This is a genomic window from Luteibacter anthropi (genome assembly GCF_023699965.1).
GTDB lineage: Bacteria > Pseudomonadota > Gammaproteobacteria > Xanthomonadales > Rhodanobacteraceae > Luteibacter > Luteibacter anthropi.
In genome coordinates, this window is record NZ_CP077072.1 from 457,224 (window position 1) to 514,894 (window position 57,671).

50 protein-coding genes and 5 tRNA genes (2 of these 55 cut by a window edge) are annotated in these 57,671 nt (G+C 65.0%); 19 read left to right on the forward strand and 36 right to left on the reverse strand.

Annotated elements, in window-relative coordinates; genetic code table 11:
- The 14 genes from rpoC to KR767_RS02205 form a co-directional block, all read right to left on the reverse strand.
- Positions 1-3,497, reverse strand: the 5' portion of a protein-coding gene (rpoC, locus tag KR767_RS02140) for a DNA-directed RNA polymerase subunit beta' (protein ID WP_166951186.1). It extends 718 nt beyond the left edge of the window; only the first 3,497 of its 4,215 coding nucleotides appear in the window; the start codon lies at positions 3,495-3,497; its stop codon lies beyond the left edge, outside the window.
- 25 nt (positions 3,498-3,522) lie between these two features.
- On the reverse strand, positions 3,523-7,695 hold the full coding sequence (gene rpoB / locus KR767_RS02145; RefSeq protein ID WP_166951184.1) for a DNA-directed RNA polymerase subunit beta: 4,173 nt from the start codon (positions 7,693-7,695) through the stop codon (positions 3,523-3,525).
- A gap of 239 nt (positions 7,696-7,934) precedes the next feature.
- A complete protein-coding gene (rplL, locus tag KR767_RS02150) occupies positions 7,935-8,306 on the reverse strand; it encodes a 50S ribosomal protein L7/L12 (RefSeq protein ID WP_144917075.1) in 372 nt (123 codons plus the stop codon).
- Between the two features lie 47 nt (positions 8,307-8,353).
- On the reverse strand, positions 8,354-8,878 hold the full coding sequence (gene rplJ / locus KR767_RS02155; protein ID WP_166951183.1) for a 50S ribosomal protein L10: 525 nt from the start codon (positions 8,876-8,878) through the stop codon (positions 8,354-8,356).
- A 343-nt stretch (positions 8,879-9,221) separates the two neighbouring features.
- Positions 9,222-9,929 (reverse strand): 50S ribosomal protein L1, encoded by a 708-nt coding sequence (gene rplA / locus KR767_RS02160; RefSeq protein WP_166951181.1) that lies wholly within the window; start codon positions 9,927-9,929, stop codon positions 9,222-9,224.
- Between the two features lie 3 nt (positions 9,930-9,932).
- On the reverse strand, positions 9,933-10,361 hold the full coding sequence (gene rplK, locus KR767_RS02165; protein WP_045829444.1) for a 50S ribosomal protein L11: 429 nt from the start codon (positions 10,359-10,361) through the stop codon (positions 9,933-9,935).
- A gap of 183 nt (positions 10,362-10,544) precedes the next feature.
- Entirely contained in the window at positions 10,545-11,105 is a 561-nt protein-coding gene (nusG, locus tag KR767_RS02170; protein WP_166951179.1) for a transcription termination/antitermination protein NusG, read from the reverse strand.
- An 8-nt stretch (positions 11,106-11,113) separates the two neighbouring features.
- Positions 11,114-11,512: a preprotein translocase subunit SecE gene (secE, locus tag KR767_RS02175; protein ID WP_166951176.1), complete on the reverse strand. Its 399-nt coding sequence runs from the start codon at positions 11,510-11,512 to the stop codon at positions 11,114-11,116.
- A 13-nt stretch (positions 11,513-11,525) separates the two neighbouring features.
- Positions 11,526-11,601: transfer RNA gene (locus tag KR767_RS02180), tRNA-Trp, on the reverse strand.
- Positions 11,602-11,694: 93 nt separating this feature from the next.
- Positions 11,695-12,885, reverse strand: a complete 1,191-nt coding sequence (gene tuf, locus KR767_RS02185; protein WP_166951174.1) for an elongation factor Tu — start codon at positions 12,883-12,885, stop codon at positions 11,695-11,697.
- A 63-nt stretch (positions 12,886-12,948) separates the two neighbouring features.
- Positions 12,949-13,024: transfer RNA gene (locus tag KR767_RS02190), tRNA-Thr, on the reverse strand.
- A gap of 26 nt (positions 13,025-13,050) precedes the next feature.
- Positions 13,051-13,124 (reverse strand) — tRNA-Gly (locus KR767_RS02195).
- An 18-nt stretch (positions 13,125-13,142) separates the two neighbouring features.
- Positions 13,143-13,228: transfer RNA gene (locus KR767_RS02200), tRNA-Tyr, on the reverse strand.
- A 362-nt stretch (positions 13,229-13,590) separates the two neighbouring features.
- On the reverse strand, positions 13,591-14,076 hold the full coding sequence (locus KR767_RS02205) for an acyl-CoA thioesterase (RefSeq protein WP_166951172.1): 486 nt from the start codon (positions 14,074-14,076) through the stop codon (positions 13,591-13,593).
- A gap of 99 nt (positions 14,077-14,175) precedes the next feature.
- Between KR767_RS02205 and KR767_RS02210 the strand changes: the two genes are divergently transcribed.
- Genes KR767_RS02210 through KR767_RS02220 form a run of 3 tightly spaced genes read left to right on the forward strand, consistent with a single transcriptional unit; the run spans position 14,176 to position 16,875 of the window.
- Positions 14,176-16,089, forward strand: a complete 1,914-nt coding sequence (locus KR767_RS02210; protein ID WP_250877951.1) for a SpoIIE family protein phosphatase — start codon at positions 14,176-14,178, stop codon at positions 16,087-16,089.
- On the forward strand, positions 16,070-16,495 hold the full coding sequence (locus tag KR767_RS02215) for an ATP-binding protein (RefSeq protein WP_166951168.1): 426 nt from the start codon (positions 16,070-16,072) through the stop codon (positions 16,493-16,495). The genes KR767_RS02210 and KR767_RS02215 overlap by 20 nt, the downstream gene beginning before the upstream one ends.
- Positions 16,492-16,875 carry an STAS domain-containing protein gene (locus KR767_RS02220; protein ID WP_166951166.1) on the forward strand — a complete coding sequence of 128 codons (384 nt, stop codon included), beginning with the start codon at positions 16,492-16,494 and terminating at the stop codon, positions 16,873-16,875. The genes KR767_RS02215 and KR767_RS02220 overlap by 4 nt, the downstream gene beginning before the upstream one ends.
- 5 nt (positions 16,876-16,880) lie before the next feature.
- Here KR767_RS02220 and KR767_RS02225 read toward each other — a convergent pair whose 3' ends face one another.
- Complete coding sequence (locus KR767_RS02225; protein ID WP_250877952.1) at positions 16,881-17,348, reverse strand: MarR family winged helix-turn-helix transcriptional regulator; 468 nt, start codon at positions 17,346-17,348, stop codon at positions 16,881-16,883.
- 190 nt (positions 17,349-17,538) lie between these two features.
- Positions 17,539-23,352, reverse strand: a complete 5,814-nt coding sequence (locus tag KR767_RS02230) for a putative Ig domain-containing protein (protein ID WP_250877953.1) — start codon at positions 23,350-23,352, stop codon at positions 17,539-17,541.
- A 296-nt stretch (positions 23,353-23,648) separates the two neighbouring features.
- Between KR767_RS02230 and KR767_RS02235 the strand changes: the two genes are divergently transcribed.
- From KR767_RS02235 to KR767_RS02250, 4 genes are read left to right on the forward strand one after another with little or no spacing between them, the layout of a single operon-like run.
- Positions 23,649-24,194: a phage tail protein gene (locus tag KR767_RS02235; RefSeq protein ID WP_250877954.1), complete on the forward strand. Its 546-nt coding sequence runs from the start codon at positions 23,649-23,651 to the stop codon at positions 24,192-24,194.
- An 18-nt stretch (positions 24,195-24,212) separates the two neighbouring features.
- Positions 24,213-24,746 (forward strand): phage tail protein, encoded by a 534-nt coding sequence (locus tag KR767_RS02240; protein ID WP_250877955.1) that lies wholly within the window; start codon positions 24,213-24,215, stop codon positions 24,744-24,746.
- A gap of 33 nt (positions 24,747-24,779) precedes the next feature.
- Entirely contained in the window at positions 24,780-25,331 is a 552-nt protein-coding gene (locus tag KR767_RS02245) for a phage tail protein (RefSeq protein ID WP_250877956.1), read from the forward strand.
- Positions 25,328-25,873: a GNAT family N-acetyltransferase gene (locus tag KR767_RS02250; RefSeq protein ID WP_250877957.1), complete on the forward strand. Its 546-nt coding sequence runs from the start codon at positions 25,328-25,330 to the stop codon at positions 25,871-25,873. Before KR767_RS02245 ends, KR767_RS02250 begins: the two co-directional genes overlap by 4 nt.
- On the opposite strand, the gene KR767_RS02255 is transcribed toward KR767_RS02250, so the two are convergent.
- From KR767_RS02255 to KR767_RS02300, 10 genes are all read right to left on the reverse strand, one after another.
- Positions 25,866-26,159, reverse strand: coding sequence for a DUF6916 family protein (locus KR767_RS02255; RefSeq protein WP_166951407.1), 294 nt, complete (start codon positions 26,157-26,159; stop codon positions 25,866-25,868). The genes KR767_RS02250 and KR767_RS02255 overlap by 8 nt on opposite strands.
- 74 nt (positions 26,160-26,233) lie before the next feature.
- Positions 26,234-27,145 (reverse strand): LysR family transcriptional regulator, encoded by a 912-nt coding sequence (locus KR767_RS02260; protein ID WP_250877958.1) that lies wholly within the window; start codon positions 27,143-27,145, stop codon positions 26,234-26,236.
- A gap of 662 nt (positions 27,146-27,807) precedes the next feature.
- A complete protein-coding gene (gene ychF / locus KR767_RS02265; protein ID WP_166951151.1) occupies positions 27,808-28,899 on the reverse strand; it encodes a redox-regulated ATPase YchF in 1,092 nt (363 codons plus the stop codon).
- 87 nt (positions 28,900-28,986) lie between these two features.
- Positions 28,987-29,565, reverse strand: a complete 579-nt coding sequence (gene pth / locus KR767_RS02270) for an aminoacyl-tRNA hydrolase (RefSeq protein WP_166951149.1) — start codon at positions 29,563-29,565, stop codon at positions 28,987-28,989.
- 51 nt (positions 29,566-29,616) lie between these two features.
- A complete protein-coding gene (locus KR767_RS02275) occupies positions 29,617-30,252 on the reverse strand; it encodes a 50S ribosomal protein L25/general stress protein Ctc (protein WP_166951147.1) in 636 nt (211 codons plus the stop codon).
- Between the two features lie 81 nt (positions 30,253-30,333).
- Positions 30,334-31,272 carry a ribose-phosphate diphosphokinase gene (locus KR767_RS02280; protein WP_166951398.1) on the reverse strand — a complete coding sequence of 313 codons (939 nt, stop codon included), beginning with the start codon at positions 31,270-31,272 and terminating at the stop codon, positions 30,334-30,336.
- 70 nt (positions 31,273-31,342) lie between these two features.
- A tRNA-Gln gene (locus KR767_RS02285) sits at positions 31,343-31,419 on the reverse strand.
- A 63-nt stretch (positions 31,420-31,482) separates the two neighbouring features.
- A complete protein-coding gene (gene ispE, locus KR767_RS02290; RefSeq protein ID WP_250877959.1) occupies positions 31,483-32,871 on the reverse strand; it encodes a 4-(cytidine 5'-diphospho)-2-C-methyl-D-erythritol kinase in 1,389 nt (462 codons plus the stop codon).
- A 163-nt stretch (positions 32,872-33,034) separates the two neighbouring features.
- The gene (gene lolB / locus KR767_RS02295; protein WP_250877960.1) at positions 33,035-33,646 is read right to left on the reverse strand and encodes a lipoprotein insertase outer membrane protein LolB; all 612 of its coding nucleotides are present in this window, start codon (positions 33,644-33,646) and stop codon (positions 33,035-33,037) included.
- Between the two features lie 120 nt (positions 33,647-33,766).
- Positions 33,767-35,443, reverse strand: coding sequence for a tetratricopeptide repeat protein (locus tag KR767_RS02300; RefSeq protein WP_250877961.1), 1,677 nt, complete (start codon positions 35,441-35,443; stop codon positions 33,767-33,769).
- Between the two features lie 176 nt (positions 35,444-35,619).
- Between KR767_RS02300 and hemA the strand changes: the two genes are divergently transcribed.
- The 3 genes from hemA (at position 35,620) to ppk2 (ending at position 39,099) form a co-directional block, all read left to right on the forward strand.
- Positions 35,620-36,891 carry a glutamyl-tRNA reductase gene (gene hemA / locus KR767_RS02305; RefSeq protein WP_250877962.1) on the forward strand — a complete coding sequence of 424 codons (1,272 nt, stop codon included), beginning with the start codon at positions 35,620-35,622 and terminating at the stop codon, positions 36,889-36,891.
- Between the two features lie 31 nt (positions 36,892-36,922).
- Positions 36,923-38,005 carry a peptide chain release factor 1 gene (prfA, locus tag KR767_RS02310; protein ID WP_166951136.1) on the forward strand — a complete coding sequence of 361 codons (1,083 nt, stop codon included), beginning with the start codon at positions 36,923-36,925 and terminating at the stop codon, positions 38,003-38,005.
- 320 nt (positions 38,006-38,325) lie between these two features.
- Positions 38,326-39,099, forward strand: coding sequence for a polyphosphate kinase 2 (ppk2, locus tag KR767_RS02315; protein ID WP_250877963.1), 774 nt, complete (start codon positions 38,326-38,328; stop codon positions 39,097-39,099).
- Here the strand turns inward: ppk2 and KR767_RS02320 are convergent.
- The 7 genes from KR767_RS02320 to KR767_RS02350 form a co-directional block, all read right to left on the reverse strand.
- Positions 39,093-39,932 carry a cytochrome c oxidase assembly protein gene (locus KR767_RS02320; protein WP_425602716.1) on the reverse strand — a complete coding sequence of 280 codons (840 nt, stop codon included), beginning with the start codon at positions 39,930-39,932 and terminating at the stop codon, positions 39,093-39,095. The two genes, ppk2 and KR767_RS02320, sit on opposite strands and share 7 nt — an antisense overlap.
- 20 nt (positions 39,933-39,952) lie before the next feature.
- Positions 39,953-41,806: a GldG family protein gene (locus KR767_RS02325; protein ID WP_250877965.1), complete on the reverse strand. Its 1,854-nt coding sequence runs from the start codon at positions 41,804-41,806 to the stop codon at positions 39,953-39,955.
- 3 nt (positions 41,807-41,809) lie between these two features.
- Positions 41,810-42,544 (reverse strand): ABC transporter permease subunit, encoded by a 735-nt coding sequence (locus KR767_RS02330; RefSeq protein ID WP_250877966.1) that lies wholly within the window; start codon positions 42,542-42,544, stop codon positions 41,810-41,812.
- Complete coding sequence (locus KR767_RS02335) at positions 42,541-43,476, reverse strand: ABC transporter ATP-binding protein (protein WP_250877967.1); 936 nt, start codon at positions 43,474-43,476, stop codon at positions 42,541-42,543. Before KR767_RS02335 ends, KR767_RS02330 begins: the two co-directional genes overlap by 4 nt.
- 371 nt (positions 43,477-43,847) lie before the next feature.
- Positions 43,848-45,206: an SRPBCC family protein gene (locus tag KR767_RS02340; RefSeq protein WP_250877968.1), complete on the reverse strand. Its 1,359-nt coding sequence runs from the start codon at positions 45,204-45,206 to the stop codon at positions 43,848-43,850.
- 227 nt (positions 45,207-45,433) lie between these two features.
- The gene (locus KR767_RS02345; RefSeq protein WP_144915358.1) at positions 45,434-46,075 is read right to left on the reverse strand and encodes a response regulator; all 642 of its coding nucleotides are present in this window, start codon (positions 46,073-46,075) and stop codon (positions 45,434-45,436) included.
- Positions 46,072-47,334, reverse strand: coding sequence for a sensor histidine kinase (locus KR767_RS02350; RefSeq protein WP_166951120.1), 1,263 nt, complete (start codon positions 47,332-47,334; stop codon positions 46,072-46,074). Before KR767_RS02350 ends, KR767_RS02345 begins: the two co-directional genes overlap by 4 nt.
- Positions 47,335-47,524: 190 nt before the next feature.
- Between KR767_RS02350 and KR767_RS02355 the strand changes: the two genes are divergently transcribed.
- Genes KR767_RS02355 through KR767_RS02375 form a run of 5 tightly spaced genes read left to right on the forward strand, consistent with a single transcriptional unit; the run spans position 47,525 to position 50,483 of the window.
- Positions 47,525-48,121: a GNAT family N-acetyltransferase gene (locus tag KR767_RS02355; protein ID WP_166951118.1), complete on the forward strand. Its 597-nt coding sequence runs from the start codon at positions 47,525-47,527 to the stop codon at positions 48,119-48,121.
- Complete coding sequence (gene minC / locus KR767_RS02360) at positions 48,118-48,894, forward strand: septum site-determining protein MinC (protein WP_166951116.1); 777 nt, start codon at positions 48,118-48,120, stop codon at positions 48,892-48,894. Before KR767_RS02355 ends, minC begins: the two co-directional genes overlap by 4 nt.
- Positions 48,895-48,928: 34 nt before the next feature.
- The gene (gene minD, locus KR767_RS02365) at positions 48,929-49,741 is read left to right on the forward strand and encodes a septum site-determining protein MinD (protein ID WP_166951114.1); all 813 of its coding nucleotides are present in this window, start codon (positions 48,929-48,931) and stop codon (positions 49,739-49,741) included.
- Between the two features lie 2 nt (positions 49,742-49,743).
- Entirely contained in the window at positions 49,744-50,007 is a 264-nt protein-coding gene (gene minE, locus KR767_RS02370; RefSeq protein ID WP_166951112.1) for a cell division topological specificity factor MinE, read from the forward strand.
- Entirely contained in the window at positions 50,004-50,483 is a 480-nt protein-coding gene (locus KR767_RS02375) for a hypothetical protein (RefSeq protein WP_250877969.1), read from the forward strand. Before minE ends, KR767_RS02375 begins: the two co-directional genes overlap by 4 nt.
- A gap of 344 nt (positions 50,484-50,827) precedes the next feature.
- Here KR767_RS02375 and KR767_RS02380 read toward each other — a convergent pair whose 3' ends face one another.
- Positions 50,828-52,096 carry a multidrug effflux MFS transporter gene (locus KR767_RS02380; protein WP_166951107.1) on the reverse strand — a complete coding sequence of 423 codons (1,269 nt, stop codon included), beginning with the start codon at positions 52,094-52,096 and terminating at the stop codon, positions 50,828-50,830.
- Positions 52,097-52,214: 118 nt separating this feature from the next.
- On the opposite strand from KR767_RS02380, the gene crcB reads away from it, so the two are divergent.
- From crcB to KR767_RS02395, 3 genes are read left to right on the forward strand one after another with little or no spacing between them, the layout of a single operon-like run.
- Positions 52,215-52,607, forward strand: a complete 393-nt coding sequence (crcB, locus tag KR767_RS02385) for a fluoride efflux transporter CrcB (protein WP_166951105.1) — start codon at positions 52,215-52,217, stop codon at positions 52,605-52,607.
- Positions 52,608-52,655: 48 nt separating this feature from the next.
- Entirely contained in the window at positions 52,656-53,777 is a 1,122-nt protein-coding gene (gene cfa / locus KR767_RS02390; protein ID WP_250877970.1) for a cyclopropane fatty acyl phospholipid synthase, read from the forward strand.
- Between the two features lie 38 nt (positions 53,778-53,815).
- Complete coding sequence (locus KR767_RS02395; protein ID WP_250877971.1) at positions 53,816-55,255, forward strand: MFS transporter; 1,440 nt, start codon at positions 53,816-53,818, stop codon at positions 55,253-55,255.
- On the opposite strand, the gene KR767_RS02400 is transcribed toward KR767_RS02395, so the two are convergent.
- The gene (locus tag KR767_RS02400) at positions 55,187-56,398 is read right to left on the reverse strand and encodes a carboxylate--amine ligase (protein WP_250877972.1); all 1,212 of its coding nucleotides are present in this window, start codon (positions 56,396-56,398) and stop codon (positions 55,187-55,189) included. The two genes, KR767_RS02395 and KR767_RS02400, sit on opposite strands and share 69 nt — an antisense overlap.
- 133 nt (positions 56,399-56,531) lie before the next feature.
- On the reverse strand, positions 56,532-57,416 hold the full coding sequence (locus KR767_RS02405) for a PAS domain-containing protein (protein ID WP_166951098.1): 885 nt from the start codon (positions 57,414-57,416) through the stop codon (positions 56,532-56,534).
- A 220-nt stretch (positions 57,417-57,636) separates the two neighbouring features.
- Here KR767_RS02405 and KR767_RS02410 point away from each other — a divergent pair, with 220 nt between their 5' ends.
- Positions 57,637-57,671, forward strand: the start of a protein-coding gene (locus tag KR767_RS02410) for a hypothetical protein (protein ID WP_250877973.1). 427 nt of this gene lie beyond the right edge of the window; 35 of the gene's 462 nt are visible here — the first part of the coding sequence; its start codon is at positions 57,637-57,639; its stop codon lies off the right edge, out of view.

Consider the following 57,671-nt stretch of genomic DNA (forward strand, 5'->3'; position numbering starts at 1 on the left):
AAGCTGATGATGCCCGAGCGCTCGGCGAGGATCGCCGGCTCCTTGGGCTTGCGGGCTTCGAACAGGTCGGCCACGCGGGGCAGACCACCCGTGATGTCGCGGGTCTTCGAGGTTTCCTGCGGGATACGGGCGACGACGTCACCCACGCCCACTTCGGCACCGTTCTGGATCGACACGATCGCACCGGCCGGCAGGAAGTACTGGGCAGCGATGTCCGTACCCGGCAGCTTGAGCTCACGGCCCCGGCTGTCTTCCAGGCGGACGATCGGGCGCAGGTCCTTCGCGGCCGTACCACGACGCTTGGGATCGGTCACCACCGCCGACTCGAGGCCGGTCAGCTCGTCGGTCTGCGACTGCACGGTCACGCCATCGATGAAGTCGATGAAGCGGACCACACCGGCCACTTCCGTGACGATCGGGTGGGTATGCGGATCCCAGTTGGCCACGGTCTGGCCAGCCTTGACCGGGTCGCCATCCTTGACGGCGATGGTGGCACCGTAAGGCACCTTGTAGCGCTCGCGCTCGCGACCGTTGGCGTCGATGACGCTGACTTCGCCCGAACGCGACACGGCCACCAGGTGACCGGCCGAGTGCTCGACCGACTTCAGGTTGTTGAACTTCAGCGCGCCGGTGGTGCGGACGGTGACGTTGTCCACGGCAGCAGCTCGCGACGCGGCACCACCGATATGGAACGTACGCATCGTCAGCTGCGTGCCCGGCTCACCGATCGACTGAGCGGCGACCACACCCACGGCCTCGCCCATGTTGACCAGGTGACCGCGAGCAAGGTCGCGGCCGTAGCAAAGGGCGCACACGCCGTGGCTGGCACGGCAGGTGATGGGCGAACGCACCTTGATCAGCTGCACGCCAGCCTTGTCGAGCTTGTCGACCAGGAACTCGTCGAGCAGCGTGTCGCGGGTGACGATGGGCTCGTCGTCGTCGCCGGGGGCGTAGACGTCTTCGACCACGACACGGCCCAGCACGCGCTCGCGCAGCGGCTCGACCACGTCACCGCCTTCGACGATCGGGGACATCATGACGCCGTCTTCCGTGCCGCAATCGTGGCCGGTGATGACGACGTCCTGGGCCACGTCGACGAGACGACGGGTGAGGTAACCCGAGTTCGCCGTCTTCAGCGCCGTATCCGCAAGGCCCTTACGAGCACCGTGGGTGGAGTTGAAGTACTGGAGAACGTTCAGGCCTTCGCGGAAGTTCGCCTTGATGGGCGTCTCGATGATCGAGCCGTCCGGGCGGGCCATGAGGCCGCGCATACCTGCCAGCTGGCGAATCTGGGCCACGCTACCACGCGCACCCGAGTCGGCCATGATGTACAGCGAGTTCATCGACTTCTGGTTGACCAGGTTGCCTTCGGCATCGGCGACCTTCTCGGTACCGATACCGTCGATCATCGCCTTGGCGACCAGTTCGTTGGTGCGCGACCAGATGTCGACCACCTTGTTGTAGCGCTCGCCGGCGGTGACCAGACCCGACTGGTACTGCTCCTGGATCTCGACGACTTCCTTCTCGGCTTCCTCGAGGATGCCCTTCTTCTCGGCCGGGATCTTCATGTCGTCGATGCCGATGGAGATACCGGCGCGCGTCGCGAAACGGAAGCCGGTGTACATCAGCTTGTCGGCGAAGACGACCGATTCCTTCAGGCCCAGCAGACGGTAGGTCTGGTTGATCAGGCGCGAGATGTTCTTCTTGGTCAGCTCGGTGTTGACCAGCGCGAACGGCAGGCCTTCCGGGATGATCTCGGCCAGCAGCGAACGACCGACCGTGGTGTCGACCACGCGGGTACGGGCGACGTTGTCGCCGTTCTCGTCGCGCTCGAACACGCGCACGCGGACCTTGACCTTCGCATGCAGTTCGACCGCACGGTTGTCGTAGGCGCGACGCACTTCGCCGATGTTGGCGAAGACCATGCCGGCGCCCTTGGCGCCCACCAGCTCACGGGTCATGTAGTACAGACCCAGCACCACGTCCTGCGACGGCACGATGATCGGCTCGCCGTTCGCGGGGGACAGGATGTTGTTCGACGACATCATCAGGGCGCGGGCTTCAAGCTGCGCCTCGATCGACAGCGGAACGTGCACGGCCATCTGGTCACCGTCGAAGTCCGCGTTGAATGCGGTACAGACGAGCGGATGCAGCTGGATCGCCTTGCCTTCGATGAGCACCGGCTCGAACGCCTGGATGCCGAGACGGTGCAGCGTGGGCGCACGGTTCAGCATGACCGGATGTTCGCGGATCACCTCTTCGAGGATGTCCCACACCTGCGGCTCTTCGCGCTCGACGAGCTTCTTGGCGGCCTTGATCGTGGTGGCTTCGCCGCGGGCCTGGAGCTTGGCGAAGATGAAGGGCTTGAACAGCTCAAGCGCCATCTTCTTCGGCAGGCCGCACTGGTGCAGGCGCAGCGTCGGACCGACCACGATGACCGAACGGCCCGAGTAGTCGACGCGCTTGCCGAGCAGGTTCTGGCGGAAGCGGCCCTGCTTGCCCTTGATCATGTCGGCGAGCGACTTCAGCGCGCGCTTGTTCGTGCCGGTGATGGCACGACCGCGACGGCCGTTGTCGAGCAGCGCATCGACCGATTCCTGCAGCATGCGCTTCTCGTTGCGGACGATGATGTCCGGCGCAGCGAGTTCGAGCAGGCGCTTCAGGCGGTTGTTGCGGTTGATGACGCGACGATAGAGGTCGTTGAGGTCCGACGTGGCGAAGCGGCCACCGTCCAGCGGGACGAGGGGGCGCAGATCCGGCGGGAGCACCGGAAGCACGGTCATGACCATCCACTCCGGCTTGTTGCCGGATTCGAGGAACGCCTCGATCAGCTTCACGCGCTTGGTGAGGCGCTTGAGCTTGGTCTCGGAGTTGGTCGAGGAGATTTCTTCCTTGAGGCGGATGACTTCGCCCGGCAGGTCGAGGCTCTTCAGCAGCTCGTAGACGGCCTCGGCACCCATGCGGGCGTCGAACTCGTCGCCGTGCTCTTCGGTGGCTTCCAGGTACTGGTCTTCGCTGAGCAGCTGGCCGCGCTCGAGCGCGGTCAGGCCCGGATCGATCACGACGAAGGCTTCGAAGTACAGGATGCGCTCGATGTCACGCAGCGTCATGTCCAGCATGAGGCCGATGCGCGAAGGCAGCGACTTCAGGAACCAGATGTGCGCGGTCGGACTGGCCAGCTCGATGTGGCCCATGCGCTCGCGACGGACCTTGGCCAGGGTGACCTCGGTGCCGCACTTCTCGCAGACCACGCCACGGTGCTTCATGCGCTTGTACTTGCCGCACAGGCACTCGTAGTCCTTGATCGGGCCAAAGATGGCCGCGCAGAACAGACCGTCACGCTCAGGCTTGAACGTGCGGTAGTTGATGGTTTCCGGCTTCTTCACTTCGCCGTACGACCACGAACGGATCAGCTCCGGCGAAGCCAGGGCGATCTTGATCGCGTCGAAGTCCAGCGTCTGTCGCTGCTGGTTGAACAGATTGAGCAGGTCTTTCATGCGTAATCTCCGGTAGCCGCGACGATCACTTGTTGATCTCTTCCAGCTCGATGTCGATAGCGAGCGAACGGATTTCCTTCACGAGCACGTTGAAGGATTCCGGCATGCCCGCCGCCATCTCGTGGTTGCCGTCGACAATGTTCTTGTACATCTGGTTACGGCCCTGCACGTCGTCGGACTTGACGGTGAGCATTTCCTGCAGCGTGTAAGCCGCGCCGTAAGCCTCGAGTGCCCAGACTTCCATTTCGCCGAAGCGCTGGCCGCCGAACTGCGCCTTGCCGCCCAGCGGCTGCTGGGTAACGAGCGAGTACGGACCGGTCGAACGCGCGTGCATCTTGTCGTCGACCAGGTGGTTCAGCTTCAGCATGTGCATGTAGCCAACGGTGACCGGGCGATCGAACGCCTCGCCGGTACGGCCGTCGAAGAGGATGGTCTGGCCGGATTCCGGCAGGCCGGCGAGCTTCAGCATGTGCTTGATCTCGTGCTCTTCGGCACCGTCGAACACCGGGGTGGCCATCGGCACGCCGTCACGCAGGTTGTCGGCGAGGTTCATGATCTCGGCATCGCTCATCGACGGCAGGTCGACGCGGCGGACCGCACCTTCTGCACCGGCGTTGCCGTGGTTGTACACCTCGTCGAGGAACTCGCGCATCTTGGCCGGCTTCTCGTTGGCCTCGAGCATGGCCGAGATCTTGTGGCCCAGGCCCTTGGCGGCCCAGCCCAGGTGAACCTCGAGAATCTGGCCGATGTTCATACGCGAAGGCACGCCCAGCGGGTTCAGGCAGATGTCGACCGGACGGCCGTCCGCCGAGAACGGCATGTCCTCGACCGGCACGATCATGGACACCACACCCTTGTTACCGTGGCGGCCTGCCATCTTGTCGCCCGGCTGGATGCGGCGCTTCACGGCGAGGTAGACCTTGACCATCTTGAGCACGCCCGGAGCGAGGTCGTCGCCCTGGGTGATCTTGCCCTGCTTCTCCTTGAAGCGCTTGTCGAAGGCTTCCTTGTGGCGACGGACCTGTTCGGCCGCGCGCTCCAGGAACTCCGAGACTTCCTCTTCCTTGACGTTGATCTTGAACCAGTCGTCCTTCTTGAGGGTATCGAGGTAGGCGTCGTCGATGACGGTGCCACGCTTGAGACCACCCGGACCGCTCATCGCGGTCTTGCCGTTGAGCTGTGCGCGCATACGGGCGTAGATGGCGCCCTCGAGGATGCGGAACTGGTCGTCGAGATCCTTGCGGATGCGCTTCAGTTCGGTTTCTTCGATCTGCTTGGCACGCTTGTCCTTCTCGATGCCGTCACGGGTGAAGACCTGCACGTCGATGACGTTGCCGTCCATGCCCGGGGGCACGCGCAGCGAGCTGTCCTTCACGTCCGAGGCCTTCTCGCCGAAGATGGCGCGAAGCAGCTTTTCTTCCGGCGTGAGCTGGCTTTCGCCCTTCGGCGTGACCTTGCCCACGAGGATGTCGCCGGCCTTCACTTCCGCACCGATGTAGACGATGCCGGACTCGTCGAGACGGGCCAGGGCCTGCTCGCCGACGTTCGGGATGTCCGCGGTGATTTCTTCGGCACCCAGCTTCGTGTCACGGGCGATGCAGGTCATTTCCTCGATGTGGATCGAGGTGTAACGATCTTCCTGCACGACGCGCTCGGAGATGAGGATCGAGTCTTCGAAGTTGTAGCCGTTCCACGGCATGAACGCGACAAGCATGTTCTGGCCGAGCGCGAGCTCGCCCAGGTCGGTCGACGAACCGTCGGCCAGCGTGTCGCCCACGGCCACCACGTCACCCACGTTCACCAGCGGACGCTGGTTGAGGTTGGTGTTCTGGTTGGAGCGGGTGTACTTGGTCAGCGTGTAGATATCGACGCCGGCATCATCGTCGCCCACTTCGGCTTCGTTGACGCGCACGACGATACGGGCCGCATCGACCTGGTCGATGACGCCACCACGCTTGGCGGACACGGTGACGCCCGAGTCACGCGCCACGGCGCGCTCGATGCCCGTGCCGACGAGCGGCTTCTGGCTGCGCAGGGTCGGAACGGCCTGGCGCTGCATGTTCGCGCCCATGAGCGCGCGGTTCGCGTCATCGTGCTCGAGGAAGGGCACGAGCGCCGCTGCCACCGACACCGTCTGCATGGGCGAAACGTCCATGTAGTTGATCTCGGCCGACGGACGCAGCTCCGACTCGCCGCGGAAACGGCAGGAGACGAAGTCTTCGAGGAACTTGCCTTCCTTCGACAGCGGCGAGTTCGCCTGCGCGATGACGTGGTCGCCCTCTTCGATCGCGGAGAGGTAATCGACCTTGTCGGTCACCTTGCCGTTCTCGACCTTGCGGTACGGCGTCTCGAGGAAGCCGTAGGTGTTGGTGCGGGCGTACACGGCGAGCGAGTTGATCAGGCCGATGTTCGGGCCTTCAGGCGTTTCGATGGTGCAGACGCGACCGTAATGGGTCGGGTGGACGTCGCGCACTTCGAAGCCGGCGCGCTCACGGGTGAGGCCGCCCGGTCCGAGCGCCGAGACGCGGCGCTTGTGGGTCACTTCGGACAGCGGGTTGTTCTGGTCCATGAACTGCGAGAGCTGCGACGAACCGAAGAACTCCTTCACCGCGGCCGCAACCGGCTTGGCGTTGATGAGTTCCTGCGGGGTCAGGCCCTCGGATTCGGCCAGCGACAGGCGCTCGCGCACCGCGCGCTCGACGCGGACGAGACCGATGCGGAAGGTGTTTTCCGCCATTTCGCCGACCGAACGCACGCGACGGTTACCCAGGTGGTCGATATCGTCGACCGTGCCGGTACCGTTGCGGATGTCGATGAGCACGCGCAGCACGTCGAGGATGTCCGACGTCTGGCCAAGCTCGCCGAGCAGGCGCTGGCATTCTTCTTCCTTGCGGTCGCTGAAGTACTTGTGGTCGTACAGCACGCCCGGACCCACGATGTCCTTGCGGCCCACGCGACGGTTGAACTTCATGCGGCCCACGGCCGAGAGATCGTAACGATCGAAGGTGAAGAACAGGTTGAAGAACAGGTTCTGCGCGGCATCCTTGGTCGGCGGCTCGCCCGGACGCATCATCCGGTAGATTTCGACCAGGGCCTCGAGCTGCGTACGCGTGTTGTCGATGCGCAGGGTGTTCGAGATGTACGCACCACGATCGAGATCGTTCACGTACAGCGTCGGCACCGTCTCGATGCCTGCCTTGCGGAAGTGCTCAAGGTGCTCGAGGGTGAGTTCGTCGTTGGCCGCGGCGATGACTTCGCCGGTGTCCTTGTCGATCATGTCGATCGCGACGATGCGGCCCACCGGGTAGTCGGCCGGTACTTCGAGCGAGGTGATCTTCTCGCTGGCGAGCTGGCGGACGTGGCGCGCCGTGATGCGCTTACCGGCCTCGACCAGCACCTTGCCGTCGGCCACGAGGTCGAACGACAGGGTTTCACCACGCAGGCGCTCGGCGACGAGGTCGAGCGTGACGCTGCCGGTCTTGCCGAGGTGGAATACGTTGTGCTCGAAGAAGATGTCGAGCATTTCTTCGTTGTTGTAGCCCAGCGCGCGCAGCAGCACGGTCACCGGCAGCTTGCGGCGACGATCGATACGGGTGAACAGCGCATCCTTCGGGTCGAACTCGAAGTCGAGCCACGAGCCACGGTAAGGAATCACGCGGGCCGAGAACAGCAGCTTGCCCGAGCTGTGGGTCTTGCCACGGTCGTGGTCGAAGAACACGCCCGGCGAACGGTGCAGCTGCGAGACGATGACGCGCTCGGTGCCGTTGATGATGAAGGTGCCGGTATCGGTCATGAGCGGAATCTCGCCCATGTAGACCTCCTGCTCCTTCACGTACTTCACGGCCTTCTTGGATGCCGGGCTGTCCTTGTCGTAGATGACCAGGCGCACGGTGGCGCGCAGCGGCGCACCGAAGGTCATGCCACGGTTGCGGCACTCGCGCTCGTCGAAGGCCGGCTCGCCGAGGCGATAGTCGACGTATTCGAGGGCGGCGTTGCCGGAGTAGCTGGAAATCGGGAACACCGACTTCAGCGCCGCGTGGAGACCCTTCTCCTCGCGTGCCTTGGCGGTGGTGTTCTCCTGCAGAAATTCCTTGTACGAGTCGGTCTGGATCGTCAGCAGGTTAGGCACGCCCAGCACGGGCGGGCGCTTGCCGAAATCCTTGCGGATGCGCTTCTTCTCGGTAAACGAGTAGGTCATGGTGGTTACCGCCTCGGTTCAATGGCCGGCTCGATCGCACCGGCCTTAGAGTTAGTGAATCGAAAATCGGAGATCGGGATTCGAACCGCGGAGCCCCATGCGGGCGGCTCTCGAATCGCGATGTCCCATTTCCGACGGATGGAACACGGATACAGCCCTTGGAACGGCCAAAGCCCGGGGGTTTACACCCCCAGGCCCGGCTTGACGCTAGATCAAACTCGTTGCGCGCAAGGCGCCAATTACTTGAGTTCGACCGTGGCGCCGGCAGCTTCGAGGTCCTTCTTGAACTTCGCAGCGTCTTCCTTCGAAGCAGCTTCCTTCACGACGCCACCGGCTTCGGTGAGGTCCTTGGCTTCCTTCAGGCCCAGGCCGGTGATGGCGCGGACGGCCTTGATCACGTCGACCTTCTTGTCGCCAGCGGACTTCAGGATCACGTCGAACTCGGTCTGCTCTTCGGCAGCGGCAGCGGCCGGGCCGGCAGCGGCAACGGCGACCGGGGCAGCAGCGGAGACGCCGAAGGTGTCTTCGATCGACTTCACCAGTTCCATGATTTCCGTCAGGGACTTGGCCTTGATGGCTTCAACGATCTGTTCGGTGGTCAGGGTGGACATTGTTTCTTACCTTCTGAAATGGGTTTCGATGAAATAAGTCAGCGAGATCAGGCTTCAGCCGGGGCTTCGGCGGCAACTTCGCCACCACCCTGCTTCTCCGCCACGGCGTTGACCGCGCGGGCGAACATCGTGATCGGCTCGACGAGGACACGGGCCAGCATGGCCAGGGCCTCTTCGCGGGTCGGCAGCGAGGCCAGCACGTCGACGTGCTTGGCATCGAACAGCTTGCCCTCGATGGAGACGACCTTCGGCTTGAGCTTGTCGTTGGTCTTCGCGAATTCCTTGATCAGGCGGCCAGCGGCGCCCGGTTCCTCAGTCGAGAACGCATAGAGCAGCGGACCGGTCAGGGCGTCGGCGACGACCTCGAACTCGGTACCAGCCACGGCGCGTGCGGCGAGCGTGTTCTTCACAACCTTGAGGAACACACCCGATTCACGGGCCTTCTTGCGCATCGCGGTCATCTGAGAGACCGTGGTGCCCGCGTATTCGGCGGCGACCAAGGAGTGAGCCTTCGCGGCGACTTCTGCCAGCTCGGCGACTACTTCTTGCTTCTGAGACAGATTGAGAGCCATTGCACTCCTCCAATTGAACTCCGCTTGCGACTCCTGCCGCTTGCGGTCCTGGGCGACATCCTCCATGACGTCGGGGACGGGAACGTCCCGGGTGGTGGCCTTTCCAGATTCGAAACGAATACCAGAAGGGGCTGCACCATCTACGCAGGCCGGATCCGACAAGGCATCCGATTAAGCGACTCCGCTTCCGACGACGGCGTGTCCTTGCCAACACGAGCTCCGTGCTCGTCGCCATCGTGCGCTGATCGCGCCTGCGGTCTTTGACGGCTGCCACGGCATTTCAACCATGGCCGCCCTCAAAAACGCGCCCTCGCCGGCAAGCCGGCGAGGGTCGTCCTAACTCTTACTTGGCCGAGGTGGTCACGGTCGAGGTATCGACCGGCACGCCAACGCCCATGGTGCTCGACAGCGCCACCTTCTGGATGTACTGACCCTTGGCAGCCGCCGGCTTGGCCTTGAGCAGGTCACCGAGCAGCGCGTTGAGGTTTTCGGCGAGCTGGGCAGCGTCGAAGCTGGCCTTGCCGATGGTGGCGTGGATGATGCCGCCCTTGTCGTTACGGAACTTGACCTGACCGGCCTTGGCGTTCTTCACGGCAGTGGCGACGTCGGCGGTGACCGAGCCATCCTTCGGGTTCGGCATCAGGCCGCGGGGACCGAGCACCTGGCCGAGCTTACCGACGACGCGCATGGCGTCCGGCGTGGCGATGACGCGACCGTAGTCGAGGTCGCCTGCCTGCATCTTCTCGGCGAGGTCGTCCATACCGACGGCATCGGCGCCGGCGGCAAGGGCTGCATCAGCCTTTTCACCCGGCGGCACGAACACGGCGACCTTGATGGTCTTGCCGGTGCCGTGCGGCAGGAGCGAGGAACCACGAACGCCCTGGTCGGACTTCTTGGCATCGATGCCGAGGCGGACGGCGACGTCCACGGATTCGGCGAACTTGGCCTTGGCGTTGTCCTTGACGATCTTGATGGCTTCATCGAGACCGTAGGTCTTGCCCGGCTGGACGGCGGCCGTAGCGGCCTTCATACGCTTGGTGAGCTTTGCCATGTCTTAACCCTCTACCACCAGACCCATGGAACGCGCGCTGCCGGCGATGGTACGCACGGCGGCATCGAGATCGGCAGCCGTGAGATCCGGCTCCTTCTGCTTCGCGATTTCCTCGAGCTGGGCGCGGGTGACCTTGCCCACCTTGTCGGTGTTCGGCTTCTGCGAGCCCTTGGCCACGCCCGTGATCTTCTTGAGAAGGATCGAGGCCGGCGGGGTCTTCGTGATGAAGGTGAAAGTACGGTCCGAGTAGGCCGTGATCACGACCGGGATCGGAAGACCCGGCTCGAGCTTCTGCGTGGCGGCATTGAACGCCTTGCAGAACTCCATGATGTTCAGGCCGCGCTGACCGAGGGCCGGACCGACGGGCGGCGACGGATTGGCCTGACCGGCCTTCACCTGCAACTTGATGTAACCAATGACTTTCTTTGCCATTTCTCTTCAACCTCGCGAGTGCGTGCGCCTTGCGGCTCCTCGCTGTAGACCATCCCTGGGGGTGATGGATTCGCCCTTGCGAACCCCTGAAACACGGCCACGCCGGAGTAAAAACTCCAGCGTGGACCGAGAATTATAGGCACTGAGCAAAAATTAAGCAACGCCCGTGCCGTGGGCCCTGGATCAGGCCTTTTCGACCTGACCGAACTCGAGCTCGACCGGGGTGGAGCGACCGAAGATGAGCACGGCCACGCGCAGGCGGCTCTTCTCGTAGTTGACCTCTTCGACCACGCCGTTGAAGTCGTTGAACGGACCGTCGGTGACCCGGACCATTTCGCCCGGCTCGAAGAGGACCTTCGGGCGGGGCTTCTCCACGCCTTCGCGAACGCGGCTGAGGATGTTGTCAGCCTCGGAGTCGCGGATCGGATGGGGGCGATCGGCGGTGCCACCAATGAAACCCATGACCTTCGGGGTTTCCTTGACGAGATGCCAGCACTCGTCGTCGATACGCGGGGTCTTGCCGCTGGTATCGGTCTCGATCTGGACGAGAACGTAACCCGGGAAGAACTTGCGCTCGCTGCGACGCTTCTGGCCGCCGCGCATTTCGATGACTTCCTCGGTCGGAACCAGGATTTCACCGAACTTTTCTTCCATGCCCTCACGCGCAACGCGCTCCGTGAGCGCCTTGCGAACCTGCTGTTCGAAACCTGAATAGGCGTGAACGACGTACCAACGTTTGCTCATGCCTTACCTCAATGTCCGAGCTTGAGCAGCCAATCGAGCACGATCGACTTCAACAGCCAGTCGATGAGCCCCATCAGCAGCGAAAGAATGATGACGACCACGATGATGATGCCGGTGGTCTTCAGCGTTTCGTCGCGCGACGGCCAGACGACCTTGCGCAACTCGAACTGCGACTCGGCGATGAAGCCGCGCAGCTTACGGCCCGGAGCCGTGAAGGAACCGATCGCCATGGCGGCGGCGACGGCGACGATAACGCCCACGACACGTGCGAACGACGGCACGCTGGGGTTATCGGAGAAATAGTAGAAACCGACGATGCCGGCGGCGAGCACGACCAGCGCAAGCGCCAGCTTGCCGAAATCGGCCGGGCCCATACCCTTGGCTGCTTCTTGTGCCTTCGTGTTCATGCGCGCTCGGAAGTGGCACGCCAGGAGGGACTCGAACCCCCAACCTGCGGTTTTGGAGACCGCTGCTCTGCCAATTGAGCTACTGGCGTACAAATGAAACGGAGTGAATCAAGGGCGGATGGTACACGACCATACCGCCCTGAAACCGGAAGCCGACCCTTGCGGGCCGGCGACCAGGGATATTACTTGATGATCTTCGACACCACGCCGGCGCCGACGGTGCGGCCACCCTCGCGAATGGCGAAGCGCAGGCCTTCGTCCATGGCGATCGGGAAGCCCAGCTGCACCGTGATCTTCACGTTGTCGCCCGGCATCACCATCTCGGTGCCTTCCGGCAGCTTGATGGAGCCCGTCACGTCCGTGGTACGGAAGTAGAACTGCGGACGGTAGTTGCTGAAGAACGGGGTGTGACGGCCGCCTTCGTCCTTCGACAGGACGTAGATCTCGCCTTCGAAGTCCGTGTGCGGGGTAACCGAACCCGGCTTGGCCAGCACCTGGCCACGCTCGACGTCTTCACGCTTCAGGCCGCGGACCAGCACGCCGACGTTGTCGCCTGCCTGACCCTGGTCGAGAAGCTTGCGGAACATTTCGACGCCCGTCACGGTGGTGTTCTGCGTATCGCGCAGACCCACGACCTCGGCGGCATCACCCACCTTGACGATGCCGCGCTCGACGCGACCGGTGAGCACCGTACCGCGACCCGAGATCGAGAACACGTCTTCGACCGGGAGCAGGAAGGGCTTGTCGATCTCGCGCTGCGGCTCCGGAATCCAGGTGTCGAGTGCGTCGACGAGCTTGATGATCGCCGGCACGCCGATGTCGGACTGGTCGCCATCGAGGGCGAGGCGGGCCGAACCCGAGATGATCGGGGTGTCGTCGCCCGGGAACTCGTACTTCGACAGCAGTTCGCGGACTTCCATTTCGACGAGCTCGAGGAGCTCGGCGTCGTCGACCATGTCGGCCTTGTTCAGGAACACGACGATGTACGGCACGCCGACCTGACGCGAGAGCAGGATGTGCTCGCGGGTCTGCGGCATCGGGCCGTCAGCGGCCGAGCACACGAGGATCGCGCCGTCCATCTGGGCGGCACCGGTGATCATGTTCTTGACGTAGTCAGCATGCCCCGGGCAATCGACGTGACCGTAGTGACGGGTCGGCGATTCGTATTCGACGTGGGCGGTCGAGATCGTGATACCACGAGCCTTCTCTTCCGGAGCGGCGTCGATCGAGCCGTAATCCTTGAATTCACCACCGAAACGCTCGGCGCCGACCTTCGTCAGGGCAGCCGTCAGCGTGGTCTTGCCGTGGTCGACGTGGCCGATGGTGCCGACGTTGACGTGCGGCTTGGTGCGTTCGAACTTACCCTTTGCCATGAGCGCTAAACTCCGCTGGAGCCAATGAGATAGAGAAAAAGGAACCGCCGCGTACGACGAAGATGGTGCTCATGACTGGAATCGAACCAGCGACCTCTTCCTTACCAAGGAAGTGCTCTACCGACTGAGCTACATGAGCACGAAACGAAATGCGCGTATGAACAATGGAGCGGGAGACGGGAATCGAACCCGCACAATCAGCTTGGAAGGCTGAAGTTCTACCATTGAACTACTCCCGCACTACGCGGAACTCGTACTGGTGGAGGAAGGTGGATTCGAACCACCGAAGGCGTAAGCCAGCAGATTTACAGTCTGCCCCCGTTGGCCGCTTGGGTATTCCTCCAACAAAGAACGCCTATTGTCGCGAGCGCCCCGGATACTGTCAACAACTTCAGCACGTTTTCATGACGGCTTCATTGTGACCCGGATGCCCTGACAACTCCTGTCGATACGGGTGGTCGCCAGGTGGGCCGCGAAGTGTACAGGGGTGTTATCGGGTTGTGAAGCTGTCATTTTGGTTCTGGGGCCTCTGGCGCGCTCCTACATGGCGGCTTGGGGCAGGCACCGCTCCGGTTCGGTCGCGCGCGAGGCGCGCTCCTACATGGCCGTAGCGCACTGCTTGGTCTGGTCGCGCGCAAAGCGCGCTACTACACGGCAACCACGTAGGAGCGCGCCTTGCGCGCGACCGGGCGAAGCCGGAAGGCCTCAGGCCTCCCGCGTCGCCAGCACCAGCGGCTCCATCGCCCGCGACATCTCCATCAGCTTCATCGCGTATTCCTGCAGACGGAGGTCCTTCTCCTCCACCGGCTTCCAGGGCGGTACCGGGGTGGGCTTGCCGCCGTCGGCCTTGTCCATCGCCACGAAGACCATGACGCAGCTGGTGGCCAGCCGCTGTTCGCCGCTGCGCAGGTCGCGGGCCAGGACGTCCACCGCCAGATGCATGCTCGACGTGCCTGTATGGATGAGGCGGGCGCGCACGGTCACGAGATCGCCGATGAGGATGGGGGCCAGGAACTGGATGCCGCTGACCGAGACCGTGACGCAATACGCTCCGCTCCAGCCCACCGCACACGCGTACCCCGCCTGGTCCAGCCACTTCATGGCCATGCCACCGTGCACCTTGCCGCCGAAATTCACATCGGTGGGTTGGGCCAGGAAACGGAATTCGACTTCTCGCTGGGTGCCGGGCATGGGCCTACCTTGCTGGGGAAAACCCCATTATGAAGCGCGGCGCCTTGTCGCGCCGCCCCGCCGGACATAGATTGCGTCTATCGCCTCCCGGAGTGCCCGATGGTCCTGCGCAGCGTCGCCTCGAGGTTGGCCCTGGGAGTCCTGCTGGGCTCGGCGATCGTCCTGGTCGTCACGGGCGGCCTGTTGCTGTCGCATACCCGGGAGCAGACGCTGGAGCAGACCGCGCGGGAAGCCGCCGCCATCGCCGACTCGGCGTCCAGCCGGATCCAGGTCCACATCGACGGCGTGGCCCGGGTCGCCCGCGTACTGGCCGGACAACTTGCCACCCGGCGGGAGCAGGCCCCGGCCCTGGTCCGCGACGCCCTGGCGGTGAATCCCGAGATCGTGGACATCAGTGCCGCCTTCGTCCCCCGTGACACGGCCAGCGTCAGGGCGGCAGACGCACCCGTCGCACGCAGGGATGCCACCGGGAAGATCACCTCGGGCAGTCGCAGGGACGAACCGGAGGCGTACTGGACCGCTCCCTGGTTCGTGCGTGGCCTCAACTGCGAGACCGGCTGCTGGCAGCCTCCCTTCCACTCCCCTGCCCGCCCGGACACCCTCGTCGGCTATTCGATCGCGATCCCGGGCGACAAGGTGCCCGTGCAGGGCGTGGCGGACGCGACCATCAGCCTGGGCTGGCTGCAACGTGTCCTGGGATCGCTTGGCAAGCCAGCCCACGCCTCGGCCTTTGTCGTGGATACCGACGGCCGGTTCCTCGCCCACGACTGGCTCTCGTACATCGGCACGAAGGGTAGCCATCCGCTCATCACCGCCATTGCCGAAGGCCGCAATCCCGTCCGGATCACGCCCGAGGAAGGCGGCCGGGTCAGCGAACCGGTCTGGGTCTACTTCGTGCCCATCAAGGGCACCCAGTGGACCTTCGGACTCTCCATGCCCGAACGTGCGGTCATGGCGGACCTGCGGCAGACCTACCTGGTGGACATCGTGCTGGGGCTTATCGCCCTCGCCGGCGTCTCTGTCATCGCCCTGCTCATCACGCGACGCCTGCTGGCTCCGCTGACCGTGCTCGCGGACCGCGCCGAGGACGTCTCGCGTGGCGAACTCGATTTCGAGCTTCCCATCGTCACACGCAACGACGAAGTGGGCCGGCTTACCCGGGCCTTCGACCAGATGCGCCACCAGCTGGCGGGTCATATCGACTCCGCGAAACGCGTGGCCCGCGAGCAGGAGCGCATCGCGAGCGAACTCGATATCGCCAGGCAGATCCAGCTGGCGCTGATCCCGTCGCCCCACTGGCTCGCCAACGACGGCCGCATCGAGGTGCATGCCGCCCTGCGCCCCGCATCGGCCGTAGGCGGCGATCTGTATACCTATTTCGCACTCGGCGCCCGCCACGTCTGCATCATGGTGGGCGACGTCTCCGACAAGGGCATCCCTGCGGCTCTGTTCATGGCGCGCACCGTGACCCTCGCTCGCACGCTGGCCACGCATGCGCGCTCGCCCAGCGACATCCTCGCCGCGCTGAATCGCGAACTGTGCAAGGGCAACGACACCTGCATGTTCGTCACCCTGCTCTGCGGTGTCGTGGAAACGGAAACCGGCCTGCTGGCCCTGGCCAGCGCAGGTCATGAACAACCGGTGTTGCATGCCGGCGGCACGGCCACCCTGGTGGATGTGGAGACCGGTCCCGCGCTCGGCCTCGACCCGGATGCGCGCTACCCTGTACGCGTACTTTCGTTGCTGGGGGGCGATACCTTGCTCATGTACACCGACGGCGTCAGCGAAGCGCATACCGGAGGCCAGCGCCTTTTCGGCACGTACGGCCTGTTGCGCAGCGTTTCGGACGTTCCCGAAGGCGCGCCGCCGGAAACCTACGTGGAGCGGATCCTCGGCGACGTGGACGCCTACGTGGAAGGCGCCCCCGCCTATGACGACATCGCCGTGCTCGCACTCACCTGGCACGACCTCGGCGCAGAAGGAGCCCGCCTCGATGCGGTTGCGCATTCCTAACCGTCTGGAAGACGTATTCCTCGCTCTGGAACAGGCCGACGTCGCTCTCAGGCGAAGTCGTGTCGCGGAAGCCTGTTGCGCCGATGTGCGCCTTGTCCTGGAAGAACTGCTGGTCAACACCGTGCGTCACGGCTATCCGGATGGTCGCGACGGTTACATCGACATCGACCTGGAGATCCGTTCCGACGCGGTACGGCTCGACCTGTGCGACGACGCACAGGCATTCGATCCGATGCTGCACGAACCTCCAGACCTGCCCGGCGACCTCGCAGACCGCGCCATCGGCGGCCTGGGGCTGCACATCGCGCGCAGCATCGCCGACGACCTGACCTACCAGCGCCACGAGCGGCACAACCAGGTCATCGTGCATTTCCTTATCACTCCCTCCGACGAGCCCGCCCCATGACCCTGATCGTCCGCAGCGAAAGCCCTGGCCACGAACGCAGCACCGTGTGGCTCGAAGGCCGTCTGGACGCGGCCACCTATGTGGAATTCGACGAGGCCATGCGCGACGTCACGCCTCTGGTGGATAGCGGCGGCACGCTCGTGATCGACCTGTCCGCGCTTGAATACATCAGCAGTGCCGGCCTGCGCAGCCTGGCCCTTCTTCGCAAGCAGATGCGCGATCGCGACGGGCGCACGCTCCTGCTCAACCCGCAGCCGCAGGTGAGAAAGGTATTCGATATCGTCAAAGCCGTGCCGCTGGCGGAAGTCTTTGCCAACGTGGCGGAACTCGACGCCTACCTGGACCACATGCAGCGCCAGATCAGCTCGCCGGATCGCTGAAGCCTTCAGCGCCCGCTGTGATCGATGAGGTTCGACCTCAGTGTCTCAAGCTGCGCCTTGAGGGCGCCCAGCTGGTCGATCTCGCAATCCATGGCACAGAAGACATCCACCGGCACATCGCCCGCCTTCTCGCGCAATGCCCTGCCCTCGTCCGTGAGCGTAACGATCACCTGCCGCTCGTCCCGCGTGCCACGCGCGCGCTGCACGAGACCGGCGGCCTGCAGGCGCTTGAGCAAAGGCGTTAACGTGGCCGAATCGAGGAACAGGCGTTCGCCCAGCTCCGACACCGTGATGCCGTCGCGCTCCCACAGCACCAGCATGGCAAGGTACTGCGGATAGGTGAGATCCAGCTTCGCCAGCAACTGGCGGTAGAGCTTGCCCATCGCCAGGTTGGCCGAGTACAGGGCGAAGCACAGCTGCCCGTCGAGGGTGCGGGGCGCTTCGATACCGGACGGGAGGGACTTCTTGCTCATGCTCCGGAATGTAGGGACCGAGCAATTACTTTGCAAGCGATTCAATTGCGCAACCTGTAGGAGAGCGCCTCGCGCGCGACCGGTACGGAGTCGTGAGACCCGAAATCCCGCCCCTCCGAAAACAGACCGGGTGGAATCGGGAATACCCCGTTCCACCCGGTCGCGCGCGAGGCGTGCTCCTACAACGGCCTCAGGGGCCGAATTTCTTTTCGATGCCCAGCAGGATCGACTGGTTGTCCCGGGTCGTGTTGTCCAGCTGGTTCTGGTATTCAGCGCGAATCATCCAGCCACCGTTGGTCTGCAACACGATGCCGGCACCCAGCAGCGTGTGGTTGCGCGACTGACGGTACAGCGTGGCGCGATACAACGGGCCGTCGATCAGATCCGCGTAGCGCATCACCGCCTTGCTGGAGCCCTGCAGGTCGTGGCCGAACTCGGCACGCAGCTGCGGTGCCCACACGCCGTAGTCGCGCTTCACCGACCATTGCGCAAGCACACCCAGCGTCGCCGTGGTCGTCTTCACCGTCTGCGACTGGTAACGCAGGGAATACACGTCGTCACCGTGTTCCGTGAAGGCATCCAGGCGTGCACGCGCCACATCGAAGCGGCCGTAAGGCGTGAACTGCGAGTTGTCGCCCACCATCTGGTAACCCGCCGAGAGCGACGCGAACCACTGCTTGCCGTCGCGGCTTCCTTCCACATGGTTGCCATTGTCGGTGACGAAGCGGCGCGAATCGAACGACAGCCACTGGTAGCCGATCAACGCATCCGTGTAGAACGATTCCGTCGGACGGTAACTGCCGTAGACGGCCACGTTGTAGCTGTCCACCGTGCTGCGGCTGCCGTTGTTGCCCACGTCGGAGTGATCGTGGCCATAACCCACGCCCGCACCCACCGCCAGCTTGTCGCTGAACTGCTTGTCCACACCGACACTCAGGCCCGACGTCGTGAAGTCGATGCCGTTGTCGCTGGTGCCCGCCTGGCTCTTGCCGAAGTTGATGGCGCCTCCGGTCCAGACCGAGACATCGCCAGGCAACGTACCGTGCTGCGAACTGGCGGCCGTCTGCGATTCCGGCGAACCGGCATCGGGCTGCACCAGGTAACGACGGTTGTTGTCGTCCTGCGCACGACGCAGGTCGGCGTAGGCGTCGCGACTGCGGGACGAACTGGCCGACGCCATGGTGATGCCATTGGTGAAGCCGGTCGTGCCACCGCTGTGCAGCATCTCCAGGCGACGCTGGAAGTTGCTGATCTGGCCGGTCGCCATGCGACGGGTTTCGTCGGCCTGTGCGGAAAGCACGCCCAGCACTTCCGGATCCTTCGACGGATCGCTGCGCGGCGTGACGGTGACCGTGACATAGCCCGGTGCCGATGTGGCATAGGCATTGGTCAACGTATAGCCGATCTGCGCCGTGCCACCGAACGTCGGCGATGCCGTGAACAGCAGCATGTAGCCCGTGGCCGAAGCCTGGATGCTCGCACTGCCTGCATTGGCCGGCGACACCGACACCACGTTCGCCCCCGTGAAGGGACCACCCTGCGCCTTGCTGGTGATGTCCACCTGCACGAAACGGCCGGCAATGGTCGCTGCGGTTACCGGCGGAGCGATCGGTGCCGGATTCACCGTCACGTTCACGTGGGCCGGCTGTGACGCACCGAAGGCGTTGCTCAGCGTGAAGTCAAAACCGATCTCACCCGATGCATCGGCCGCCGCGGTGTAAACCAGGTCGGTGCCCTGCACCTGCACGCTGCCACTGGACGGGGGCGCAACGACGGCTACCGACGTGAACGGACCATTCGTGGCACCCGCTGCGGCGTGGATCGTCACCGACTGGCCGGACAACACCGTCACCTTCGTCGAAGGCACCGGCACGGGTACCGGACCGGCTGCCACCGTGATGCTGACGGTAGCGACATTCGACGTGCCGCCCGGACCGGTCGCGGTGTACTTCAGCGTGTCGTTGCCGAAGTAGTCGTGCGCCGGGGTATAGACGACGTTGAGGCCATCGATGGTAGCCGTACCGTGACCGGCCGCCTGCGTGATCGCAATGCTGGTGATCGGGCCACTGTCGTTTGCCGTGACCGGAATCGTGACCGACGCGTTGGCACCGACCGTGGCCTTGTCGTCCACGGCCACCGGCGTCGCCTCGGCCACCACGATAGTGTAGCCCTGGCTACCTGTCGCTCCGAAGGCATCGGTGGCGGTGATGGTGACGGACGCACTACCGGCCGCCGTCGGCGTACCCACGATCGCACCGGCCGACGACAACGTCAGACCGGCCGGAAGTGCTCCCGATGTAATTGCGTAGGCGTACGGCGCAATGCCTCCGCTGGTCGCCAGTGTGGTGGCGGGGTAAACCACTGCCACCTTGCCGCCAGGCAGCGTGGCCGGCGTAAAGGTGAACGTGGGCACGGCAATGGTGACGTTGTAGTTCTGCGTCGCCGTCTGCCCGGCGAGGTCGGTCACCTGCACCGTGAACGGGAAGGTGCCCGAAACCGTCGCCGAACCGGAAATCTGACCCGACGGATTCAACACCAGTCCATTCGGCAACGCCCCTGCCGACAGTGTGAACGAATAGGGCGGCGCACCGTTCTGCGCCACGATGCTCTGGCTGTACGTCGCACCGCGCACCGGGTTGGGCAGCGTCGTCGTGGCGATGGTCACCGCACCGCCCGGCACCACCACGCTGAAGCCCTGGCTGACCGGTGCGGCAGGCAGGTAGGCCTGGTCACCGCCCTGCGCCGCCACCACGGTACAGGTACCGGGGGCCTTTGCCTGCAACTGGCTGCCCGACACGATGGCGCAGACGTTGACGGTCTGGCTGGTGAACTGCACAGGCAGGCCGGACGTCGTCGTCGCAACGAGTGGCGTCGTCGTGCCGAAGTCCTTCGGTCCGGGATTGTTGAACGTGATCTGCTGCTGCCCCTGAGGCGTCACGCTGGCACTCGCCGCCGACGCATCGCTCGTGCCCACCGGATTGGTCGCTGTCACCGTGAAGGTGTAGGCCGTGCCCAGGGTGAGTCCCGGCACCGTGATCGAAGGCGCACCCCCGGTAGCCGTGATGCCACCCGGACTCGATGTCACCGTATATCCCGTGATGGCGGCACCACCGTCGCTGGACGGCGGCGTGAATGCGACCACCGCACTGCCCGTGGTCTGGCCCGCGGGCGCAGCCGGTGCGGAAACGGTGCCGATCACCGGTGCCGAGGGCCTCAGGGCACCCACCGTGATGGTATAGGCCTGCGAGCCGGTCACGGTGAAGCTGTCCGTCGCGGTCACGGTGATGTTGAACGTACCCGCCGCCGTCGGCGTACCGCTGAGCGTGCCGTTCGGTGCCAGCACCAGGCCGGTGGGCAGGCTGCCGGACGTTACGGCATACGTGTAGGGCGCGATACCGCCACTGGCCGCAATCGTGGTGGAAGGATAAATACCACCCCAGGTCCCGGCGGGCAGGTTTGCCGGCGTGAAGGTGAATACGGGAGAGATGATGGAGCCGCTGTAGTTCTTCGTGCTGGTCTGACCCGCCAGGTCGGTCACCTGCACCGTGAACGAGTACGGTCCCGTGGATGTCACGGTGCCGGAAATCAGGGCGGATGTCGGGCTGGCTGGCGTCAGCGTGAGGCCGTTCGGCAACGCGCCCGCCGAGATCACGTAGCTATAAGGCTCCGCACCACCTTGTGACGTAATCGTGGCGCTGTAAGGCACCCCTCGCGTCGGTGCCGGAAGGGTGGTCGTAGTGATCGAGACCGGGCCGCCTGCAACGACGACACTGAAACCCTGGGTGACGTCCGGCGCGGCACGGTAGCCACCACCGCCAGGTTGCGACGCCTGCACCGTACACATACCCGGTGCCTTCGCATGAAGCTGGTTGAGTGACACGATCTCGCAGACATTCGCGGTCTGGCTGGTGAATTGCACAGGCAGGCCGGATGACGCCGTCGCCACCAGTGGCGTCGTGGTACCGAAATTCACCTGCCCGGGATTGGCAAACGTGATGGTCTGGCTGCCCATGGGCGTCGCGGCATTGCTGGCGGCCGAAGGGGCACCCGTTCCGGCTGTCGAGCTGGCGGTCACCGTAAAGGTATACGCCGTGCCGAAGGTGAGGCCGGTGACGGCGAGCGGCGATGTACTGCCCGTCGCCGTGATGTTGCCCGGGCTCGACGTTACCGTGTAGCCGGTGATCGCACCACCGCCGTTGAACGCCGGCGGTGTGAATGCCACCGAGGCACCACCCGTGGACTGGCCCGGCGTGCCATCTACTGCAGTCGCGGTGCCGATGGTGGGCGCTCCCGGAACGACCGCATTGACGGCAAACGACTGGGACTGCGATGCCGCCACGTAGGTGCCGTTACCCGGCTGCGATACCGTGATGGAGCAGTTGCCCGCGGTGAGAAAAGTGAGTTGCCCCGTGGCAGGCACGATCGTACAGACCGGGGTTGTCGTCGACGAGAACGTCAGCGGCTGTCCCGTATCCACCGATGCGGTAAGGGTGGGCGATGTGCCGAAATTCTGCGGACCGGGATTCGCGAACGAGATGTTCTGCGTGATCTGCGGCGTGACGGGGCCGGAGGGGCCGGATGCCGGACCGGTGCCTACCGTATTGCTGGCCGTCACGGTGAACGTGTAGGCGGTGCCACGTGTCAGCCCCGGTACCGTGATCGGGCTTGCCGATCCCGAGGCGACGATGCCGCCGGGGCTGGACGTCACGGCATAGCCGGTGATCGCGGAGCCGCCATTGCTACCAGGCGGTGCAAAAGCCACGACGGCCGATGCCGGGGTGCCCAGCCCCCCGGCTGCTACGGAGACGCTGCTGACCGACGGCGCGCCAGGCGCTACGGCTGCTATGTTGACGGTATATGCCTGCGTGCCGGTAAAACTATTGGCATCCGTGGCCGTCACGGTGAAATTGAACGTACCCGTACCGGTCGGCGTACCGCTGAGCGAGCCGTTCGCGTTGAGCGTAAGCCCCGTTGGCACACTGCCTGTCGCCGTGAACTGGTAAGGCGCCGTTCCGCCGCTCGCCGTGATGGCCTGCGAATACGCTGTGCCAAACGCGCCATCAGGCAGCGAAGGACGCAACGTGATGGGCGGCGGCAGGGCCACCTGAAGCGTGTAGGTGCGCGTGGTGGTGGCATGCGTGATGCCATCCACGCTCGGCGTACTGTCGGTCACCCGCACCGTGATGGGAAAGTTGCCCGCCTGCGTCGGGGTGCCGCTGATGGTGCCCGTGGAATTCAGCGTGATGCCACTCGGAAGCGTGCCGCTGCTGAGTGCATAGGTGTATGGCGCGGTGCCGCCCGTCGTCGTCAGGGACGTGGAATACGCGCTGCCTTGCGTACCGGAAGGGATCGACACGGGCGTCAGCGAGAGCGTGGGCAACGCAACGGACACGGTGTACGACTGGTCGGTCGTCTTCGGGGTTCCGGACGAATCCGCAACATGGACGGAGAACGAGAACGAGCCTGCCTTGCTGGGCGTTCCTGAAATGACGCCACTTCCCGATATGGCGATGCCGTCCGGAGGCGTCCCCGTAAACGAATACGTATACGGCGCGGTTCCGCCCGTCGTCGATAGCGTTACCGGTGAATAGACCTGGCCGTACACCATCGACGGCAAGGTCGTCGGCGTTACGGTGAGAGAAGGGGCTGAGGGGAGAATGGTGATGTTGAACTGGACGTCGTTGCCGTTCTCGTCAATCACCGTGAAGGTGTCGCTGAGGTGGCCCAACACCGTATTTTTATAGGTCAGGGAGTAAAGGCCGGAGCCGACGGGACTGATGGTGCCAAACAACGGCGCGATTACCGTATCCTGGTAGGCACCGCCAAAACAGTCGAACTCGATACTTCCCCCGGCGGGGATGGTCGCGCTCTGTGGCGAAGTGCAAGCCGCTGCCACACCGCCAGCGCCGAACCACAACAGCAACAGAACCATGAAGGCGCGAACGCCCTTCCACGCACGGTGCAACGCCGCGCGGTCGTGATCGACACGCATCGAATACCACATATGTACCGTTCCCCTGCCCGCCCCGCTTCAATCCCCGCGCGACGTTCGCGTGGGGCCAGAACGAAATGATGTATCCCCAGCACCAGCATATCCGCGATACCTGGGCCGCTTGTGCGCCATACGTGCGATCCCGTAAGCGGAATCGGCAGCGCTGCATCCAGCAGCAAGCGCACACGTTGCAATTGGAGCAAGGTAGGCCCCGGCGCGATATCACCGGTTTCGGGGGTATACGCGAAGGCGGCCACCCGATGACCATGGCGTCGCGAACGACGGACCACGTTTCTCAGGGGACAACGATGAGTACCAATTTCTACCTCGGCCAGATCACCATGGCGGGATACAACTTCGCACCACGGGGCTTCGCCCTGTGCAATGGGCAGCTCCTGCCGATTTCGCAGAACCAGGCGCTGTTCTCACTGCTGGGCCTGGCCTACGGCGGCAACGGAACGACTAATTTCGCCTTGCCGAACATGCAGGGGCGTGTGCCGGTGGGACAGGGTCCGAGCAGCGGCAGCGGACAGAATTACCCGATAGGCTCCATTGCCGGCGCTGAAAACGTCACGCTCACGGCCAGCCAGCTGGCGGCGCATATGCATTCGGTAAACGCATCAACGACCACCGCCCGTGCCACCACGCCAAGCGGTGGCATTTTCGCGTCCGTCAAGCCCGTGGGCACCAGCGCGGCAGAGGCCATCTATGGCCCCATGTCCAACCCCGCGGTCGCTCTTGCCCAGACGACCGTCACGCCCGCGGGCGGCAACGGCCCGCATCCTAATATGCAGCCGTACAGCGTGATCAACTTCACGATCGCCCTCCAGGGCATCTTTCCCTCCCGCAGCTGACCGCGTCAGGACATCATCATGAGCGAAGCCAATATTGGCGAGATCCGTCTTTTCGGATTCACGCGCATCCCCAACGGCTGGTTCGCGTGCGACGGCAGCCTGAAGTCCATCGCGGAATACCAACCGCTGTTCGTACTGATCGGCACCACTTATGGCGGCGACGGTATACAGACATTCGGTGTACCTGATCTGCGGGGGCGGCTACCCGTTCATCAGGGCACGGGCACCACTGGTACCAATTATCCGCTGGGGCTCTCTGCCGGTACCGAAACGGTAACCCTGACCGTGGCGCAGATTCCCTCGCATACGCATGTGGCTTTCGCGAGCACGTCCAACGCCACCACCGCAACGCCCGGACCGTCAGTGGTACCGGCAGCCCAGACAGCCGACCTGCTGTACGCCACGAATCCCGGTGCATTGACGCCGCTACCCATGGCAACGACGGCAACAGGACCGAACCCCGGGGGCCCCCTTCCCCACGACAACCTGATGCCGACGCTCACCGGCTCGTTCTGTATCTGCTGGAGCGGCGTATTTCCGCCGCACAGCTGACGACTATCGTTTTCGATACCAGGGGATCATTCCATGACAGAACCATTCGTCGGCGAAGTCCAGCTCTTCGCTTTCAACTTCGCCCCAACCGGCTGGGCACTCTGTAGCGGGGCGTTGATCGCCGTACAGCAGAACCCTACGCTTTTCTCGCTGCTGGGCACCAACTACGGCGGCAATGGCACAACCACGTTCGGATTGCCTAACTTCGGCGGCAATGCGGCGTGCAGCCTGGGGCAAGGTACCGGGCTGAGCAACCGTGTCATCGGCGAGGTATTCGGCAGCGAGGGCGTAACGTTGCTCTCCAGCAATATCCCACCACACACCCACGGCATGGCTGGCTATGCCCAGCCCGACCCATCGAAACGTAGCTCGTCGCCGACGACGGGCGTCGGACTGTGCGCGGCGGTCCACGGGGCAAGCTTCCTCAATTCAACGGCGCCGCCGGCACCACCAACACCAAACACGACGTTTTCGCCTGTAATGTTGAATCCCGGGACTGCGGCCGGCCCGCACGAGAACCGCCAGCCATACCTGACAGTGAACTTCTGCATTGCGCTGAATGGTGTCTTCCCCACTACGCAGTGAACACGAATAGCGGAAAATTTCCCGGCGAGACGTCAACCATCTTCGTGGTGGCGCCGCCGGGCGTTCGCTTGCGGAACGCCCGTGATGAAGATCTGCCCTTCCTTCGTGAGCTCTACGAGCATGCACGTTCTGCCGAACTTGCCGGTGTACCCTGGCCGCAGGACGTTCGCAGCCGTTTCCTTGACGACCAATTTCGTCTTCAGCACCAACACTACGTCACACATTTCTCCAGGGCCGACTTTCTTCTTCTGGAAAGAGACGATCGACTGATCGGTCGGTTTTACATCGATGCGTCGGGAGACGACCTGCATGTCATCGACATCAGTCTCCTGGCGGAGGAACGTGGACGAGGTATCGGCACACTGCTTCTTCAGTCGTTAATGAGTCACGCCTCTCGTGCAGGTCGAGGCGTCTTCCTTAACGTCAATCGCTTCAATCCGGATGCGGAGCGCCTTTATCGTCGACTCGGGTTTGCGCATCTCACGCCCGAAGGCGTGGATGCAGGCAGCGATATGTATCTGCCGATGCGATGGATCAGTTGAACACCGCCTGATAAATGAAGCCTTCCCGGTCCCGCGCGATGGGCACGAGGAAAATGCCGAATTCGCCCATGGATTCGCTCTTCATCGCGTAGATGCGCTGGGGAAAGACAATGGCCGCTTCGTTGCGAAACAACAACGAGAACGGTTCACGCACGGCACCTGCCATAACCCCATGCGACAACGGCCGGGCCTCGACAAGCGTGAATGGCGTGTTTGTGCCCTCGATGTCCACCGCGAAGGTTTCATTGAGGTGAGTGGCGAAGTGCGAAAGCTGAAGAAATTCCATGATGACGTCCCCCGAACGTAGAGGGAGCATGCACGGTAAAACCCCTTTTTTCAAGGGACAAATTCATCTTTTACTCACTTGTCCAACCACGTGTCACGATGAATCTCCATCAGTCGTTCAGCGTTTTCGGAAAGATGTGTTTTGCGCCATATGAAATGGATTTCCGACCGCCCCGCCTCGCCCAGGGCATGCGCACGCACCTGCTGGTGACCCGGCAACGTCGACAGCACGGAACGCGGTATCCATGCCGCGCCCATGCCCGCCGTCACGCAGGCAAGCATCGTGTGGTAAGAGCCGATTTCCACCACCGGAAGAAGCTGACGCCCGGACGCTTCGAGCCACGCATCCACGCGATAGCGAAACGAACTGTCATGTCGAAAACCATACAGCTCGTTGCAACGCAGGTCGCGCGGTGAATCCACTGGCGGATGGCCGAATTCGGTAACAAGCACCACGTCATCCGTATAGGCCAGGCGACTGGCCAGCCCCATCGCGCTCACCGGCCCTTCGCCAAGCGCGATGTCGAGTGCGCCATCCGTCACCTGTTCGATCAACACATCGGATGCGCCACGCCGTACGTCCAGCTCCACGGAACGATGTCGCGAGCGGTAACGCCCGATGAGCGCCGGCATGAACGCCATCAGCGCCACGTCAACCGCCCCCACCACCAGCCGGCCACCCACCTCGCTCTTGCGCATGAGGTCCCGGGTGCTGTCGGCCAGGCCGACGATCCGCTGGGCATGTTCCAGCAGGCGTCGGCCGTCCGGCGAAAGGCTGAGTCGCTGTCGCTGCCGGAGAAACAGCGGGCAGCCGAGGTCTTGCTCCAGTTGCTGGATGCGGACGGTGATGCTCGATGGAACTTTATTCAGCGCGCGGGAAGCCCCGATCACCGACCCGGTCTCGGCTACCGCGCAAAATGCCCGGAGTTGGGATAGCTCCATATCATCATTCTCTTTTTGAGAATATTTGCAAATAAAAAATTCCATTTCAAGAATACCTCATTCCCCCTGTAGGAGCGTGCTTGCGCGCGACCGGATGAATCGAAACGGACGATGTTGTTCGCGATAACCGGTCGCGCGCAGGCGCGCTCCTACAGGGGTGCGATAGCCCAAAGGTTTTCCCACACGATCACCGTGAGATCGGCAGAGGCGGCGGGGGCGGCCCTTGGCGCGACTTGATGGAGGTGAGGGGAGTGGGCGGAAAAGGCCGCGAAGCGGGGCCGGCCAGGAAGGCCGGCCCTTTTCGCCGAGGCACGGAGGCAGAGTCGAAAAGCCCCGCACGCTCCCCGTGCCCGAAGGGGCGCAAGCCATCAAAACACTGAGCCGCGCAGCGGCTCCTCCTTTCCCGAGGGACACCGCAGGCCGGAGCGCCAAGGGCCGCCCCCGCCGCCTCGTGCGCCGCCACGCCTCACGCGCCGAGTGCGAGGCCGATAGGCGAGCCCTCCCTACGGAGCGAAACACCGCACGGGCTGGATTTCTACGGAGCGCAACATCGCCGATGCGTTCGGCTCCCGCACCTTCGGTAGGGAGGCAGCTTTATTCGGTGACGCCGGGTATCAAATGGTCGCGCGCAGGCGCGCTCCTACAGGAGGTGGAAACGAAAAGGCCGCGCGGGTGCGCGGCCTTTTTATTTTTCGTTTCCGGGAAGATCAGACGTTGAAGCGGAAGTGGAGCACGTCGCCTTCCTTGACGATGTAGTCCTTGCCTTCCAGGCGCAGGCGGCCGGCTTCCTTCGCGCCCTGCTCGCCCTTGAGCTTGATGTAGTCGTCGTAGGCGATGGTTTCGGCGCGGATGAAGCCGCGTTCGAAATCGGTGTGGATGACACCGGCGGCCTGCGGAGCCGTGGAGCCGGCGCGCAGCTGCCAGGCGCGGACTTCCTTCACGCCGGCGGTGAAGTAGGTCTGCAGGCCGAGCAGCTTGTAGCCGGCGCGGATCACGCGGTTGAGACCCGGCTCGTCGAGGCCGAGATCCTTCAGGAATTCGTCGCGATCGGCGTCTTCGAGCTGGGACATTTCCTCTTCGATGGCGGCGCACACCGGCACCACCTCGGCCCCCTCTTCCACGGCGCGGGCGCGCACCGCATCGAGGTGCGGGTTGTTCTCGAAGCCGTCTTCAGCCACGTTCGCGATGTACATCAGCGGCTTGAGCGTGATGAGGAACATGTCGCGGATGAGCGCCTTTTCATCGGCGTCCAGACCGGCGGTGCGGGCCGACTTGCCCTGGTCGAGCACGGCAGCCAGCTTTTCGAGCACCGGCTTGCGAGCCAGGGCTTCCTTGTCGTTGGCCTTGGCGGAGCGGGTGGCACGGTCGAGCGCCTTCAGCACGGACTCCAGGTCGGCCAGCGCCAGCTCGGTGTCGATGGTTTCGATGTCGGCGATCGGGTCGACCTTGTTCGCCACGTGGATGACGTTGCCGTCCTCGAAGCAACGCACGACGTGGGCGATGGCGTCCGTCTCGCGGATGTGCGCGAGGAACTTGTTGCCCAGGCCTTCACCCTTCGACGCACCGGCCACGAGGCCGGCGATGTCCACGAATTCCATCGTGGTCGGGATGATGCGTTCCGGCTTCACGATGGCCGCCAGCGCGTCCAGGCGCGGATCGGGCACGGGCACGATGCCGGTGTTGGGCTCGATCGTGCAGAACGGGAAGTTGGCGGCCGCGATGCCCGCCTTGGTCAGTGCATTGAACAGGGTGGACTTGCCGACGTTAGGCAGGCCGACGATGCCGCATTTGATACCCATGGGGCGATGCTCTCGATTCTTCGCAATAGTCGTTGGCTTACGGAGCTTGGCCCTGTAAGTCGGGCCGTCGGCCCTGTAACCCGGCCGCTAGGCGGCCGTATGCAGCCTTTTCATGGCTTCCTCGAACTTGCCCGACAGCGCCAGCGGCAGCACGTCGAAGGCACGCCCGATACCGATCATGATGGCGTCCTCGTCGGATGCGCTCGGGCGACCGAGCACCCACGGGGAAACCTTGTCCTTGTGCCCCGGGTGGCCGATGCCGACCCGCAGGCGATGGAACTTGCCATGGCCCAGGTGGGCCATGATGTCGCGCAATCCATTCTGGCCGCCGTGGCCACCATCGAACTTCATGCGGACGGTGCCGGGCGGGAGGTCCAGTTCGTCGTGGGCGACGAGGCACTCCTCCGGCGCGATCTTGTAGTAGCGCAGCGCCGAGGCAACGGCGATGCCGCTCTTGTTCATGAACGTGGCCGGCTTCAGCAGCCAGACGTTTTCGCCCCCGATGCGCAGCTTGCAGGTCTCGCCATGCAGCTTGCCGTCGAAGGCCCAGCGCTCGCCCTGATCCATGGCCAGGGCGTCGACACACCAGAACCCGGCATTGTGCCGGGTCCTGACGTATTCGGCCCCGGGGTTGCCGAGGCCGACGATGAGACGAATTGACGCCATGAGAAAAAACGGGAGCGGCCCGCCACGCCGTGGCGCGCGGGCCGCCGCCGATTACTTCTTCTCTTCGGCCGGAGCGTCGCCGCCTTCGGCAGCCGGATCGACTTCTTCCTGGATGGCGGCCACGGTCACGACGGCAACGTCGTGTTCCTTGCCCAGGCCCAGCTCAGGAATTTCCACGCCGGCCGGCAGCTTGATGTCGGACAGGTGGACGATGTCGCCGCCCTTGAGGGACGCGAGGTCGAGCTCGATGAACTCCGGGAGGTCCTTCGGCAGGCACGAGACGGTGATTTCCGTCAGGTTGTGCGAGATGACCAGACCGGCGGTCTTGCCGGCCGGGCTCTTTTCCTGGTTCAGGAAGTGGACCGGCACGGCAACGCGAACGGCTTCGTTCTCGTTCACGCGCTGGAAGTCCATGTGCAGCATGAGCTGCTTGAACGGGTGCTTCTGCCAGTCCTTGATCAGGACCTTCTGCAGCTTGCCGTCGACGGTCAGGTCGATCACCGACGAGTAGAACGACTCAAAGCGCGAGCCGAGCAGGATGTCGTTGTGAAGGACCTGGATCGCCTGGGGGGCTTCGCCCGCACCGTAAACGATCGCCGGCACGTGGCCCGCAATGCGAAGGCGGCGGCTCGCACCCTTCCCTTCGATCTTGCGGCTCGTGGCCGTGAGCTTGTGGTTGGTAGACATTGGTGTTGCCTCAAGTGAAACCGCCTCGCGGCGGCTTGTAAAAGACTCCCCCGCGACCAGGGGAGTCTGAAAAACGATGAATCAGTCGATGTAGAGCGAGCTCACCGATTCGCCGAAGGCGATGCGGCGGATCGTCTCTGCCAGCAGTTCCGCGACCGACAACTGACGGATTTTCGCACAGTTACGGGCGTTGTCGCGCAACGGCAGCGTATTGGTGACCACCAGCTGGTCGAGCTGGGAGGCTTCGAGGTTGTCGATGGCCGCGCCCGAGAGCACCGGATGGACGCAGTAGGCGACGACCTTGCGGGCGCCCTTTTCCTTCAGCGCGGCCGCCGCGGCGCAAAGCGTGCCGGCGGTGTCCACGATGTCGTCCACCAGGACGCAGGTCTTGCCTTCCACGTCACCGATGATGTTCATCACCGTGGCGACGTTCGCCCGGGGGCGGCGCTTGTCGATGATGGCCAGGTCGGCGTCGTCCAGGCGCTTGGCAAGCGCGCGGGCACGCACCACGCCACCCACGTCCGGGCTGACCACGATCAGGTCGTCCATGCTGTGGTGCCGCCAGATGTCGGCCAGCAGCACCGGCGAGGCGTACACGTTGTCGACCGGGATATCGAAGAAGCCCTGGATCTGGTCCGCGTGCAGGTCGATCGTGAGCACACGGTCGGCACCGGCCGTCTGGATCATCTTGGCGGCCAGCTTCGCCGTGATCGGCACGCGGGCCGAACGGGGGCGACGGTCCTGGCGGGCATAGCCGAAGTACGGCATCACCGCCGTGACGCTGCCGGCCGAGGCGCGCTTGAGCGCGTCCACCAGCACCAGCAGGTCGAACAGGTTCTCCGCACTGGGAGCGCCCGTCGGCTGGATGACGAAGACTTCCTGCTTGCGGACGTTTTCCTCGATTTCGATCTGGGCTTCGCCATCGCTGAAGCGCCCCACCAGGGCCTTGCCCAGCGGGATGCCCAGGCGGGCGGCAACATCGTCGGCGAGCGCGCGGTGCGCGTTGCCGGTGAACAGCATCGGGGTGGACGTATCCACGGGGGAACTCCTGGCGAGAGATGGGTTGGATCGGCTTTGCCACCGCGGACGGTGGCTGGGGCGGCAGGATTCGAACCTGCGCATGCGGGAATCAAAATCCCGTGCCTTAACCAGCTTGGCGACGCCCCAACAATTCTTCCGGCGAGCCGGTGGCCCACCATGGCTTGCCGCTGCCCGCGGCCCTTCCCGTCCTTACGACACGATATTCCCGGTGGCGAACCGGCTCCGCGCGACATGCAGCGGGGAAGGATCGACACCTGCCGCCACGTGGGCCGTGAAGCCCGCCGGACAGCGCGAAGCGACGGCCAGCGCCGCCTCGTGGGTTCTTGTTTCCAGGAAGACGCAACCGCCGCTACCGGACAGGCGGGCGTGGCCGAAGCCCGCCAGCCAGTCCAGCGCTGCAGCCACCCGCGGGTGACGCGCCCGGACGACAGGTTCGAAGGCGTTATCCGCCGTTTCCCCGGAAACAAAGGCCGAAATTGTCGCCCGAGGGGCGTTTCGTGTCAATTCGGGGTCAGCGAAGAGCGCGGCCGTGGGCACGTGCTCACGCAGGTCCAGCACCACGTACCAACGCCGTGGCAGGCGGATGGGGCTCAAGGCCTCGCCCACGCCTTCGGCCCAGGCGGAACGCCCGCGGATGAACACCGGCACATCGGCCCCCAGACGCAGGCCGAGGGCGGCCAGGGCATCTTCGTCCAGACCGGTATCCCACAGTTCGTTGAGACCGACGAGGACGCTGGCCGCGTCGGAGCTGCCACCACCGAGGCCGCCCCCCATGGGGATGCGCTTGGATATCTCGATCTCGGCGCCCAGGTGCGTGCCGGTGGTTTCGGCCAGCAGGCGGGCGGCGCGAATGGTCAGGTCGGTGTCTTCCGGCACGCCGTCAATCGCCTTCGGACGGGTGATCACTCCGTCTTTGCGGATGCGCAGGCGCACCTCGTCTCCCCAGTCGAGCAGGCGGAAGACGGTCTGGAGTTCGTGGTAGCCATTGGGCAGCCGGCCGACGATGCGCAGGAACAGGTTGAGCTTGGCCGGGGCCGGCCAGAGGGTCCAGTCGTCGCGAGTCAGCGGCGCCAGCTCGCGGCTCATGAAGACGCGCAGGTGGTCGGGGAACCCGTTCTCACGGTCGCGGGCCAGGGCTTCGGCGAACCCGGGGGCGTGCTTGTCCACCTCGACGAAGCCATGCTTTGCGTAGAACGGTGCATTCCAGGGCACATCGGCGAGGGTGCCGAGGTCAACGCGGCGATAGCCGGCCTCGCGCGCCCATGCACAGGCATGTTCGAGCAGGGCCGCGCCGATGCCTTTGCCGCCATGCGAGGGCAGCACGTCGATTTCGGCGATGCCGATGGCATCGCGGGTGCTTTCCGTATCCAGGCAGACGAAGCCGACCACCTCGTCATCGACCACCGCTACCCAGACCAGTCCCCGGGCGATGAGACCATGGACGACATCGGTCGGCAGCGATACGGCGGAATACGCAGACCAGGCGACGTGCCCGCGGAAGAGTTCGACCGCCGCGCGCTCGATCGCGCAAATGCGCTCGACATCGTCGGGGCGGGCGCGCTCGATGGTGAAATGCATGGTGTACCCCGACGCAGGTAAACGCGAAATTGTAGGAGCGCGCCTTGCGCGCGACCAGCGGATGGGCTGTGAGGGGGCGTACGGTACGGACGGGTTGAAGATCAGATTCGACGTTGCGATCCAGCCGGTCGCGCGCGAGGCGCGATCCTACAGTCTGGGGGCGTTATTGGCCCAGTTTCCAGTCTTCGATGGAAAGGCGGACCTTGTAGGGGGGCTTTTCCGCGAAGACCTTGGTCGGCATCGCCGGCTGGCGGGTGGTGTCCCATTGCTTGTAGTCGACGGTCCAGCCGTCCTGCGCCAGTCGCGAGGGCAACGCATCGGCGCCAAAGGCGATATCCGCCGGGCCGGCGTCGGCACGCAGGCCGAGCACCCAGCGCCTGAGCTCCACCATCGGGATCTGCCAGCCCACGGCCTTGGCCATCAAGGTCTCGGCATCCGGACCCTGGCGCGGGCCGCCGTCGAGGCCATCGAGCTGAGCGCCCTCGGGGCCGCCGGAGAGCCGGAAGCTGCGGCCCGTGACGGGTGCCCGTACAGTGAATTCATAACGATCGCCGTCCTGATGCCAGGTCAGGCTACCCGAGCCGGAATCCTTGCCGTCGGACACCGACAGACGCCCCTGGATCGTCCAGTGCGTGGTATCGGCCAGCGTACGCTCACGATCTTCCTGCATGCCAAGCGTGATGGCATCGCCGGGCTGATGTACCGGACCGCGGGTGGTGGCGCAGGCGGCGAGCAAGAGCGTTGCCAGGATCGGAATGGAACGAAGACGGGTCATGCGGAATCCATGCATATGGCTTTTTGTAGGAGCGCGCCTTGCGCGCGACCGGTTGTCGCGAAGCAATGATTGCTTCGCCACTTCCGGTCGCGCGCAAGGCGCGCTCCTACAAGGACGGTATCAGGGGCGGAGTTTCTTTTCGGTTTTTTCGAGCGAGGCGTTTTTTGGATCGATGCGGCGCACTTCGTTCAGCACCTTGCGGGCTTCGTCGTGTTCGCCGCGCGTCCACAGCACCTCGGCCAGGTGGACGCCGATATCGGCATCCTTGCGGCTGGCCCATGCACCGCGCAGCACGCTCTCGGCCTGGTCGAGCTGGCCCTGGCGGAACTTGAGCCAGCCCCACGAATCGGCCACGGACGGATCGTCGGGTCGCGCGCTTCGCGCCGTCTGGATGAGGTTCTGCGCTTCGCCGAGATCGCGACCGGCATCGGCCAGCGTGTAGCCGAGGGCGTTGCTGGTTTCGATGTCGCCCGGCTTGATCTCCAGCACCTTGCGGAAATCGGCCACCGCCTGGTCGGTCTTGCCGGCCTCTGCGTAAGCCAGGCCGCGGCCGTAGAGCATTTCCGCATCGTCGGGCTTCACGCGCAGGGCCTTGTCGTATGAGGACACGGCAGCGGCGTAGTTGCCTGCATCCATGTACAGCTCGGCGTCCACGGCGAAGGCCTTGCGCAGCGCTTCCGGGCGATCGGCATACGTCGTCTGCAGGTCGGCCACCACTTCGTGCGCGTCGTTGTCCTTGCCCTGCTGGTGCAGGATCACGGCGCTACGTACGGATGCATCGAAAGCGCGCGGATCGTCATCGCCCACGGCGGCATACCAGTCCAGTGCGTCTTCTTTCTGATCGAGGATTTCGGCGAGCTGGCCCAGGATGAAGGCATTGTCGGCCTGCACATCGTCGGACTGGCGACGGATCTCGTCGTAGAGACGCTTCAGTGCTGCCTTGTCCTGGGCGCGGGCAGCCAGGGTCATCCGCATGGTGTAGGTGTCGCTGTCCTGCGCACCGGAGGCCAGCACCTTCGCCGCCGTCTTCTCGTCACCGCCCTGCGCCAGGATCGTGGCGTAGGCCAGGCGCAGGTGGGTGTTCTTCGGGTCCTTCTCGATGGCCTTGGCGAAAAGCTTCTTCGCTCCCTCGCGATCACCGGCCTTGTACTTCTGCTGGGCGGTCCACGCATAGGTATTGGCGTCGTGGAAACGGCCCTGGGCCAGCTCGCCGATATGCCGGGCGTAGTCGTGCCGCCCGAAGCTCTCGCCCAGCTCGCTCATGGCCATCCAGGCCACCGAATCGTTCGGCAGGCGCTGGGGCGTGGCGATGCGTTCGAGCAGCATGCCGGCCTGGGCCTGGTCGCGGCCCATGGCCAGCGTCCGGCCGAATTCACGCCAGGCGTTGGGATCACCCGTGGCAACCATGGCATTGAGCTGGCGCTCGGCCTCGGCCGTGTCGCCTCGGTCGAGGGCCATGCGCGCCCTGCCCTCGGCAAGATCCAGCGGCTTTGCTCCCAGCGCCGCCCAGCGGTCAAGGGCCTGGGCAGCAGCCGTCTGGTCGTGGATCGCCAGGGCCAGTTCGGTCGCCCGTGCGGCCACGGCCGGATCGTTGCTGATGGCCGCCGCGTTGCCGTAAGCCGTCGCAGCGGCCTTGAGATCATTGTTGGCGATGGCGAAGTCGCCCGCCATCAGCTGCGCCTGGAGATCGCGCTCGGGCGGCACGATGGCCACCTGAAGCCGGTCGAGGGGCTGCACCCCGGTGCGTACGGCCCTGGGCTGTTCCGGCCGGGTGGTGGTGGCCGCACAACCGGCCAAGGCTGCGGCTAGCGCAGAAAGGGCCACAAAATGCCGCACTTGCTTGAACTTGGACCGACCGCTCAGCACACTAGTCTCCGTCGTTTTCCATCGGCCTCGCCTACATGCGGGGGCCTCATGGGCGCACAATGCGCTCTTAGCTTAGCCGACGCCACCGACACCGACTCACGCCCGTCATGCCACTCATCGCCCTCGGGCTCAATCACCTCACCGCGCCGGTCAGCCTGCGCGAGCAGGTGGCGTTCGACGCCTCGGCGGCGCCCGAGGCGTTGGGTGATCTCGCACGCCAGCCTGGCGTGGAAGAAGCGATGATCCTCTCCACCTGCAACCGTACCGAGCTGTATGTGAGCGTGGCGGAAGGCTTCGAGGGCGTACCCGGACAATGGCTGTCGCATCAGCACCGGTTGACCCCGCAACGGCTCGATGAGTTCCTCTACCGGCACGACGAACAGGATGCCGTGCGGCATATGTTCCGCGTGGCGACCGGGCTGGACTCGATGGTACTGGGCGAGCCGCAGATCCTGGGTCAGGTAAAGGACGCCTACCAGCAGGCACGCAGCGCCCAGGTGCTGAAGGCACCGATGGAGCGCCTGCTCCAGCACACCTTCGCCGTGGCCAAGCGCGTGCGCACGGATACCCGCATCGGCGCGCACACCGTCTCGGTGGCCTACACCGCCGTGCGTCTGGCCGAGCAGGTATTCACCGATCTGCGCCAGGCCTGCGTGCTGCTGATCGGCGCTGGCGAAACGATCGAGCTGGCCGCCAAGCACCTGGTGGACAAGCAGGTACGCCGCCTGATCGTCGCCAACCGCACACTGGAAAACGCCCAGGAGCTGGCCGGCCGCTATGGCGCCTATGCCATCGCCCTGTCCGACCTGCCCCGGCATCTGGCCGAGGCCGACATCGTCATCAGCTCCACCGCCTCGCGCCTGCCCGTGGTCACGCGCGGCATGGTCGCCGACGCCATCGCGCAACGCCGCCGCCGGCCCATGTTCATGGTGGACATCGCCGTGCCGCGCGACATCGAGGCGGAAGTGGCCCAGTTGGACGACGTATACCTTTACGGCATCGACGACCTGAAACAGGTCATCGATGAAAACCGGCGCTCGCGAGAAATGGCCGCCCGCGAAGCCGACGCCATCATCGACCTCCAGGTCGAGCGCTACATGGCCTGGCGTCGCGCCCTCACCCTGCGCAACCCGGCGGTGGACATGCGCAGCGCGGCCGAAGCCCATCGCGACGAGGTGCTGGCCAAGGCCCAGGCCATGCTGGCCAGGGGCCGCCCGGCCGAGGAGGCCCTGGCCTTCCTCGCCAACACGCTCACCAACAAGCTGCTGCATACCCCCAGCGCACGTCTGCGCGATGCCGCACTCTCGGGCGACCTCGACCTCCTCCACGCCGCCGGCCGCCTCTACGGACTGGACCCGGACGACGAGGTTTCCGCATGATGTGCGGCTATTGCCGAACCTCGTGCACCGAATGACCCCGTCGATCCGCCGCAAACTCGAAGCCCTCGCCGAACGCCACGAAGAAGTGGGCATCCTGCTCGCCCAGCCCGACGTACTGGCCGATGGCAACCGCTTCCGCGATCTTTCGCGCGAATACGCCCAGCTGGAACCCGTGGCGGCTTCGCTGAAGGAGCACGACGACGCCGAGCGCGAACTGGCAGACACCCGCGCCATGCTCGACGACCCGGACATGCGCGAGATGGCGGCCGACGACATCGAGCGTATCGAGGCACGCCTCGTCGACCTCGATGCCGAGCTGCAGATCCTGCTGCTGCCGAAAGACCCGCGTGACGAGGGCAACCTGTTCCTCGAAGTGCGCGCCGGCACGGGCGGCGACGAGGCGGCGATCTTCGCCGGTGACCTGTTCCGCATGTACGCGCGCTATGCCGAACGCCAGCGCTGGCACGTGGAAATCCTCAACGCGAATGACGGCGAGCACGGTGGCTACAAGGAAATCGTGGCCCGCGTGGAAGGCCGTGGCGCCTATTCGCGGCTGAAGTTCGAATCTGGCACCCATCGTGTGCAGCGCGTGCCGGAAACCGAGTCGCAGGGCCGCATCCACACCTCGGCAGCCACCGTGGCGATCCTGCCCGAGCAGGATGAAGTGAACGATATCGAGATCCGCGACGCCGACCTGAAGGTGGATACTTTCCGTGCTTCGGGTGCCGGCGGCCAGCACGTGAACAAGACCGACTCGGCCATCCGCATCACCCACCTGCCCACGGGCACGGTGGTGGAATGCCAGGACGAGCGCAGCCAGCACAAGAACCGTGCGCGGGCGATGAGCCTGCTGAAGGCGCGCCTGCTCGATGCCGAGCGCAGCAAGCTGAGCGCTGCGCAGGCCGAATCCCGCCGTCTCCAGGTGGGCTCGGGCGACCGTAGCCAGCGCATCCGCACGTACAACTTCCCGCAGGGGCGTATCACCGACCACCGCATCAACCTCACGCTGTACCGGCTGACCGAGGTGATGCAGGGGGATCTGGACGAACTGGTGGACACCCTCACCCGCGAGAACCAGGCAGATGAGTTGCAGTCGTTGACTGCCGGGGGGTGAGGGTTCCGGCCGCCCGCGGCGGTGTGGAGTGCCCTGGTTTCTACGGTCGCGCGCAGGCGCGCTCCTACACATTCGCCCTGTAGAACCGCGCCTCGCCCAGAACCAACGCAACCCTGTAGGAGCGCGCCTCGCGCGCGACCCGCCCAGAACCGAAGTAACCCTGTAGGAGCGCGCCTTGCGCGCGACCGGTACAAACCGCCCCGCCCCGAATCAAAACACCGCCTGCAACAGCGCGCCTCGCGCGCGACCGTTTCCTGCGGGCACGCCACCGTGACGGGGACTGCGGCATAGTGACGGCTACCTTCCAAGGAACCCGTCCCATGGGCAAGAAGAAAAAAGCCTACGACCACGCCCTCGAAGACCTCCAGATCGAACTGGTCGGCCTCACCCGATGGCTGCGCAGCACGGGCAAGCGCATGGTGGTGATCTTCGAAGGCCGCGACGCGGCCGGCAAGGGTGGCACCATCAAGGCCATCACCGACAAGCTCGACACCCGCGCCGCGCGCGTCGTGGCCCTGGGCAAGCCTTCGCAGACCGAAGAAAGCCAGTGGTACTTCCAGCGCTACGTGCCCCACCTGCCTGCCGCCGGCGAGCTCGTGCTGTTCGATCGCAGCTGGTACAACCGCGCCATCATCGAGCCCGCCATGGGCTTCTGCACGCCGGAACAGTACGAATCCTTCATGAAGGCCTGCCCTGCCTTCGAGAAACTGCTCACCGACGACGGCATCCTGCTCTTCAAATACTGGCTCACCGTCGACCAGGGCATCCAGGAAGAACGCTTCGCCGAGCGCGCGGAAGATCCGCTGAAACGCTGGAAGCTCTCGCCGGTGGACCTCAAGGGCCGCGAGAAATACGGCGAGATGAGCGACCTGCGCGACACCATGGTTGCCCGCACGCACTCCCACCACGCGCCCTGGTTCATCGCCGACTACAACGACCAGAAGGTCGGTCGCCTCAACCTCATCCGCCACCTGCTCGACCAGGTGCCCGACGTGCTCTGCCCGCAGCCGGAGATCGACCTGCCGCCGCTGGACGCCAAGCCGAAGCGCGACAAGGTGAAAGTGAAGGCGGAAAAGGTGCCGAAGGCCTACTGACGCGCCACGGCGACCCGACGGGGCGGCGGTCGCTTCGGCAGCCGCCCCAGGCGCGACAGGCGCAGCCACTGGCGCATCGCCAGCAGGCCCCCCGCCGTCTCGATCATGGCCGCCGGCACCCACATGATGACGCCACCGATCAGCTGGCCGGTGAGCACGTTCATGGTGAAAGCGCGTCCGCAGATCTCGAAGATCGGATAAAGATCGGTACGCGAAAAGGTAACGATGGCCCCTGCCACGATCTGCGGCGTCATCGTGAGGGCGGGAGACAGCACGCGGATGCCGGGCGACATGCGCCCCGGCGGCCTGGGACGGTGATCCAGCACCAGCCACCAGTAGGCCAGGCCCGACAGGATCATCGACCAGTTCATGGCGCGATAGATGCGCCAGTCCAGCATGGCCAGCGTCTGCAGGTCGGGCACCAGCCAGACCAGGATCAACGCCACGAAGGACAACGTGACGAAGGCCGGATTGAGCAGCACCGCGTTCGCGATGCGCACGGGCAGCGAGCGACCCAGGCGGCGCAGGCGAACCCTCCACGACAACGGCAGTCCAGCCCGCAGCACCGTGCCCGGGTACGAAGCGATGATGAACAGTGGTGCGAGATGATGCAGCAGCACCTGCTGGATGCGGTGCATGAAGAACTCATGCTCGGCGTAATAATCGAAATACGTGTGCAGCGACACGTAGACCATCGCCATGCCCACGCAGAACGCCGCCTGTCGCGCGATCGGCACCCTGAGACGCCGCGAGCCCGCGACATACAGGAAGGCGGCCGCCAGAAAGCAGAACAGGAACACCCAGGAAAACTCCCAGGGCACGATCCACTTCATGAGGCCGCCACCCGTCATCGCTACACCGCCCTTCTGCCGCGCCGTGACCGGCGCCAGCCGTAGATAAGACCGAAGAGGGCCACCAGGCCCGGCACCAGCACGATGTTGATGAACTTCAGGCGCAGGCCGAGCGCGTCGATTTCGGCATTGAGCTGATGCTGCACCTCGCGCAGCTCCTTGCCGATGGCCAGCTTGCGCTGCAGGTACTGTTCGACCTCGCGTCGCTGCTCGGCATTGGACGACGAGGCACCACCGTTGGCCTTGGCCGGCTGCAACTCAGTGAGGCGTCGCTGGGTGTCGTACAGCTCGTTCTCCAGCTCGCGTTTCTTGGCCAGGAACTTCCGGTCCGCCACCGCCTGCAAGGCACGCACGCGGGTGAAGGGCCGTTGAAGGTTCGCACGCCCGCGAATGGAAAGCAGCGAGCTGGAACCGCCCAGGTTGTCCACCACGTTGGAGACGAAATCGCCGTTGTTCGCGAACGGCGTGAGCTGTTGCTGACCAAGCAGCAGCTGCACGTCGATCCACAGGCGATCGGACAGCAGATCGGTATCGCCCACCAGCACCACCTCACCCGGCGACGGCGCGACGGACAGGTGGCCGGCCTCGCTTCTTTCGGGGAACGCCGTGTGGAAGGTATCGCGCAGGCGGGCGGCGAGCACGTAGCGCTCGTGGGTGGGTTCGTAGCTTTCCAGCAACGACGATGGATCGCCCGATGATTCCCGCACGCTCTGCGCCGGCACCACGGAAGCATCGTCGGAGGTCTGGATCAGCGGCACCAGGCGCGCATGCGTATCCTGCGACAGCTCGAAGAAACCCGCCGTGGACACGTTCACCCGCTGGAGGCTGGCCGTTACCACGTCATCGTGGTTCAGGTCCTGCGTACCCAGCCCGAGCATCGCCGGATGCACGACGTTGTTGCCGTTGAGCTCGATGGTGAGCGCCTGCGAACGGTCCAGCACCACCTTGGTCGGATCGTAGACCACGCCCCAGGCCGTGAACAGCCGGTGCAGGTCTGAGTTGTGATCGTCAGTGATGCCGTGCGAATCCACCAGCGGTGCGTTGTCCATCTCCGAGTCGGGGTCGACGAAGACCACCAGCCTGCCCCCACGCAGCACGAACTGGTCGATCGCGTACTGGGCGTCGTCCGAAAGCCTCTTGGGATGAATCAGCAAGAGCACCTTGATGGCCGGATCGATACGCGTGAGCGACGACGCGTCGATCGTGGTGACATCCGCCAGCTGGTCCAGCTGACGCAGCACCGTCCACGGCTGCTCGCCCAGTACGGGGTTACCCTGCACCGGCAAGGTACTGATGATGCCCAGGCGCGGCTTCTTCGGCATGCCCAGCTCATAAAGCAGCTTGGCGATGTCGTATTCCACGAAGGCTTCGCGTGCCGGGTCGAAGAACGGAATCGCCTGCGGGGGTACCTCGCCCTGCCCACCCGTACCCACCAGCCCGAAGAACACCCGCTCGCCGTTGCTGCCACCCGTGGCCGGCGTGAGCCCGTAGCTCTCCGCCGCGTCCTCGTCGTCGGAATACGGCACGGGGTCGATCACCCTGAAGCGGATGCGGCCATGCGCCCGCACCGCCATCTCGCGCAGCATCTCCTGCACGCGCTGCTCGTAGCTGCGCAGCTGCGGAAGATCGCGGGTGGCGTGTTCGGAGAAATACAGGGTCACGGTGACCGGCTGGGTCAACGCATCCACGATTTTCAGCGTGCCCGGGGTGAGGGTGTAGATGCGGTCGGCGGTGAGGTCGATGCGCGCGGTGCGCAGCGACATCGAACTCACCCCGATGACCAGCAGGAAGGCCACGGCAACGCCCAGCAGGGCCAGCCTGAGCATGAAGGAACGCGAGATACGGATCGGCGACATGACTCAGCGTGTCCTCTTAAGGTCGAGGATGATCACGCTGGCACCCAGCCACGCCACGATGGTCGCGAAGAAGTAGACCAGGTCGCGCAGGTCCAGCACGCCACGCGCGATGGCGTTGGCATGCCGCGACAGGCTCACCTGGCCCAGCGCGCCGATCAGCTTCGGCGGCACCGAGTCCTGCAGGAAATCCAGCACCTGCGGCTGCCCGATCAGCAGCAGCACGAAACACACGCTGGCGGTAAGAATGAAGGCCACGATCTGACTGCGCGTGAGCGTGGACATGCAGGTGCCGATGGCAAGGAACGCGCCAGCCATGAGCCAGCTTCCTACGTACCCCGCGAGAATCACCCCGTTATCCGGATCGCCCAGGTAGTTCACGGTGATCCACACGGGAAAGGTCAGCACCAGGCAGATGCCGATAAACACCCAGGCCGCCAGGAACTTGCCCAGCACCGACTGCGAAATCGACACCGGCAACGAAAACAGCAGCTCCAGCGTGCCCGAGGCACGCTCTTCCGCCCACATCGGCATCGTCACCGCAGGCACCAGCACCAGGTAAAGCCACGGATGCATGTCGAAGAACGGCTGCAGGTCGGCCAGCCCGCGATCGTAGAAGTCGCCGGTATAGAAGGTGAGGAACCCGGCCATGACCAGGAAGATCACCATGAACACATAGGCCACGGGCGTCACGAAATACGCTGACAACTCACGACGCGTGATGGCAAGCACGGGGCTCATGCGTTACCCCCGCGCGGCGGCGTGGTGATCTGGCGGAACACCTCGTCGAGGCGCCCCCGCTCCAGCTGGATTTCCGACACTTCCAGGTTCTGCGTACGCAGCAAGGCCTGCACCTCTTCCATGATCGGCTGCCCCGGCTTGGGAAACACGGTCACACGCCCGTCGAGCGGATCGACCTCCACCATCGACACTCCGGGAATGCGCGCCAGCATCTCGCGCGACACCCCGCTGCCCTGCGCGCTGAACGACACCGCCCCGTGATACCGCGAGCGAGCCTCCAGCTCCGCGGGGGTGGCGTCGGCCAGGAGCTTGCCGTTGGCGATGATCGCCACCCGATTGCACAGCGCGTGCACCTCTTCGAGCAGGTGCGTGGAAATCAGGATCGTGCGCTCGCGCGCCATGGCGTCGATCAGCATGCGCACCGAATGCTTCTGGTTGGGGTCCAGGCCATCGGTGGGTTCATCGAGCATCAGCACCGGCGGATCGTGCAGGATCGCCTGCGCCAGCCCCACGCGCCGACGCAGGCCCTTGGACAGCGTAGCGATGGTCTGCTCAAGGACGTCCTCAAGCTCCAGCCGCATCACCACCTCGTCGAACCGGCGGAAGGCTACATCGCTGTCCAGCCCACGGACCCGCACCATGAAGAAAAGGAACTCCCGAACGGTCATCTCACCGTAGCTGGGTGCCCCTTCGGGCAGGTAGCCCAGCGCCCGCTTCGCTGCCAGCGGCTCCTTGCGCACATCGTGCCCGCAGACCCGCGCGGTGCCCGAGGTGGGCGTGAGAAACCCGGCAATCATGCGCATCGCGGTGGACTTTCCGGCACCGTTGGGGCCCAGCAGCCCCACCACCTGCCCAGGCTCGGCGCGCAGCGTCAGCGAATCGACCGCGGTCAGCGGGCCATAGCAACGGGTGAGTCGTTCGGTCTCGATCATTGCCCGCAGTGTAGCCAATGATGCGGGGTGTTCGCTTCGTAGGGTGGGCTCGCCTTGCGGCCTCGCGCTCGGCGCCTGTGGCGTGGCGGTGTAGAGGCGGCGGGGGCCGTCCCCGCGGCCTCTCCCCATCTCGCGGTGATCGTGCGGGAAACCTTTGAGCTACCGCCCCCCTGTAGGAGCGCGCCTGCGCGCGACCGGTCATCGCGAACATCATCATCGTTTCGATTCATCCGGTCGCGCGCAGGCGCGCTCCTACAGGGGACGCGTGCGAGGCCGCGAGGCGAGCCACCTGCGAAGCGGTGCCTCACCCGCGTAAAAAAAAGCCCCGGCCGAAGCCGGGGCTTTTCAGTTCCGCGACCGGACGCGAAAACTTACTTCGCGGCGGTGCTGGCCGGAGCCGGGGCGGTGCCCGCAGCGGCGGGAGCCGTGGACGAGGCGGCCGGGGCCGATTCTTCCAGGCCCGGCTGCTTCATGCCGGCTTCCTGTTCCGGGGTCTGGTCCGGAACGTTGTCGCCCTGCAGCGGGAGGTAGATCTCGAACTTCTGCTCGTCGTAACCCTCGATGGTGCCGTGGTTGTTCGTCGGCGCCTTCACCTGGATGTCGTACGGACGGAAGGTCACGTCGTCGAACTTGTAGCCGTGGGTCTGCGAGTAGGCAGCCAGCATCTGGCGGGTCTGCGGCAGGCCGGCGCCGGTGCCGTTCCAGTCGGCCTTGAGCGCCTTGCCGCCGAAGGCCAGCACGGCCTTGACGTTGCCATCGACGATCACGCGGCCGAGCTTGTCCTTGCTGCCCGGGGCGCCGTTGTCGGCGGCCGGGGCGGCGGCGGTCGAGGCTTCTGCCGGTGCGGCGGCGTCGAGCGCCGGACGCTGGGCGGCGGTCAGTTCGACATCCTGGCCGTTGATCTTCAGCGTGGTGGCGTCGATCTCGGCGGCCACGTCGAAGGTGTAGTTCTGGTCGCCCCAGTTGGTGGTGAACGTGATGCGCGGGCTCACGATGTTCACACCCAGCTTCTTGGCAGCAGCCTGGATTTCGGCCATGGCCTTGTCCGAAGCGGTGTCCACGTCATCGAGCGTACGCGGGGCGGTGGTCGAGACGAACAGGATCGGCTTGGCCGGCTGCTCGGCGATCGACGGGACCATCTTGCTGTAGTCGATGTTGGGGATGGCGGCCATGACGTTCTGGAGGTTCGTCAGGCTGAACTGGATCAGCGCATCGGGATCGCCATGGATGTAGAGGTTGGAGAAGCGGTCGACCAGGTTCCAGCCGTAGGCGACGTCATAGGACCAGTTCACCTTCACGAGCTTCTGGCTGCGGCCAGTGCGCTCGAGCTTGATGGTGAAGGTCTTGTCGTGGCCGCGCCAGTTGTTGTCCAGGTTCCATACGATCGTGCCCTTGCCAGCGTCGGTGACCTGAGCGAACGAGGGATCGATGGAGGCGATTTCGAGGGAGCCGTCGCCGATCTTCGGATCGGAAGCCTTCCAGGAAATCTTGGCACCCGGGCCGTAGGCCTTGCCAGAGAGCTCGAACTGCATCTTCGGATCGAAGGTGCGCAGCACGGTGTAATCAGGGAAGCGACGGAAGTTACTGAAAACGTCGTAAACCTGGCGCAAGTCCTTGCTGATGAGCATTTCGCGCTCGACGTGTCCCGTCGAGGGCATCGCGACGCCGACTACGACGCCGAGGATGGCGACGATGAGGATGGCGACAATAAATTCTAACAGACGCGTCATTCCACGGTTCTCCGAACGTCTTTGAACAGGCTCCACGCGCGGTTGTGGACACCGGCGGTCACCCCTGGCGAATCGGCCCGTGGCAGGGGTTCGCCCGCGCCGAAAGGACTGATGGTACTTGCTCGCGGCGGCGAACGCTATTGGGTCCCCTGCCCTTTTTTCCAAGCTGGCACAAGCCGATTTTCGGCCGGAGGGGTGAAGGGGGTCACGCTTCGGTCAGCTTGTGCTCAGACGATGCCCAGTTCCAGCGCCTTCAGCACGGCCCTGGTACGGTCGCGGACGCCCAGTTTGGACAGGATATTGGACACGTGGTTCTTCACCGTGCCCTCGGCGACGCGGAGGGAATTGGCGATTTCCTTGTTGCTGTAGCCGCCCGAGAGCAGGCGCAGGATCTCGGTTTCGCGCTCGGTGAGGGGGTCGGGCTGTTCCAGGCTGGTGAACTGGTTCTGGATGCGCCCCACCCCGGCCAGCAGGCGCTGGGTGACCATGGGCGCCACCAGGGAGCCGCCGGCGGCGACCGTACGCACGGCCTCCACCAGCTGGTCGAGCGAGACATCCTTCAGCAGGTAACCCCGGGCACCGGCCTTCAGGCCCGACAGCACCAGCTGGTCGTCGTCGAAGGTGGTGAGGATGATGGTCGGCGGCAGCTCGTTACGGCCGCCCAGCGCCTGGAGCACTTCCAGGCCGCTCATGTTGGGCATGCGCAGGTCCAGCAGTACGACGTCAGGGCGTACCTGGGGAATCGTCTGTACGGCCTGGGCGCCGTCGGCACACTCGGCCACGACGCGGATGTCGCCAGCGAGGTCGAGCAGCGAGCGGATACCCTGGCGAACCAGGTTCTGGTCATCGACGAGACAGACGGAAATCATGATTGGCCCTCGGCAGGGGAGGAAAGTTTGGCATGGAGCGCCGGGTCGTGGTCATCCCCTGCGCCCATCTCGGGCCAGGGACGGAAGGGCGCATGGGCGAGGGTCTGCTCTTCGCCCAGCGGAAGCCGGGCCGTCAGCGCGAAGCCGCCGGTGGGTCCCAGGCGAAAATCGAGGCTGCCGTCGAACTCGGCCAGACGCTCGCGCATGCCGTTCAGGCCGTTGCCCGGGCGCAGCTGGCCGCTGCCGATCCCGTCGTCGCGGGCGTCGAGACACAGCTCGTCGGGACCGGTATGCCGGAAGGTGAGCCACAGATTGCGTGCGTTGGCGTGGCGGACGGTGTTGGTCAGGATCTCCTGCACGCAGCGCAGCAGCATCTGCGCGCGACGCGGGTCCTCCACGCCGAAACGCTGGGGAATATCCAGGTGGACGGCCAGGCCGGGCACGCCTTCGGTAAGGCTGCGCAGGGCCTGGGTCAGGTCGATGGCATCGTCCTGGCGAAGCTCGCTCACCGCCTCGCGCACGTCGCCCAGCAGTTGCTTGGCCGTGCTCTGCGCCTTCAGCACGTGCTCGCGCGCCGTGTCGTTGGTGAGGTGGCTGGCCACTTCCAGGTTCAGGCTGAGCGCCGTGAGGTGGTGACCCACCAGGTCGTGCAGGTCGCGCGCGATGCGCATGCGCTCGGCGATACGGGTGGATTCGGCAAGCAGTGCGCGCGTGGCGCGCAGTTCGGAGTTCAGCCGACGCAGTTCCTCGCGCTCCTCGGCCTGCTGGTTGGCCACCATCGAGGTGATGAACATCAGCGCCGAGAAGCCGAAATACAGGCACGACTGCATCAGCGCCGCGAGGAAGGGCACGGGAAAACCCATGAATACGGGAATCAGCGCCACGTGGGCGAAGACCATCCAGGCCATGCCGACCGGCACGCTGACCAGCCAGGGCACCACCGAGGCCACGATGGTGAGTAGCAGCGCCGCCAGGCCGCTCTTGCTGATCACGCCGATCGCCAGCGCCGAGCCGGTGAGGATCAGCAGCACCGCCATGCGCGTAAGACCATCCACGCGCAGGCCCAGGTCGCGGGTGAACAGCCAGTAGACCAGGCCGAAGACGAGGTAGCACGCCGTCCACATCAGCAATGCGACGTCGCTGATCTGGCCCACGCCGTTGCCGGCACGCTGGATGGACAGCGGCAGGCCGACGCACAGGAAGACGAAGTACGTGGCGTACCTCAGAAGGCGGACATGGTTTAGCTGAACCTTGGACATGCCGGGCATCATAGGGCTTTGGCGCGGCACCGCCACCTGACGGATGGCACGGGACGGCCGTGGGCAAGCGCAGGCTTTACAACGGTTTTACATCTGCGCCCGCACACCCGCAGACCGGCCGGCATGGCATAATGGCGCGCATACGGCGGCCCGGGGGCCGCCATTCCCGGAACCACCTGCGGAGCATTGAATGGCCCCTGCCATCCGCGACGTGCGCGAGCACGATCTGGACGCCGTGCTGGCGCTGAACAACGCCGGCGACACCAGCATCCTCGCCATGGACGCTACCCGCCTGCGCCACCTGTACGACATCGCCGATTACTTCCGCGTGGCCGAACAGGACGGCCGCCTGCTCGGCTTCCTCATCGCCCTGCGCGAAAAAGCCACCTACGACAGTCCGAATTACCGCTGGTTCCAGTCCCATTACGACAGCTTCGTGTACATCGATCGCATCGTGATCGCCCACGAATCCCGCGGCCATGGGCTGGGCCGGATCTTCTATTGCGATGTACAGAGTTATGCCGAGGTACGTGTGCCGCTCCTGACCTGCGAAGTCTTCCTTGAACCCCGCAACGACCAGACCGTGCTGTTCCACGGCACCATGGGCTTCCAGGAAGTGGGCCAGCAGAAGATGGGCGAAGAGGGTCCGAAGGTGAGCCTGCTCGCACGCGAACTGCCCAGTTTTCCCTTCGTGCGCGAGCGCTATCTCGAACACGGCGGGCTGCCCGACGTCGACTGGCTGCGCGGACGCGCGCGTCCCATCGACGGCAAGGGAGCCCACGCATGAATGCTCGTGCCGAATCCCTCGAAGCCGCCTGCGACCTGCGCTTCGGCCAGGTCGGCATCGCCTGCGTGCGCCTGCGCCGCGTCGATGCCGCCGCGCTGGTGGAAGAACTGGAGCGCCGCGTGCGCTCGGCACCGCAGATGTTCGCGCGCACGGCCGTGGTGCTCGATCTCTCCCACCTGCCCCGCCTGCCGGACGACGGCATGGTCGATGCCCTGCTGGAAGCCATCCGCAGCGCAGGCATGCTGCCGGTGGGCCTGGCCTACGGCACCAGCGAGACCGAAGCCCTTGCCGAGCGCATGGGCCTGCCGCTGATCGCCAAGTTCCGCGCCCAGTACGAGCCGGGCCACGCCGAGGCCGCATCGTCGGCACCGCCGCCGGCGCCCCTGCGCGAAGAACCCGCGGCCACCCGCCAGGCGCCGCCGGCTTATGAACAGAACACGTCGTCCACGGCACAAAAGCACGTGGGCACGACCGTGCGCTCAGGCCAGCAGGTCTATGCGCGCGACCACGATCTCGTGGTGATGACCCCGGTGGCCAATGGCGCCGAGGTCATCGCCGACGGTTCCATCCATGTGTACGGACCGCTGCGCGGCCGGGCCATGGCGGGAGCCCAGGGGGACGAGACGGCACGCATCTTCTGCACCGACTTCCGCGCCGAACTGGTCGCGATCGCCGGGCATTACCGCGTGTTCGAGGACATCCCCAAGGAATTCGAGGGCCAGGCCGTGCAATGCTGGCTCGATAATGGAAAACTCATGATCGCGCGCCTCTGACGCCGGTCCAACGTTATTTTCGCGGAGACATCCTTTGACTGAAATCATCGTCGTCACCTCCGGCAAGGGCGGAGTCGGCAAGACCACCACCAGCGCCTCCCTCGCGACCGGACTCGCTATCGAAGGCAAGAAGGTCGCCGTCATCGACTTCGACGTCGGCCTGCGCAACCTCGACCTCATCATGGGCTGCGAGCGTCGCGTGGTGTACGACTTCGTCAACGTCGTGCACGGCGAGGCCACGCTCAAGCAGGCCCTCATCAAGGACAAGCGCTACGACACCCTCTACGTGCTGGCCGCGTCGCAGACCCGCGACAAGGACGCGCTCACGCAGGAAGGCGTGGAAAAGGTGCTGGATGAGCTCACCAAGGAAGGCTTCGACTTCGTCGTCTGCGACTCCCCGGCCGGTATCGAGAAGGGCGCCCACCTGGCGATGTACTTCGCCGACCACGCCGTGGTCGTGGTGAACCCGGAAGTGTCCTCCGTGCGCGACTCCGATCGCATCCTTGGCCTGCTTTCCAGCAAGACCCGCCGGGCGGAAAAGGGCGAGGCAGCCATCCAGCAGCACCTGCTGCTCACCCGCTACAACCCCAATCGCGTCGAAGCCGGCGAGATGCTCAGCGTGAAGGACGTCGAGGAAATCCTCGGCATCTCCGTCGTGGGTGTCATTCCCGAATCCGAGAACGTGCTGGCAGCGTCGAATGCCGGCGTGCCGGTGATCCTCGACGACAATTCCAATGCCGGCCACGCCTACAAGGACACTGTCGCCCGCATCCTCGGCCAGGAACGGCCGCTGCGGTTTATCGAGCCGACCAAGAAGGGCTTCTTCCAGCGCGTGTTCGGAGGCTGAACATGGGTATCCTCGATTTCCTGAAGCGCAAACCCGAACCGAGCGCAGGCGTCGCCAGAGAGCGCCTGCGCATCATCGTCGCCCAGGAGCGCTCGACGCGCGGCGGCCCCGACTACCTGCCGCTGCTGCGCAACGAGCTGCTGGAAGTGATCCGCAAGTACGTCAACGTCGACGTCGAGGCCGTGAACATCAACCTCGAACGCGACAGCGGTCACGAGGTGCTGGAACTATCGGTTGCCCTCCCCGAGGGCAAGCCCGGCGCATGAACGCTCCCGATCCCGCCGACGCGGTACTCCGCGTCGGCGACATCGGTTTCGACGAACCGCGTCACCTGCTTGCTTCGCACGGCCTCACGCTCGTTGCCATCGCCGACGGCGAGGCCATCCCCGGCAGCTACTGGGGCGACACCGAAGCCGGCATCATCGGCACCACGGTCTATGCCCGCGCGGATACGCCGGTGCACTCCCTGCTTCACGAAGCCTGCCACCTGATCGTGCTGCCGGACGACAAGCGCGCGCTCGTACATACCGACGCCACCGATTCCATCGAGGAAGAGGACGCCACCTGCTACCTGCAGATCGTGCTGGCGGGGCAGCTGCCTTCGGTGGGTTCTGTGCGGCTTATGGAAGACATGGACCGCTGGGGGTATACCTACCGGCTCGGTTCGACCCGTGCGTGGTTCGAGCAGGATGCCGTTGAAGCGCGTGAGTTTCTGCTTGCACGTGGGTTGCCTGTTTCGTAGGGGCGTGGCCGCCACAACCGACTGCACCGCGCCAGGTTCCAGCTTTCGCTGGAACGACGGCTTCGTGTGAAATGACCGTAGCCTGCCTATCCGGCGACTTCGTGTGAGGTTATCGCCACCTCCCCACTCGTCGTTCCTGTGAAAACAGGAACCCAGCGCCCCGGTTTGCCAGCACGGCGAGGGCGCCACATCGGCTTTGGCGTAGGGCACTCCCTCGCGACATCCCGCTGCACCGCGCTGGGTTCCAGCTTTCGCTGGAACGACGGTAGGTGGTGGGGAGTTTCAGCTCGTCGTTCCTGTGAAAACAGGAACCCAGCGCCCCGGTCCACACCAGGGCGACCGCATCACATCGGCTCGTCCGCCTCGACCTCGGCAGCCACCGCCGTAGCGGCACCCGCCTTCGCCCGATCCACCCGACGGCGCTCCATCATCACGTACCACACCCATCCGGACATACCGAGCAGGCACAGGCCTGTGCCACCCAGCGCCAGCACCAGCATGTCGTTCGACAGCATCGGCGACAGTACGCCGGCCACCAGGGCCGTGGTCATCAGGCTGCCGAAGGTCTGTACCGACGATGCGCCGCCGCGCTGCTCCGGGAAGCGATCGAGCAGGAGAATGGTGATGGTCGGGAACGCAATCTGCACACCGCAGCCATAGAGCGCCAACGGCAGCGTCGTCCACGGCACCCGCGGATGGTCGAGCCCCACGGCCAGCACGATATTGAGCGCACAGGATGCCAGCATCGCTGCATAGCCCCAGCCCACCGTGCGAATGGCGCTCACCCGCCCTGCCACGCGTCCCGAGATGAAGGCACCGGTCACCATGCCCACCACTACCGGCACGAACAGCCACGGGAACCCATCGGCTCCCAGGTGGAGCACGTCACGGATCAGGTGCGGCGCCGAAGCGATGTAAAGGAACAGGCCGGAGAAGTTGATGGACCCCGCGATGGCCAGCGGCCAGAACGGCCGGTCGCTGAGGATATGCAGGTACTGCCGCATCAACGGGCGCGGACGGAAGATCGTGCGCCGCTCCACCGGATGCGATTCGTCGAGGTAGTACCAGGTGACGATCGTGAGCAGTACGGTGAAGCCGGACAGCGCCCAGAACATGCCGCGCCAGCCGTCGAGGCCCAATAGCCACGCGCCCACGATAGGTGCGATGGCCGGCGCGATGCCGAAGATCATCATCACCTTCGACATCATCCGCTGGGCGTCTTCACCGTTCATCGTGTCGCGCACGACCGCGCGCCCTACGACGATACCGGCACCACCGCAGATGCCCTGAAGGATGCGACAGCCCAGCAGGAAACCGAAGCTCGGCGCCATGGCCGCACCCAGCGATGCCGCCGCATACACACCCATGGCAATCACGATCACCGGCTTGCGCCCATAGGCATCGGAGATGGCCCCATGGAACAGGCTCATCACGCCATAGGCGAGCAGGTAGACACTGAGCAGCTGCTGCAATGCCACCTCACCGACGCCGAACGTGCGCCCGATGTCCGGGAACCCCGGAAAGATGGCATCGATGGAGAACGGCCCGATCATCGTCAGGGCCGCGAGCAGGAGCGGCAGATAGCGCCGCGTATCGCGGGGCGCGGTAGTCATGCGACAGTGTTTCTGTACGGGGGCAGAAAATCAGTATAGCTTGAATCCGCAAGCACACCCTCGCCGTCTCGTGGCGAAAGGCAGATAATCGGGGACATCGATCCTCCTCGGGGGTAACGTGGGTTACACCGGATTCCTGGCCGTCGGCATCGGCGGCATCCTCGGTTGCTGGCTGCGCTGGTGGCTGGCCGTGGTGTTCAACCCCATCTTTGCCGACGTGCCGGTGGGCACGCTCGCCGCCAACCTCACCGGCGGCCTGCTGATGGGCGTGGCCCTGGGCGTGTTCGACCACTTTCCGTCGCTGCCGCCGGAAATCCGCCTGCTGGTAGCCACCGGCTTCCTCGGCGGCCTCACCACCTTCTCCACTTTTTCCGCCGAAGCCGTGGGCCTGCTGTTGCGCCAGCAATATGCATGGTTTGCCGGCCACGTGGCATTGAACCTGTTCGGCTCGCTCATCATGACGATCGGCGGCCTCATGATCACACGCGGGGTACTCAGGCACTTCAGCTAGCGACACGCCGCGCGGGGCGGCACGAGGGCCAGACCGGAACTCAAGGACATGCACAACGATTCGTCTCTCAAGGCACGCGCACAATCCATCCTCGAACACGCAGGCGTCAGCATCGGCGGGCATCGTCCCACCGATATCGTCGTCCATGACGAACGCACCTATGCGCGCGTCTTCGCCCACGGCTCGCTGGGCCTCGGCGAGGCCTACATGGACGGCTGGTGGGATGCCGCCGACCTCCCCGGCTTCTTTACCCGGGTGCTGTCGTCCCATCTCGACCAGTCGCTGCGCACGCTCGACACCCTGCTGATGCACCTGAAGGCGCGCTTCGTGAACATGCAGCGCGGCGACCATGCCTGGGACGTGGGACGCCAGCACTACGACCTGGGCAACGATCTGTTCGAAGCCATGCTCGGCAAGCGCCTGGTGTATTCCTGCGGTTACTGGGCCGGGGCCGACAACCTCGACGACGCACAAGAAGCCAAGCTCGACCTGATCTGCCGCAAGCTCAAGCTGCGCCCGGGCCAGCACATCCTCGACATCGGCTGCGGCTGGGGCGAGGCACTGAAGTTCGCGGCCGAACGCTATGGGGTCAGCGGCGTGGGCGTCACCATCTCGAAGGAACAGGCCGCCTACGCACGCGAGCTGTGCAAAGGCCTGCCTATCGAGATCCGCCTGCAGGACTACCACGAACTCAACGAGCCTTTCGACGCCGTGCTCTCCGTGGGCATGTTCGAACACGTGGGCCAGAAAAACTACCGCAGCTGGTTCGAGGTGGCACGTCGCTGCCTGCGGCCCGAAGGTCTCGCCCTGCTCCACTGCATCGGCAGCAACGGTCATCCCGGTCGCCCCGATCCCTGGATCGAGAAATACATCTTCCCCAACTCCCTGATCCCGGCCATGAGCCAGGTGGCGACCGCGCTGGAAGACCTGTTCGTCGTGGAGGACTGGCACAACTTCGGCCCGGACTACGACCGCACCCTCATGGCGTGGCTGGCGAATTTCAATGCTGCGTGGCCACGACTCAGCGACCGCTACGACGAGCGCTTCCGGCGCATGTGGCACTTCTACCTGGGCTGCTCGGCCGGCGTCTTCCGCAGCCGGCGCGACCAGCTCTGGCAGCTCACCCTTTCGCCCGACGGCGTGCCGGGCGGCTACCGCGTGCCGCGCTGACGACAGAACGACGACTTTCGCCCCGGTAGGGTCCGGGGATGGCCGGAGCATCGGAACAGCATGGCGGGGCAATCAGGGAGACGGATGTCCCCGCGCGGCTGGATCGGCTGCGCTGGGGACGCTTTCACACCCTGGTGGTCGTCGCCCTGGGCATCACCTGGGTGCTCGACGGGCTGGAAGTGACCATCACCGGCTCCATCGCGGGCGCGCTGAAATCCAGCCCCGTGCTGCACCTGAGCGACGCGCAGGTGGGACTGGCCGGAAGTCTCTACCTCGTCGGTGCCGTGGTGGGGGCGTTGTTCTTCGGCTGGCTCACCGACCGCCTGGGCCGGAAGAAGCTGTTCACCCTCACGCTGGGCTTGTACCTCGCTGCCACCGCAGCCACTGCGCTATCGCCCGACTACGCCACCTTCGTGATCTTCCGCCTGCTTACCGGCGCCGGTATCGGCGGTGAATACGCCGCGATCAATTCGGCCATCCAGGAGCTGATACCGGCCCGCTATCGCGGTCACACGGACCTGGTCATCAATGGCAGTTTCTGGATCGGTGCCGCCCTGGGTGCGCTGGGTGCCGTCGGGCTGCTCGACAACCCGCGGGTGCCTGCCGAGATCGGCTGGCGCCTCACCTTTGCCATGGGCGCCGTGCTCGGCCTGGGCATTCTCTTCCTGCGTCGCTGGATACCGGAAAGCCCTCGCTGGCTGATGTTGCACGGCCGGATCGCGGAGGCCAACGCCATCGTGGCCGATATCGAACGCCGCGTGCATGCCCCGCCACCACGCGAACCGCTGCCTGTATTGCGTCTGCATCCCCACGCGATCACGCTGGGCGACGTGGCGCGCACGCTGTTCCGGAAATATCCACGCCGCACGCTGCTCGGCGTGGTGCTGATGGCGACGCAGGCATTTTTCTACAACGCCATCTTCTTCACCTACGCACTCGTGCTCGGCCGCTTCTATGGCGTGGCCGATGCCGACGTGGGCCTCTACCTGCTGCCGTTTGCCGCCGGCAACTTCCTCGGCCCCCTGCTGCTGGGCAGGCTTTTCGATACGTGGGGGCGCCGGCCCATGATCGCGCTGACCTATGCCTTGTCAGGCCTGTTGCTGCTCGTTACCGCCTGGCTGTTCGTGCACGGCCATCTCGATGCACGCTCGCAGACCATCGCCTGGAGCGTGGTGTTCTTCTTCGCATCGGCGGCCGCCAGTTCGGCCTACCTCACCGTGAGCGAAAGCTTTCCGCTGGAATTGCGCGCCCTGGCGATCGCGCTGTTCTATGCCTTCGGCACTGCGCTTGGCGGCGTCGGCGGGCCCTGGCTGTTCGGTGTCCTGATCGGCAGCGGCGAGCGATTATCCATCGGCTGGGGCTACGTGCTGGGCGCGGCCCTCATGCTCATCGGTGCCGTGGCGGGCTGGCTACTTGGGATCGCGGCCGAGCGGCGATCCCTGGAGGACGTCGCCGCCCCCCTCGGGCGGGCGGACTGATTCGCGCAGGTGGCGTTTCACGAGATCGCCGACGAAGTGCAGCGCAGGTCGCGCGTCGTCCATGCGAAAGGTGTGCAGGCTGGCGCCACTCCACTGCTTCAGCACCTCCGGCCAGCCCAGCGCACGGCGTTTGCGCAGCGCACGCACCGAGGCGAGGTCGTGGTAAATATCCACGCATCGCCTGCCCTCCGGATAGTGTCGCAGCGCACGAGTGACGGGCAGGCCGAGCGCATCCTGCCAGGCCATCTCGCACACGTTCACGCCATGGCGGGCGGCAAACTCCACATACGTCCAGGCGCGCGTGTTCACTTCGAGGATGCGGAACTCGCCGTCGCGCGGATCGCGCTTGAACTCCGCGCTGAAGATGCCGCGGTAATGCAGCCCGTCGAGCAGGTGGCGCAGGTGATGCATCGCGGCAGGCACATCGGATAACGGTACCGACGTACAACACGAACTGTTGCCGAAGTCCGGTGGCGACATGCGAACGCGGCGCCGTGCAAAAACACCGGCGTAGTCGCCATGCGTATCGCGAAAGCCGTCGATGAAGTAATGCTCGGTCGCAGGTCCCGGCACGTATTCCTGGGCCATCACGTCGAAACCCTGTGCATGCAGGCGCAGCCACGTGTCGTGCAACTCATCGCGTCGCGTCACCCAGAGCCCCTTCACGCCGATCACGTCGCTGAAGCGCTGCGAGTTCACCGGCTTGACGAAGACACGATCCAGTTCCCCGAAAGGAATCCGCTCCACATCCGCCAGGGATGACAAACGATAGGTACGGGGATGCGGAATATCGGTCTTCGCCAGGTACGCCGCGAACGCCGACTTGTCCTGCAACAGGGCCTGCACGCCGCGCGTGGCGGTGCTCACCATGAAGCGATGTCCCAGCAGCGATTCGGCCAGCTCGGCCGCCCACAGGGCGGCATCGTCCGCGCCTGGAACGATCACGGCCTTTTCCAGCGGCATCGCGTCCAGTGCGGCGTACGCCTGAGGGCCCGGACGACCGTCCCACGGCTCGGCGCCGGGCGTGGAGCGGTACCAGCGCGAGTACGTGACCATATCCCCGGCGGGTGCCGCCACGTAGGCCGGAATATCCGCCATGCGCAGGCTGCGCAGGATGCCCAGCGCCGTCGGCCCGCGCGCCATCACGATTGCCGGAACCCTTCCGTTGTCCCATCCGTCCATTGTCGCCCCCGGCAAGGGCGCGGCGCCGGAATGGCGAGCCCTGCCCGGCGCAATGTGACATCGGCTACCGCGGGCCGGTAGCTCGCCAGTTGGCCTATTCCGAACCGCCAGCCACGGGCGTGCCACCCTGCAGCTGGCGCGCCGCGAGTGCGGCCTCTATGGCCGCATCCATCGACAGTGTGTCTGGATGATCGCCAAGCTCCATGACGTCCTGAAGATCGGGAGCCGGGCGATGGGCAGCGTCGGCATCGATGGCAATGGCGTACTTCACGATCTTCACGGGCCGGCCGTGAGCATCGAAGACGGGGTTATAGGTAGCCTGCAACCACACCACCCTGCCGTTGCGCCCGAGGCGACGGTAAAGCGCCGCGTCGTGCAGTCCGGAACGCAGGCGTCGCCAGAACGCGATATAGGCATCGGAGCGGCTTTCGGCCTCGTCGACGAACATGCTGTGGTGGCGCCCCAGCAGCTCGTCGCTGCGATACCCCATCAGCTCCAGGAAGGCATCGTTGGCCGCCAGCAGCATGCCGTCCAGCGAGAACTCCACCACCGCCTGCCCGCGCCCGGCGTCGGCCAGGCGCTGGGCCAGGTCGAGCGAGCGCAGGTGCTCGGAGGTCACGTCCACCGCATACATCATCACGCTGGACACCCGGCTGTCGCCATCCGACAGCGGCAGATACGAGCCGTGCAGCCAGGCCACCTGGCCGCCCGGCCCGATCGCACGGAAAGTGCCCGTCATCGGCTCGCCACGGCCCACGCCACGCCACAGGCGCTCTTCGTCGTCGTTCTGGATGAACCGGGCATGCGGCATGCCCAGCACCGCATCGGCGCGGCAGCCCAGGGCCGCAAGAAAACGCTCGTTGGCCGAGCGGATGACGCCATCGGGCCCGAATTCCACCACCGCCTGGCAACGCGACAGGCCGCCGAGGATCGCCCGTTCGGGGCGAGCACGCCGGCTGAACCAATCGAACATTCCCATACGGCTGCCCCACGCGTCATCGTGAATACGAAAACCGTTATCGACCGGTGGACCCACCGGCTTTAGCCCCCTGTGGCGGGGTCATCATGCTCCTTTTCGGAAGGGGAAAAAGGGCGACTCCGGCAAGAATCATCCGTCGCCGGCCTGCGTATCCAAAGCACTGGTTCAGCGCCAAGACGAGGCGCTAGGCTACGGGCTCGTTTACAGACCAGGAGGTCGCATGCGTCCGTTTGCCCGCCGTACCCTTTCGCTCAC

Excerpts from the sequence above, each read along its gene's own strand:
- rpoB (WP_166951184.1), bottom strand. The coding sequence starts at position 7,695 with ATGACCTACTCGTTTACCGAGAAGAAGCGCATCCGCAAGGATTTCGGC.
- rplL (WP_144917075.1), bottom strand. The coding sequence starts at position 8,306 with ATGTCCACCCTGACCACCGAACAGATCGTTGAAGCCATCAAGGCCAAG.
- rplJ (WP_166951183.1), bottom strand. The coding sequence starts at position 8,878 with ATGGCTCTCAATCTGTCTCAGAAGCAAGAAGTAGTCGCCGAGCTGGCA.
- rplA (WP_166951181.1), bottom strand. The coding sequence starts at position 9,929 with ATGGCAAAGCTCACCAAGCGTATGAAGGCCGCTACGGCCGCCGTCCAG.
- rplK (WP_045829444.1), bottom strand. The coding sequence starts at position 10,361 with ATGGCAAAGAAAGTCATTGGTTACATCAAGTTGCAGGTGAAGGCCGGT.
- nusG (WP_166951179.1), bottom strand. The coding sequence starts at position 11,105 with ATGAGCAAACGTTGGTACGTCGTTCACGCCTATTCAGGTTTCGAACAG.
- secE (WP_166951176.1), bottom strand. The coding sequence starts at position 11,512 with ATGAACACGAAGGCACAAGAAGCAGCCAAGGGTATGGGCCCGGCCGAT.
- tuf (WP_166951174.1), bottom strand. The coding sequence starts at position 12,885 with ATGGCAAAGGGTAAGTTCGAACGCACCAAGCCGCACGTCAACGTCGGC.
- KR767_RS02205 (WP_166951172.1), bottom strand. The coding sequence starts at position 14,076 with ATGCCCGGCACCCAGCGAGAAGTCGAATTCCGTTTCCTGGCCCAACCC.
- KR767_RS02210 (WP_250877951.1), top strand. The coding sequence starts at position 14,176 with ATGGTCCTGCGCAGCGTCGCCTCGAGGTTGGCCCTGGGAGTCCTGCTG.
- KR767_RS02215 (WP_166951168.1), top strand. The coding sequence starts at position 16,070 with ATGCGGTTGCGCATTCCTAACCGTCTGGAAGACGTATTCCTCGCTCTG.
- KR767_RS02220 (WP_166951166.1), top strand. The coding sequence starts at position 16,492 with ATGACCCTGATCGTCCGCAGCGAAAGCCCTGGCCACGAACGCAGCACC.
- KR767_RS02225 (WP_250877952.1), bottom strand. The coding sequence starts at position 17,348 with ATGAGCAAGAAGTCCCTCCCGTCCGGTATCGAAGCGCCCCGCACCCTC.
- KR767_RS02230 (WP_250877953.1), bottom strand. The coding sequence starts at position 23,352 with ATGTGGTATTCGATGCGTGTCGATCACGACCGCGCGGCGTTGCACCGT.
- KR767_RS02235 (WP_250877954.1), top strand. The coding sequence starts at position 23,649 with ATGAGTACCAATTTCTACCTCGGCCAGATCACCATGGCGGGATACAAC.
- KR767_RS02240 (WP_250877955.1), top strand. The coding sequence starts at position 24,213 with ATGAGCGAAGCCAATATTGGCGAGATCCGTCTTTTCGGATTCACGCGC.
- KR767_RS02245 (WP_250877956.1), top strand. The coding sequence starts at position 24,780 with ATGACAGAACCATTCGTCGGCGAAGTCCAGCTCTTCGCTTTCAACTTC.
- KR767_RS02255 (WP_166951407.1), bottom strand. The coding sequence starts at position 26,159 with ATGGAATTTCTTCAGCTTTCGCACTTCGCCACTCACCTCAATGAAACC.
- KR767_RS02260 (WP_250877958.1), bottom strand. The coding sequence starts at position 27,145 with ATGGAATTTTTTATTTGCAAATATTCTCAAAAAGAGAATGATGATATG.
- ychF (WP_166951151.1), bottom strand. The coding sequence starts at position 28,899 with ATGGGTATCAAATGCGGCATCGTCGGCCTGCCTAACGTCGGCAAGTCC.
- pth (WP_166951149.1), bottom strand. The coding sequence starts at position 29,565 with ATGGCGTCAATTCGTCTCATCGTCGGCCTCGGCAACCCCGGGGCCGAA.
- KR767_RS02275 (WP_166951147.1), bottom strand. The coding sequence starts at position 30,252 with ATGTCTACCAACCACAAGCTCACGGCCACGAGCCGCAAGATCGAAGGG.
- KR767_RS02280 (WP_166951398.1), bottom strand. The coding sequence starts at position 31,272 with ATGCTGTTCACCGGCAACGCGCACCGCGCGCTCGCCGACGATGTTGCC.
- ispE (WP_250877959.1), bottom strand. The coding sequence starts at position 32,871 with ATGCATTTCACCATCGAGCGCGCCCGCCCCGACGATGTCGAGCGCATT.
- lolB (WP_250877960.1), bottom strand. The coding sequence starts at position 33,646 with ATGACCCGTCTTCGTTCCATTCCGATCCTGGCAACGCTCTTGCTCGCC.
- hemA (WP_250877962.1), top strand. The coding sequence starts at position 35,620 with ATGCCACTCATCGCCCTCGGGCTCAATCACCTCACCGCGCCGGTCAGC.
- prfA (WP_166951136.1), top strand. The coding sequence starts at position 36,923 with ATGACCCCGTCGATCCGCCGCAAACTCGAAGCCCTCGCCGAACGCCAC.
- ppk2 (WP_250877963.1), top strand. The coding sequence starts at position 38,326 with ATGGGCAAGAAGAAAAAAGCCTACGACCACGCCCTCGAAGACCTCCAG.
- KR767_RS02320 (WP_425602716.1), bottom strand. The coding sequence starts at position 39,932 with ATGAAGTGGATCGTGCCCTGGGAGTTTTCCTGGGTGTTCCTGTTCTGC.
- KR767_RS02325 (WP_250877965.1), bottom strand. The coding sequence starts at position 41,806 with ATGTCGCCGATCCGTATCTCGCGTTCCTTCATGCTCAGGCTGGCCCTG.
- KR767_RS02330 (WP_250877966.1), bottom strand. The coding sequence starts at position 42,544 with ATGAGCCCCGTGCTTGCCATCACGCGTCGTGAGTTGTCAGCGTATTTC.
- KR767_RS02335 (WP_250877967.1), bottom strand. The coding sequence starts at position 43,476 with ATGATCGAGACCGAACGACTCACCCGTTGCTATGGCCCGCTGACCGCG.
- KR767_RS02340 (WP_250877968.1), bottom strand. The coding sequence starts at position 45,206 with ATGACGCGTCTGTTAGAATTTATTGTCGCCATCCTCATCGTCGCCATC.
- KR767_RS02345 (WP_144915358.1), bottom strand. The coding sequence starts at position 46,075 with ATGATTTCCGTCTGTCTCGTCGATGACCAGAACCTGGTTCGCCAGGGT.
- KR767_RS02350 (WP_166951120.1), bottom strand. The coding sequence starts at position 47,334 with ATGTCCAAGGTTCAGCTAAACCATGTCCGCCTTCTGAGGTACGCCACG.
- KR767_RS02355 (WP_166951118.1), top strand. The coding sequence starts at position 47,525 with ATGGCCCCTGCCATCCGCGACGTGCGCGAGCACGATCTGGACGCCGTG.
- minC (WP_166951116.1), top strand. The coding sequence starts at position 48,118 with ATGAATGCTCGTGCCGAATCCCTCGAAGCCGCCTGCGACCTGCGCTTC.
- minE (WP_166951112.1), top strand. The coding sequence starts at position 49,744 with ATGGGTATCCTCGATTTCCTGAAGCGCAAACCCGAACCGAGCGCAGGC.
- KR767_RS02375 (WP_250877969.1), top strand. The coding sequence starts at position 50,004 with ATGAACGCTCCCGATCCCGCCGACGCGGTACTCCGCGTCGGCGACATC.
- KR767_RS02380 (WP_166951107.1), bottom strand. The coding sequence starts at position 52,096 with ATGACTACCGCGCCCCGCGATACGCGGCGCTATCTGCCGCTCCTGCTC.
- cfa (WP_250877970.1), top strand. The coding sequence starts at position 52,656 with ATGCACAACGATTCGTCTCTCAAGGCACGCGCACAATCCATCCTCGAA.
- KR767_RS02395 (WP_250877971.1), top strand. The coding sequence starts at position 53,816 with ATGGCCGGAGCATCGGAACAGCATGGCGGGGCAATCAGGGAGACGGAT.
- KR767_RS02400 (WP_250877972.1), bottom strand. The coding sequence starts at position 56,398 with ATGGCGCGCGGGCCGACGGCGCTGGGCATCCTGCGCAGCCTGCGCATG.
- KR767_RS02405 (WP_166951098.1), bottom strand. The coding sequence starts at position 57,416 with ATGGGAATGTTCGATTGGTTCAGCCGGCGTGCTCGCCCCGAACGGGCG.